Source organism: Burkholderia sp. Ac-20384, assembly GCF_017104605.1.
GTDB lineage: Bacteria > Pseudomonadota > Gammaproteobacteria > Burkholderiales > Burkholderiaceae > Burkholderia > Burkholderia lata.
The window spans coordinates 1-54,814 of record NZ_JAAGPE010000034.1; the positions used below are offsets into that span (position 1 = coordinate 1).

The 54,814-nt window shown below is 64.5% G+C and carries 43 protein-coding genes and 2 pseudogenes; 28 read left to right on the top strand and 17 right to left on the bottom strand.

All coding sequences use genetic code 11. The features are described from left to right. Positions 1-35: 35 nt before the first annotated feature. Positions 36-266 (bottom strand): hypothetical protein, encoded by a 231-nt coding sequence (locus G3O00_RS09255; protein WP_174929358.1) that lies wholly within the window; start codon positions 264-266, stop codon positions 36-38. A gap of 533 nt (positions 267-799) precedes the next feature. Then, positions 800-1,723: a LysR family transcriptional regulator gene (locus G3O00_RS09260; protein ID WP_206142788.1), complete on the bottom strand. Its 924-nt coding sequence runs from the start codon at positions 1,721-1,723 to the stop codon at positions 800-802. 117 nt (positions 1,724-1,840) lie between these two features. Between G3O00_RS09260 and G3O00_RS09265 the strand changes: the two genes are divergently transcribed. The 3 genes from G3O00_RS09265 to G3O00_RS09275 are packed head-to-tail and all read left to right on the top strand — an operon-like array spanning position 1,841 to position 3,921. Then, complete coding sequence (locus tag G3O00_RS09265) at positions 1,841-2,419, top strand: YceI family protein (protein ID WP_206142789.1); 579 nt, start codon at positions 1,841-1,843, stop codon at positions 2,417-2,419. 21 nt (positions 2,420-2,440) lie between these two features. Beyond that, positions 2,441-3,046 carry an FMN-dependent NADH-azoreductase gene (locus tag G3O00_RS09270; RefSeq protein ID WP_206142790.1) on the top strand — a complete coding sequence of 202 codons (606 nt, stop codon included), beginning with the start codon at positions 2,441-2,443 and terminating at the stop codon, positions 3,044-3,046. Positions 3,047-3,081: 35 nt separating this feature from the next. Further along, complete coding sequence (locus tag G3O00_RS09275; protein ID WP_206142791.1) at positions 3,082-3,921, top strand: pirin family protein; 840 nt, start codon at positions 3,082-3,084, stop codon at positions 3,919-3,921. Between the two features lie 48 nt (positions 3,922-3,969). Here the strand turns inward: G3O00_RS09275 and G3O00_RS09280 are convergent, their stop codons facing one another. Together G3O00_RS09280 and G3O00_RS09285 are read right to left on the bottom strand one after the other, a co-directional pair. After that, positions 3,970-6,318, bottom strand: a complete 2,349-nt coding sequence (locus G3O00_RS09280; protein WP_206142792.1) for an ATP-binding protein — start codon at positions 6,316-6,318, stop codon at positions 3,970-3,972. After that, on the bottom strand, positions 6,311-7,147 hold the full coding sequence (locus G3O00_RS09285; RefSeq protein WP_011350064.1) for a response regulator: 837 nt from the start codon (positions 7,145-7,147) through the stop codon (positions 6,311-6,313). The genes G3O00_RS09280 and G3O00_RS09285 overlap by 8 nt, the downstream gene beginning before the upstream one ends. Before the next feature lie 1,441 nt (positions 7,148-8,588). On the opposite strand from G3O00_RS09285, the gene G3O00_RS09290 reads away from it, so the two are divergent. The 9 genes and pseudogenes from G3O00_RS09290 (at position 8,589) to G3O00_RS09325 (ending at position 20,829) form a co-directional block, all read left to right on the top strand. Further along, positions 8,589-13,874, top strand: a complete 5,286-nt coding sequence (locus G3O00_RS09290; protein ID WP_206142793.1) for a YadA-like family protein — start codon at positions 8,589-8,591, stop codon at positions 13,872-13,874. Between the two features lie 125 nt (positions 13,875-13,999). Beyond that, positions 14,000-14,662 carry an OmpA family protein gene (locus G3O00_RS09295; RefSeq protein WP_206142794.1) on the top strand — a complete coding sequence of 221 codons (663 nt, stop codon included), beginning with the start codon at positions 14,000-14,002 and terminating at the stop codon, positions 14,660-14,662. Between the two features lie 256 nt (positions 14,663-14,918). Then, positions 14,919-15,809, top strand: coding sequence for a LysR substrate-binding domain-containing protein (locus tag G3O00_RS09300; RefSeq protein WP_011350059.1), 891 nt, complete (start codon positions 14,919-14,921; stop codon positions 15,807-15,809). A gap of 137 nt (positions 15,810-15,946) precedes the next feature. Further along, positions 15,947-16,618: an epoxyqueuosine reductase QueH gene (locus G3O00_RS09305; RefSeq protein WP_174933364.1), complete on the top strand. Its 672-nt coding sequence runs from the start codon at positions 15,947-15,949 to the stop codon at positions 16,616-16,618. 739 nt (positions 16,619-17,357) lie between these two features. After that, positions 17,358-18,341 (top strand): DUF1852 domain-containing protein, encoded by a 984-nt coding sequence (locus tag G3O00_RS09310; protein WP_206142795.1) that lies wholly within the window; start codon positions 17,358-17,360, stop codon positions 18,339-18,341. 27 nt (positions 18,342-18,368) lie between these two features. Then, the gene (locus G3O00_RS09315) at positions 18,369-19,397 is read left to right on the top strand and encodes a methionine synthase (RefSeq protein WP_174938597.1); all 1,029 of its coding nucleotides are present in this window, start codon (positions 18,369-18,371) and stop codon (positions 19,395-19,397) included. Positions 19,398-19,527: 130 nt separating this feature from the next. Continuing rightward, a pseudogene (locus G3O00_RS44110) lies at positions 19,528-19,641 on the top strand (IS5/IS1182 family transposase); the annotation flags it as partial. Positions 19,642-19,660: 19 nt separating this feature from the next. Then, positions 19,661-20,170: a flavin reductase family protein gene (locus tag G3O00_RS09320; protein WP_206142796.1), complete on the top strand. Its 510-nt coding sequence runs from the start codon at positions 19,661-19,663 to the stop codon at positions 20,168-20,170. A gap of 323 nt (positions 20,171-20,493) precedes the next feature. Next, complete coding sequence (locus G3O00_RS09325; RefSeq protein WP_174929189.1) at positions 20,494-20,829, top strand: hypothetical protein; 336 nt, start codon at positions 20,494-20,496, stop codon at positions 20,827-20,829. 286 nt (positions 20,830-21,115) lie between these two features. Here the strand turns inward: G3O00_RS09325 and G3O00_RS09330 are convergent, their stop codons facing one another. Then, positions 21,116-21,304 (bottom strand): hypothetical protein, encoded by a 189-nt coding sequence (locus G3O00_RS09330; protein ID WP_206142812.1) that lies wholly within the window; start codon positions 21,302-21,304, stop codon positions 21,116-21,118. Positions 21,305-21,613: 309 nt separating this feature from the next. Here G3O00_RS09330 and G3O00_RS09335 point away from each other — a divergent pair, with 309 nt between their 5' ends. From G3O00_RS09335 to G3O00_RS09375, 9 genes are all read left to right on the top strand, one after another. Beyond that, positions 21,614-21,829, top strand: a complete 216-nt coding sequence (locus G3O00_RS09335; RefSeq protein ID WP_011350052.1) for a DUF3820 family protein — start codon at positions 21,614-21,616, stop codon at positions 21,827-21,829. 209 nt (positions 21,830-22,038) lie between these two features. Further along, positions 22,039-22,548, top strand: a complete 510-nt coding sequence (locus tag G3O00_RS09340; RefSeq protein WP_011350051.1) for a hypothetical protein — start codon at positions 22,039-22,041, stop codon at positions 22,546-22,548. A gap of 216 nt (positions 22,549-22,764) precedes the next feature. Beyond that, positions 22,765-23,280, top strand: coding sequence for a hypothetical protein (locus G3O00_RS09345; protein WP_174929190.1), 516 nt, complete (start codon positions 22,765-22,767; stop codon positions 23,278-23,280). A 104-nt stretch (positions 23,281-23,384) separates the two neighbouring features. Beyond that, positions 23,385-24,560, top strand: a complete 1,176-nt coding sequence (locus G3O00_RS09350) for a c-type cytochrome (RefSeq protein ID WP_206142797.1) — start codon at positions 23,385-23,387, stop codon at positions 24,558-24,560. Then, positions 24,557-26,317 (top strand): cytochrome c oxidase subunit I, encoded by a 1,761-nt coding sequence (ctaD, locus tag G3O00_RS09355; RefSeq protein WP_206142798.1) that lies wholly within the window; start codon positions 24,557-24,559, stop codon positions 26,315-26,317. Before G3O00_RS09350 ends, ctaD begins: the two co-directional genes overlap by 4 nt. Next, positions 26,314-26,925 (top strand): cytochrome c oxidase subunit 3, encoded by a 612-nt coding sequence (locus G3O00_RS09360; RefSeq protein ID WP_206142799.1) that lies wholly within the window; start codon positions 26,314-26,316, stop codon positions 26,923-26,925. Before ctaD ends, G3O00_RS09360 begins: the two co-directional genes overlap by 4 nt. Then, positions 26,922-27,641 carry a heme-copper oxidase subunit III family protein gene (locus G3O00_RS09365; protein WP_174929193.1) on the top strand — a complete coding sequence of 240 codons (720 nt, stop codon included), beginning with the start codon at positions 26,922-26,924 and terminating at the stop codon, positions 27,639-27,641. The genes G3O00_RS09360 and G3O00_RS09365 overlap by 4 nt, the downstream gene beginning before the upstream one ends. Positions 27,642-27,649: 8 nt before the next feature. Then, positions 27,650-27,991: a cytochrome C oxidase subunit IV family protein gene (locus G3O00_RS09370; RefSeq protein ID WP_174929194.1), complete on the top strand. Its 342-nt coding sequence runs from the start codon at positions 27,650-27,652 to the stop codon at positions 27,989-27,991. A gap of 169 nt (positions 27,992-28,160) precedes the next feature. Then, a complete protein-coding gene (locus G3O00_RS09375; protein WP_011350044.1) occupies positions 28,161-28,481 on the top strand; it encodes a high-potential iron-sulfur protein in 321 nt (106 codons plus the stop codon). Positions 28,482-28,929: 448 nt separating this feature from the next. Here G3O00_RS09375 and G3O00_RS09380 read toward each other — a convergent pair whose 3' ends face one another. From G3O00_RS09380 to G3O00_RS09410, 7 genes are all read right to left on the bottom strand, one after another. Further along, entirely contained in the window at positions 28,930-29,880 is a 951-nt protein-coding gene (locus G3O00_RS09380; RefSeq protein WP_206142800.1) for a hypothetical protein, read from the bottom strand. Between the two features lie 342 nt (positions 29,881-30,222). Beyond that, positions 30,223-30,552 (bottom strand): H-NS histone family protein, encoded by a 330-nt coding sequence (locus G3O00_RS09385; protein ID WP_174929195.1) that lies wholly within the window; start codon positions 30,550-30,552, stop codon positions 30,223-30,225. Between the two features lie 228 nt (positions 30,553-30,780). Continuing rightward, complete coding sequence (locus G3O00_RS09390; protein WP_174929196.1) at positions 30,781-30,927, bottom strand: hypothetical protein; 147 nt, start codon at positions 30,925-30,927, stop codon at positions 30,781-30,783. Positions 30,928-31,042: 115 nt separating this feature from the next. After that, positions 31,043-32,293, bottom strand: coding sequence for an MFS transporter (locus tag G3O00_RS09395; RefSeq protein WP_206142801.1), 1,251 nt, complete (start codon positions 32,291-32,293; stop codon positions 31,043-31,045). A gap of 22 nt (positions 32,294-32,315) precedes the next feature. Continuing rightward, complete coding sequence (locus G3O00_RS09400) at positions 32,316-33,164, bottom strand: hypothetical protein (protein WP_174929198.1); 849 nt, start codon at positions 33,162-33,164, stop codon at positions 32,316-32,318. 133 nt (positions 33,165-33,297) lie between these two features. After that, complete coding sequence (locus G3O00_RS09405; RefSeq protein ID WP_174929199.1) at positions 33,298-34,113, bottom strand: AraC family transcriptional regulator; 816 nt, start codon at positions 34,111-34,113, stop codon at positions 33,298-33,300. Between the two features lie 349 nt (positions 34,114-34,462). Next, positions 34,463-35,272, bottom strand: coding sequence for an alpha/beta hydrolase (locus tag G3O00_RS09410; RefSeq protein WP_241025056.1), 810 nt, complete (start codon positions 35,270-35,272; stop codon positions 34,463-34,465). Between the two features lie 649 nt (positions 35,273-35,921). Here G3O00_RS09410 and uvrA point away from each other — a divergent pair. Further along, positions 35,922-41,825, top strand: coding sequence for an excinuclease ABC subunit UvrA (uvrA, locus tag G3O00_RS09415; protein WP_206142803.1), 5,904 nt, complete (start codon positions 35,922-35,924; stop codon positions 41,823-41,825). A gap of 229 nt (positions 41,826-42,054) precedes the next feature. On the opposite strand, the gene G3O00_RS09420 is transcribed toward uvrA, so the two are convergent. Beyond that, on the bottom strand, positions 42,055-43,437 hold the full coding sequence (locus G3O00_RS09420; protein WP_241025057.1) for an MFS transporter: 1,383 nt from the start codon (positions 43,435-43,437) through the stop codon (positions 42,055-42,057). A 617-nt stretch (positions 43,438-44,054) separates the two neighbouring features. On the opposite strand from G3O00_RS09420, the gene G3O00_RS09425 reads away from it, so the two are divergent. The 6 genes from G3O00_RS09425 to G3O00_RS09450 all read left to right on the top strand — a co-directional run bounded on the left by G3O00_RS09425 (position 44,055) and on the right by G3O00_RS09450 (position 49,907). After that, positions 44,055-44,279 carry a hypothetical protein gene (locus G3O00_RS09425; protein WP_206142805.1) on the top strand — a complete coding sequence of 75 codons (225 nt, stop codon included), beginning with the start codon at positions 44,055-44,057 and terminating at the stop codon, positions 44,277-44,279. A gap of 132 nt (positions 44,280-44,411) precedes the next feature. Next, a complete protein-coding gene (locus tag G3O00_RS09430) occupies positions 44,412-44,699 on the top strand; it encodes a DUF1330 domain-containing protein (RefSeq protein ID WP_206142806.1) in 288 nt (95 codons plus the stop codon). Between the two features lie 453 nt (positions 44,700-45,152). After that, positions 45,153-45,665 (top strand): heme-binding protein, encoded by a 513-nt coding sequence (locus G3O00_RS09435; protein WP_241025059.1) that lies wholly within the window; start codon positions 45,153-45,155, stop codon positions 45,663-45,665. Between the two features lie 483 nt (positions 45,666-46,148). Continuing rightward, positions 46,149-46,739 carry a sugar dehydrogenase complex small subunit gene (locus tag G3O00_RS09440; RefSeq protein ID WP_206142808.1) on the top strand — a complete coding sequence of 197 codons (591 nt, stop codon included), beginning with the start codon at positions 46,149-46,151 and terminating at the stop codon, positions 46,737-46,739. A 5-nt stretch (positions 46,740-46,744) separates the two neighbouring features. Continuing rightward, on the top strand, positions 46,745-48,397 hold the full coding sequence (locus G3O00_RS09445) for a GMC family oxidoreductase (RefSeq protein ID WP_174929206.1): 1,653 nt from the start codon (positions 46,745-46,747) through the stop codon (positions 48,395-48,397). A 4-nt stretch (positions 48,398-48,401) separates the two neighbouring features. Continuing rightward, positions 48,402-49,907: a cytochrome c gene (locus G3O00_RS09450; protein ID WP_206142809.1), complete on the top strand. Its 1,506-nt coding sequence runs from the start codon at positions 48,402-48,404 to the stop codon at positions 49,905-49,907. 281 nt (positions 49,908-50,188) lie between these two features. On the opposite strand, the gene G3O00_RS09455 is transcribed toward G3O00_RS09450, so the two are convergent. The 4 genes and pseudogenes from G3O00_RS09455 to G3O00_RS09470 form a co-directional block, all read right to left on the bottom strand. Next, positions 50,189-51,829 (bottom strand): GMC family oxidoreductase N-terminal domain-containing protein, encoded by a 1,641-nt coding sequence (locus G3O00_RS09455; RefSeq protein WP_206142810.1) that lies wholly within the window; start codon positions 51,827-51,829, stop codon positions 50,189-50,191. A gap of 3 nt (positions 51,830-51,832) precedes the next feature. Next, positions 51,833-53,329 (bottom strand): aldehyde dehydrogenase family protein, encoded by a 1,497-nt coding sequence (locus G3O00_RS09460; RefSeq protein WP_174929209.1) that lies wholly within the window; start codon positions 53,327-53,329, stop codon positions 51,833-51,835. An 18-nt stretch (positions 53,330-53,347) separates the two neighbouring features. Beyond that, positions 53,348-54,241, bottom strand: a complete 894-nt coding sequence (locus tag G3O00_RS09465; protein WP_206142811.1) for an MBL fold metallo-hydrolase — start codon at positions 54,239-54,241, stop codon at positions 53,348-53,350. Between the two features lie 442 nt (positions 54,242-54,683). Next, positions 54,684-54,814: pseudogene (locus tag G3O00_RS09470) on the bottom strand (Tol-Pal system protein TolB); the annotation flags it as partial.

A 54,814-nucleotide genomic window follows, 5' to 3' on the forward strand; every position in this document is an offset into this window, starting at 1 on the left:
GGCGTCGCCGCCGCGCGGCCGCGTTGCGGGACGGCTTACCAGCGGTGGCGCGCACCCCATTCACGCCGGCCCCACCAGCGGCGGCCGTCCCAGTACCGGTCACCATGCCAGCCGAGTGCGATGCCGACCGTGGGCACCATCACGGGCGCGGCCACGACGGGCGGTGCGTAAACCACCGGGGGCGGCGGCGCGACGTACACGGGCGCCGGCGCGACATAGACAGGCGCGGGCGCTGCTATGCCGAAACCGATCGAAACGCCGGCCATCGCCGGTTGCACGGAAAGGCATGCGACCAGCACGCCCGAGCCGGCCAGGGCCCATTGTTTCGCGTTCATCGTTGCACCTCATTGCAGGGGGAACGCCTTCAATCTAGTGGAAGCCCTGATGAATGGGAATTACAGGGGCGTAACGCTCGATTTCGAAAAATAGCGGGGCCGGGGGCGTGGCGGTCGAAGGCGGTTTTTGCGCTGGCCGCGTGATTGCCGGGCGGCAGTGTCTCCACCGGCGCGATGCGTTCAAACCCTTGATTGAAAAGGATTCCGCGGCCACGCCTGCACGCGCCGCGGAATCGCCCGGCCGATGCCGGGCATGCGCGACATCCGGCTGTCAGCCGACTGTCGGTAATACGCGGAGATCAATTTTCGGTCGAGGCCGTCGTGACCGGCGCAAGGATCGTCACGATCCCTGTATGGGTGCAATCTGCGGCGGCGCTCCGCACCCTTGGATCAGCGGGTCGATACCCGACGCGATACTCCCGGTGATCGAGCGCCGCCGTCACGCTTGCCGCGACAAGGACGCGCTATCGATCGGCAAGCACCTTCGACTGCCCGGGCATCGCTTCGCCCAGCTTTTCCAGCAGGAAATCGGCGAACACCGTGACAGCGGGCGCCAACGGCGGGCGGCTCGTATAGACGAGTTGCAGCCCGAGGTCGCTGCTCGACCGTCGGTAGGAAGGCAGCACGCGCACCAGCTTGCCCTGCTCGATGCCCGGTTCCGCGAGCAACTGCGGCAGCAGCGCAACCCCGAGCCCGGCGATGCAGGCCTGTACCACCACGCGCATGTCGTTGACCGAGAAGCGGCTGTCGATCGAGATTTCCTGGGTGCCGCGCGGCCCTTGCAGGCGCCACATGGCGCGGCCCTGGCGGCCGGACACCGTCAGGCAGTCGTGATCGGCGAGCTCGCGCGGCGTGCGCGGCGCCCCGCGCCGTTCGAGATACGCGGGGCTCGCGGCGAGAATCATCGTGCCCGGTGCGATCCGGCGCACGCGGAAGCTGCCGCCGGTCTCGATCCCCATGCGCAAGGCCAGGTCGATGCGCTCGCCGATCAGGTCGGACGGCGTGTCGTCGAGCAGGAAGTCGATGCTGATCTGTGGGTAGCGCGCATAGAACTCCGCCAGCCATTCCAGCCGGAAAATTTCGAACAGGCCGGCCATGGCCGTCACGCGCACCGTGCCGGACGGCTCCTGCCCGTCCGCATGCAGCCGCCCGATCTCGAAGATCCGGTCGAGCGCCGGCGCATAGCGCTCGAACAGCGCCTGCCCCTCCGTGCTCGGCGCGAGCTTGCGGGTCGAGCGATGCAGCAGGCGCGTGCCGAGTTGCCCCTCGAGCTGGTCGATGCGCCGGCTCAGCGTATTGGCCGGCATGCGCAGGCGGCGTGCGGCCTCCGAGAAGCTGCCGGCACGGACGACCTGGACGAACAGCGCAAGGTCATTCAGATCGAGCATCGGATTCCTCCAAAAATGGATTAATCAAATCCTATTTATCCGTCTAGTGTAAAGCAGCTTCCATCGCCATACTGCTCTCACGCTACAGACGAACCTTTACGTTCCAGGGAGAAAGAGTTGAAGAAACATTGGATGATTGCCGTAGGCGCACTGGCAGCATCGCTGTCGTTCTCGGCGTTTGCGGACAGCGCAACGTACCAGTTCGACCCGAGCCACACGTACCCGAGCTTCGAGGCCGACCATATGGGCGGCCTGTCGGTCTGGCGCGGCAAGTTCGACAAGTCGAGCGGCTCCGTGACGCTCGACCGCGCGGCGAAGACGGGCACCGTCGACGTGACGACCGACATCGCGTCGATCCACACCGGCAGCGCGAAGCTCGACGAGCATCTGCAGACGGCCGAATTCTTCGACGTTGCCAAGTTCCCGCAGGCGAACTACAAGGGCGCGATCAAGTTCGACGGCGACAAGCCGGTGTCGGTGGTCGGCAACCTGACGCTGCATGGCGTCACGAAGCCGGTCACGCTGAAGATCGATTCGTTCAAGTGCATGCCGCACCCGATGCTCAAGCGTGAAGTGTGCGGTGTCGACGCCGTCGGCGAATTCGACCGCAGCGATTTCGGCCTCGACTACGGCAAGCAGTACGGCTTCAAGATGAAGACCAAGCTGCTGATCACGGCCGAAGCGCTCAAACAGTAATCCCGTTCGGAGAACACACGCATGAAACTGCTCCATATCGATTCCAGCATCCTCGGCCAGGGCTCCGTCAGCCGCGAACTGTCGGCGGAAGTCGTCGCGACGTTCCGTGCCCGCGATCCGGGCCTCTCGGTCACGCGCCTCGATCTCGCCGCCACGCCGATCGGCCATCTGACGGCCGACCACCTGGCCGCCGCGCAAGGCGCCCCGATTTCCGACGCGCTGCAGGCGGACGTCGCGATCGGCCAGCGCGCGCTCGACGAGTTTCTCGCGGCGGACATCGTGGTGATCGGCGCGCCGATGTACAACTTCGGCATCGCCTCGCAACTGAAGGCGTGGATCGACCGCATTTCGGTGGCCGGCACGACGTTCCGTTACGGCGAGAACGGGCCGGTCGGGTTGTGCGGCGGCAAGAAGCTGGTCGTCGCATCGTCGCGCGGCGGCGTGTACAGCGAAGGGTCGCCTGCCGCGGCCTTCGATCATCAGGAAACCTATCTGAAAGCGGCGTTCGGCTTCCTGGGCATCACGGACATCACGTTCATCCGTGCGGAAGGCGTGGCGATGGGGCCCGACCTGCGCAGCGGCGCCATCGCGTCGGCGAAGGAAGCGGCGGCCGCGCTTGCGGCCTGATGCCGCGCGACCGAGCTGACCACCGGAGAATCACCATGTCACACGCCACGCAGCCCGCCGACGTCGCCGGCCGTCACGTCATCTTCCGCACGCGCGGCCGCGGACACGGGCCGATCGTGCGGATGGTGAGCCCATCTGACGTCGGCGAGATGATCAAGCCGTTCGTTTTTCTCGATCTGGTCGACACGCAGGCGTCGCTCGGGTCGGGCTTCGGCTGGCATCCGCATTCGGGGATCGCCACGCTCACGCTCGTGATCGACGGCCGGGGCACCTACGCCGAATCCACCGGCCACGAAGGCACGACCGTGGCGGGCGACATCGAATGGATGAGCGCCGGGCGCGGCGTGTGGCATACCGGCACCGTCGTGCCGCCGGTCAAGGTGTTCCAACTGTGGGTCGCGTTGCCGCCGGAGCGCGAGCTGGCGCCGGCCTTCAGCCAGCATCTGTCGATCGCCGACATCCCGTCGGACGGCCCGGCACGCGTGCTGCTCGGCCGCAGCGGCGACGCGGTCAGCCCGATCGATGCGCCGGCGGGCATCCACTACGTCGTCGTGCAGCTCAAGGCCGGCGAGCGCTGGACCTGCCGGCCGCAGCCGGGCTGCAGCGTCGGCTGGACCGCCGTGATGGACGGCAGCCTGCGCGTGCCGGATCCGGTCGGGCAGGGGGAGCTGGTGGTGTTCGACTCGTCCGACGCGGCGATCGAATTCGAGGCGGTGACCGACGCGCGCTTCGTGGTCGGCACGGCCGTCCCGCATCCGCACGACCTGCATCTGGGCAACTACTCGGTGCACACGAGTGCAGCCGCGCTGGTGGAAGGCGAGCGCGAAATCGTGCGCATCGGCCAAGAACTGCGCGCGAAGGGCGCGTTGCGCTGATTCACCCGCGCGGCATCCGGTCCGTATGGAACCGGGCGCCCGACGGATTCAGGCCGGCCCGGCGGTGTCCGCTTCGGCGTCGAACGACGTCGCGGCGCCGCGCGCATGTTTCAGCGAGCCGGCCAGTTTCCCGATCGCGTCCAGGTCGAGTGCATCGAGATGTTCGCGCACGTCCTGCACGAAGGCCGCGTAATCCGGCTCGTCCGCATACTGGCCGAGCCATTCCTCGATATCGGTCAGCTGCCCGTTGTCGGCCAGCAGGATCAGTTGGTCGAGTGCCTCGTCGGGCGGGCACTGCATTGCGGGCGCGGGGCGCTCCGGCTCGACATCGCTGTCCGGTTGAAACCGCCGGACGAGTTCCGACACCGGCACGAGCGCGTGCCCGACGGCCGGCGCGACGATCGCGAACGAGAATGCCGTGCCGACACCCGGCTGGCTGGCCACGGCCAGCTCGCCCCCCATCGCGCCGACGATGCGCTGCGCGATGAACAGGCCGAGCCCGGTACCGCCGTTCACGGCCTGCACCTGCTGGTACGCGCGGAAGATGTCGCGGTTTCCGCTGATGTCGATCCCGATGCCCGTATCGGCCACTTCGAACCGCACGCGCCACGTGTCGCCTTCGCGCGCGGCATGAATCGACAGCGTGACCGTGCCGTCGTGCGTGAACTTCGACGCATTGGACAGCAGGTTGAGCAGCACCTGCTGCAGCCGCATGCCGTCGATCGACACCGTGCGCGGCAGCGGCGTGGCCGGCCGGTACACGAACCGGTTGTCCTGCTGCGCGCACAGCGCGACCGCATAGTGGCCGATGTCGTCGAGCAGGCCGGGCAGGTCGGTGGCATCCGGCGACACGCCGAGCGGCTGCAGTTCGGCCTTCGTGAACGCGAGCAGTTCATCGATCAGCGTGAGCTGGTAGCGGATGCTGCGGTCGATCGACCGGATCAGCCGCGCCTGGCCGTGTGTCGCGCCTTGCAGCAACAGCTTCGCGTAGCCGTTGATCGTGGACAGCGGCGCGCGCAGGTCGTGGCTGACGTAGCCGAGCGTCTCGATCTTCTGCTGCATGTGGGTCGTCACCTGTTGCAGCGCGTCGTTGAGCGCGAGCGTGCGTCGTGCGACTTCGTCGCGCAGGCGATCCTGTTCGGTGAGTTGCCAGTGTTCGAGCCGCTTCCTCGCCTCGGTGCGCTGGCGCCCGACGTGGTGGATCCATGCGGCCAGCACCAGCAGGTGCGTGGCGAGGCCGATGACCGCGATGACGGGGTTCGGGAAGATGTCGGATTTCAGCCAGTTGAGCGCGGGCGGCAGCGTGTTCATGCCGTCGAGCACGCGGATCAGCATGTTGAAGGTGGCGATCGCGATGGCAATCAGCATCACGCGGCCGGTCGGCGTTCGGCGGATCGCGAGCATCAGCGCGAGGCTGATGTTGACGATCCCGACCAGCGCGTTCAGCCGCAGGCAGAACCACGTGAACGTCAGCAAGTCGCCGCACGCGGCGCCGGCCAGGCCGACGGCTTCGAGCGCGAGGAATGCCATGTAGATCGCGCGCATCGGCAGCTTCGTCTGCTCGCGCCGGGCGACCATCAGGATGAACACGATGAAGCTGGAGACCGCCAGGTACGCGAAGATGACTTCGCCGCGCGCCGACCATTCACGTAGCGCAGGCGGCAAGGCCATCGCCAGATAGCCGCGGTAGGCCGCTTCGAACAGCGTCGTGGTCAGCGCCAGCGCGGCCAGCACGTGAAACACGCCGCTGCGCGAAAAGAACCCGATCAGCAGCGCGCACCACATGAGCGCGAGCAGCCCGCCGAAGAAGCCGAAGTCCCACATCGTCGCGCGCCGTTCCAGCGCATCCCACGCCGCATGCGTGAACGCGGCCGGCGCGAGCCGCATTTCCTTGCGCGACGTGACGCGGATCAGCACGGGGAGGCTTTCGCCCGCGCGCAGCGTGACGTCGAGCGCCGGGTAGCGCGACGGCGGCCCGGCGGCATCACCGCCGGCGCCGGTGGCCGGGAAGCGGCTGTCGAGTGTCCACCGGCCGTTCTGGCCGAGATAGAAATCCACCTGGTCGACGCGCGCGTCGCGAATCGCGAGCACCAGCGGGCGCGCGGCGCTGTCGCGGTTGGTCAGCGTGGCGCGAATCCACCACGCCGATCGCGAGAACTCGACGTTGAACGACGACGTGCCGGCCACCGGCGTGCCGTGCACCGGATCGGCGAGCCGTGCGGCGACCTGATCGGCGGACATCGTCGTGCTCGCGTCCTCGAATACCGATACGGCGTCCAGTTGCGCGGGGTTCGGCGCCGACGCGGCGCGCGCCGTCGCGCAGGTGACGGCCATCGCGAGCAGAAGCAGCAGCATCGCGCGACATCCGGCTGCCCATGCCGCGTGGCGCCTACACATCGTGGTGGTGCTCCCCGGGCGTGGCGGGCGGGGCATTGACCGCATGGCGCTGGCGGCGCCAGTCGGACGGCGTGATGCCGAAGCGTTCGCGGAAGGCGGTGGCGAAGTTGCCGGGCGTGGAAAAGCCGATTTCCTCGGCGATGTCGCCGATTCCCATCGACGTCTCTGCGAGGAAGTGCATCGCGGCGCGCAGGCGCGTGTCGCGCAGATATTCGAACACGGTCTGGCCGAGATGGTCGCGGAACACGCGGGACAGGCGCTTTTCGTGCGTGCCGACCTGTCGGGCGAGTTCCTCGAGCGCCGGCGGATGGCGCAGGTCGCGGAGCAGGACTTCGGACGCCGCGCGCACGAGGGCCGCATCGGGGTTGTCGGGCAACTCGGGCAAATGCGCGAACGGCTGGCTGCGCCGTGCCCGTTTCAGGTGATTGCGGATCCGGGCCAGCACTTCGGTCGGCTCGAACGGCTTGATGATGTAGTCGATCGCGCCGGTTTCGAGCCCGGCGATGCGATCCTCGAGATCGCCCGCGGCCGTCAGGATGATGACCGGGATCGATTGCGTCGACGGCGTCGACGCCAGCAGGCGGCACGCGGCGAAGCCGTCCATGCGCGGCATGCGGACATCCATCAGGATCAGGTCGGGCGCGATCGCCTGGGCACGGTGATAGGCCTGCAGCCCGTCGAACGCGACGCTGATCCGGCACCGTGCGGCGCGCAGGATTTCGGTCAGGAGCCGCAAGTCGTTCGGGCGATCGTCGACGACAAGAATATGTGCGTCAGCAAGATCAGGCGTGGGACGAGGCGACGCCGAACTGGACGAGCGGGATGACATGGTGGCGGATGCGGTGGAAGGGTGGCCGGTCAGGATGAGGCATCGCTGTCTGCGCGATTGTTGCGAAAAATTATATGCCGACGACAGCTCATATTGTGAGGATTCCGTGCGTCCCGTGGGGGCTTGTGCGACAAGGCGTTGCGGGTCGGTCGCCACGGCGTTCCGTCAAACGAAACGGAAGCGGAAAAACGTGCCGAATTGATTTTTAATGATCGGTCTTTATTTCCGGGTTAATTTGGAAAAATTAGAATTACAGCAGGTGAAGAATCAATTTGGCGGGCGCCTTCAAGTTGATGTGTTCCATGTAAAGAATATGAATGGGGTGCGGCTTGCCTGATTAATTTTTTTCTAATGTCTGGCTGGAAACGTGATAGCCATCAAATCGCACTTTGCTCTGAAATGTATTAATGTAAATGCCGTCCGCTCCGGAAAAGGATTTTTCCGCTCTGGAAAAGGTTCGTTTCGACGGATGCCCCCACACTAGCCCCGGCGCGGCTGGAATCGGTTCTTTGAAACGGTCGGGATCGCGCGAATCGCATGCCGAGGTTCTATCCCGATGCATCCGATACCAATGAGACATTGATTGATGCGCGATCCCATGATATGGGATCGCGGCGGCCAGCGAATAACGGGCACGAGGGTAATGCAATTTTCATCATTCGCCAAATACGTTGCTATATAAGAGAAGTCGGTGAGTGGTGGAATGCGGTGGGTGTGAGGCGCCGGTCGAGACGAAATCTTCAAGGAAATTCGCTCGATTAATTCGGTGCAGGGGTCGTCCGGCAAGTCGTCGATGCTGTTCCGGGAATCCGGAAAATGCGTTTGAATGCCGGACGGAAAGGGTGAGTGGCTGCGCGTGGGCCGTCCGAGGGTTCGATCCATCGGGGGACGGTCGCGCGCGGCGCGCTTTCGAATCAGGCGGGCACGAAAAAGATGAATACAGCTGGCATGACAGGCCAACGCACCGGTTCGCACGAGCCGGCGGCGCATGCTTCAGTCCCGGGGATCGCATGGCGTCATCCTCCTCCTGAATGAAACAGGGCGGGCCGCCCTCGGGTGCGGGCCGGCATCCGCCTATCCGGCGTCTGAATGACGCTTTCCCATGAGATTCGAGGTCGTCGCGGGTTTGGCGCGATGGCGCACGTGCGTGCGGATGAGCGGCGCGTTGCGCATCGTGCCGCCGGGCTCGCCACGTCGGCTTCCATGATTCGATAACCGGCGATCGTCGCCTTGCATCGTGTCGACGGACACGGGCGGCGTGCGGTCGCGTGATCGCGATGTCCATCGCGCGTGTCGTGCAGCGTTACTCAGTTGTTTAGTTAGTGATCCAAAGTGAATAGCGGGGCATCGCGAGGTGGACGGGAATACGCAGAGCGTGTTCTCGCCGGCCGTCGTGTTTGCCGTTGCGTCATCCAGCACATGAGAACCGAGGGAAGACAAGATGAACAAGTCGTTCAAGTCGATCTGGAACGAAGCATTGGGGGCCTGGGTTGCGGCTTCGGAGCTTGACCGTGCGCGCGGAAAGCGCGTTGCGTCGTCATGTGGCACGCCGGAGCGTGCCCTGGACGGAGGCGCCGCAGCGCGCGCGGGCACGCGTCCGGCGCCGTCGCTCAGGCGGCTCACCGTGCTGATGGCGTCTGCGTATCTCGCGCTGTTCCATGCCGGCGCGCACGCGCAGTACAACCCGGATGGCGGCACGGCCACCGGCGGCATCTCGTCGATCGCGATCGGTGTCGGCTCAAGTGCCGCGCAGACGAATTCCACCGCGTTGGGCAACCTGGCGACTGCGCAGGGCGTGTCGGCCACGGCGCTCGGCCCGGGCGCGCATGCGATGGGTGATGCGTCGACGGCTGTCGGCATCAACGCGCAGGCGACCGGCGTCAACAGCGCGTCGATGGGCGTGCAGGCGATCGGGTCGGGCGATTACTCGGTTGCCATCGGCAACCTCGCCAGTGCGACGCAAAGCGGGGCGACGGCGATGGGCAGCGGCGCGGCGGCGACCGGCGTGTCGGCCATCGGGCTCGGCAACAATGCGCTGGCGTCCGGCCAGTATTCGGCCGCGCTCGGGCTCGGGGCGAGCGCGGTCGGCGCGCAAAGCGTCGCGCTCGGCTATGCGACGCACGCGACCGATACGGGCAACGTCGCGATCGGCAACCAGGCGACGAGTACGGGCGCGTCAGGTGTCGCCGTGGGGAGCGGCACATTGGTGACCGGGAGTTCCAGCATCGCGATGGGGATCAACAGCGGTGCGAAAGGCGTGACGTCGATCGCGATCGGCTGGGGCGGGACGGCGGGCGTGCCGGGGTCGGGCACGCAGTCGCTCGGCACCAGTTCGATCGCGTTGGGCTCCGCCACGACGGCCGGCGCCGATACCGCGATGGCATTCGGCCTGAACGCCAACGCGTCGGGCGTCAGTTCGATCGCGATGGGCGTGCAGTCGAGCGCGACGCAGCAGTTTGCGACCGCGCTCGGTAATCTCGCGCTTGCGAGCGGCGTATCGGCGAGTGCACTGGGGTCGGGCGCGACGGCGTCGGCGACGAACGCGACGGCTGTCGGTATCAACAGCGTGGCGGCGGCGGGGTCGACCGTGGCGATCGGCGACAGCAACTCTGTCGCGGCCGCGGCGGGCGCAGGCTCGATTGCCGGGGGCAACAACTCGAAGGTGCTGGGCGGCCTCGGTGCCGTCGCGCTCGGTCTGGGACAGACGGTCAGCGGCAACGGTGCGGTGGCGATCGGCGATCCGAGCACCGCGATCGGCACCGGCGCGGTCACGGCCGGGTCGAACAACACGGCGAACGGCGACGGCGCGGTCGCCATCGGCAATTCGAACATCGCTCAGGGCACCGGCTCGCTCGCGCTCGGCAACACGTCGACGGCCGCGGCGGCCGGTGCGGTGGCGTTCGGCGCGTCGGCCGTCGCGAACAATGCGGGCGATGTCGCGCTCGGTTCGGGTTCGACGACGGCCGCGCCGAATCCGACCGCAAGCGCGACGATCGGCGGCGTGACGTACACGTTCAAGGGCACGAATCCGACCAGTGTCGTCAGCGTCGGTGCGGCAGGCACCGAGCGTCAGATCACCAATGTCGCGGCCGGGCGCATCAGTTCGGCGAGCACGGATGCGATCAACGGGTCGCAGCTCGATGCGACGAATCAGGCGGTGAATTCGCTGTCGACTTCGACGGCGTCGAGTGTCAGTTCGTTGTCGACGGGGGTGTCGTCGTTGTCGACCGGGTTGTCGTCGGCCAATAGTGCGATCACGTCGCTTTCGACGTCGGCTTCGACGGGGATCAGTTCGCTTTCGACGGGGTTGAGTTCGACCAACAGCGCGGTGACGTCGTTGTCGACTTCGACGTCGACGGGGCTATCGTCGGCCAACAGTGCGATCACGTCGCTTTCGACGTCGGCTTCGACGGGCATCAGCTCGCTGTCGACCGGCCTGAGCTCGACCAATAGCTCGGTGACGTCATTGTCGACGTCCACGTCGACGGGCCTGTCGTCGGCCAATAGCGCGATCACGTCGCTTTCGACATCGGCTTCGACGGGTATCAGCTCGCTGTCGACAGGGTTGAGTTCGACCAACAGCGCAGTGACGTCATTGTCGACGTCCACGTCGACGGGCCTGTCGTCGGCCAATAGCGCGATCACGTCGCTTTCGACATCGGCTTCGACGGGCATCAGCTCGCTGTCGACCGGCCTGAGCTCGACCAATAGCTCGGTGACGTCATTGTCGACGTCTACGTCGACGGGACTGTCGTCGGCCAACAGTGCGATCACGTCGCTTTCGACGTCGGCTTCGACGGGCATTAGCTCACTGTCGACGGGTTTGAGCTCGACCAACAGCTCGGTGACGTCGCTGTCCACGTCGACCTCGACGGGTATCAGCTCGCTGTCAACCGGCCTGAGTTCGACCAACAGCGCAGTGACGTCATTGTCGACGTCCACATCAACCGGCCTGTCGTCGGCCAACAGTTCGATCGCATCGCTGTCCACCTCGACCTCGACGGGCATCACCTCGTTGTCGACGGGGCTGAGTTCGACCAACAGCGCTGTTAACTCATTGTCGACGTCTACGTCGACCGGTCTGTCGTCGACCAATAGCACGATCACGTCACTGTCCACGTCGGCTTCGACCGGCTTGAGTTCGACCAATAGCTCGGTGGCGTCGTTGTCGACTTCGACGTCGACCGGCATCAGTTCGCTGTCCACGGGGCTGAGTTCGACCAACAGCGCGGTCACGTCGCTGTCGACGTCGACCTCGACGGCTGTCGGCTCGTTGTCCACGGGGCTGAGTTCGACCAACAGCGCGGTCACGTCGTTGTCGACGTCGACCTCGACGGCTGTCGGCTCGTTGTCCACGGGGCTGAGTTCGACCAACAGCGCGGTCACGTCGCTGTCGACGTCCACGTCAACGGCCGTCGGCTCGTTGTCCACCGGCCTGAGTTCGACCAACAGCGCAGTTACGTCGCTGTCAACGTCCACGTCGACGGTCGTCGGCTCGTTGTCCACCGGCCTGAGTTCGACCAACAGTTCGGTCACGTCGCTGTCGACGTCGACCTCGACGGCTGTCGGCTCGTTGTCCACCGGCCTGAGTTCGACCAACAGTTCGGTCACGTCGCTGTCGACCTCGACCTCGACGGCTGTCGGCTCGTTGTCCACGGGCCTGAGTTCGATCAACAGCTCGGTCACATCGTTGTCGACGTCGACGTCGACCAGCATCAACTCGCTGTCCACCGGCCTGAGCACGACGAACAGCAACGTCACGTCGCTGTCGACCGCGACGTCGACGAGCATCGGTTCACTGTCGACCGGGCTCAGTTCGACCACAAGCTCGATCGCGTCGCTGTCGACGTCGACCTCGACGACCGTCGGCTCGCTGTCCACCGGCCTGTCGAGCACGAACAGCAACCTGACGTCGCTGTCCACCGCGACGTCGACGGGTATCGGCTCGCTGTCGACCGGCCTCAGCTCGATCGCCAACAACAACACGAACCTCGGCAACAGCACGGCGGGCGCGATCGGTGGCGGGGCCACCTACGATCCGACGACCGGGAAGATTTCCGCGCCGTCGTACGTGACGTACAACAGCGACGGTTCGACGACGATCAACAACAACGTCGGCTCGGCGATCGACAACATCAACGCGCACGGCATCAAGTATTTCCACGCGAACTCGACCGCACCGGACAGCCAGGCGCTCGGCGTCGACAGCGTCGCGATCGGCCCGAATGCGATCTCGAAGGTGGACGGCAGCATCGCGCTCGGTTCGGGTTCGGTATCCGACCGTGCGACGACGCCGGCGTCGGGCATCATCCGCAACGGCACCGCATCGATCCCGTTCAACACGACGGACCAGACGCTGCTCGGCGCGGTGTCGGTCGGCGACGCGACCAGCAAGACGTATCGCCAGATCACCAACGTCGCGGACGGTACCGGCCAGCAGGACGCAGTCACCGTGCGGCAGCTCACGGGCGCGTTGCAGTCGTTCGCGGTCACGGGCCAGAAGTATTTCCACGCGAATTCGACGGCGGCGGACTCGCTCTCCGTCGGCGCGGAATCGGTCGCGGTGGGGCCGACGACCGTCGTCAACGGCGACAACGGCGTGGGCATCGGCAACGGTGCGATCGTCGACCAGACCGCCCCGGGTGGCGTCGCGATCGGGCAGGCGGCGAGTGTCGCGCAGGCCGACGCGATCGCGCTCGGCAGCGGCGCGACGGCGTTGGGCGCGCAGTCGGTTGCACAGGGCGCCAATGCGAAGGCGGTCAGCGTGGGCAGCGTTGCACTGGGTTCCGGCGCGCTCGGCAACGCGACCGATGCGCTCGCGCTCGGCGCCGGTGCGTCCGCGACGTTCGCGAACAGCGTGGCGTTGGGCGCCGGTTCGTTGACGACGGTCGGCGCGCTGACGAACTACGTGGCGTACGGCCTGAGCAGCCCGCAATCGTCGGCCGGCGAAGTGAACATCGGCAACCGGCAGATCACGGGCCTCGCGGCCGGCAAGAACGGCACGGACGCGGTGAACGTATCGCAGCTCGATTCGGTCGCGAACCAGCTGACGACGCTGATCGACCAGCGCACGACCAACCTCGGCGGGCAGTACACGACGAACCCGAACGGCACGAACGTGCCGCCGGGGTCGACCGGCCCGAATTCGTCGGCGGGTGGGTCGGGCGCGGTGGCATCGGGCTCGAACAGCACGGCGGTCGGCAACAATTCGCTCGCATCGGGCAACGGCTCTACCGCCATCGGCGTGGGCTCGACGGCGTCGGGCAACAATTCGGCCGCGATCGGCACGGGCAGCAACGACGGCGGGCGGTCGAACGTCGTCGCGGTCGGCTCGACGGAGTCGGCGCGCCAGGTCGTCAACGTCGCGGCCGGCACGCAGGGCACGGATGCGGTGAACGTGAACCAGCTGAATGCCGTGTCGAACCAGTTCACGCAGTCGCTGAACACGGTCAACAACCAGCTCACGCAGATGCAGCAGCAGATCCAGCAGACCGATTCGATGGCGCGTGAGGGGATTGCGGCAACCGCCGCGATGGCGTCGATCCCGCACATGGACCGCGACTCGAACTTTGCGATGGGGGTCGGCACGGCGACGTTCCAGGGGCAGAAGGCCATGGCGGTCGGCGTGCAGGCGCGCGTCACGGAGAACCTGAAGGCGACGCTGAACGGCGGCTTTGCCGGCAGCCAGCGCGTCGTCGGCGCGGGCATGTTGTATCAGTGGAAGTGATCGTGCGCCGCGGTTCGTTCCGGCATGCACTGCCGGGGCGGACCGCGCCGAACGCAAACGCACGCGGACGCGGCTGCACCATTGCGCCGCACGTGCTGTGCCCAACGCATTTTCGGAGTAATCAAGTGAAAAACATCCATCTTGCCCTGCTGGCGTCGGTTGTTTCCCTCGCGGCCTGTTCGAGCGCATCGGGACCGACGTACAACGCATACGAGCTTCAGCCGCGCGACGGCATCCGGACCTTCCGCGTCGACTGCCACGGCATCCTGTCGAGCGCCAATACCTGCATGAAGGTCGCGACGCGCATGTGCGGCAATGAGGCCGTGCGTACGGTCGATTCCACGACGCCCTACCGCGACGGCGCCGATCCGCACTCGATCGTGTTTCAGTGCGGTGCGGCGCCCGCGCCGGTCGCCGCGGCGGCTGCGCCTGCGCCCGCCGCGGTCGAGAAAGTGAGCCTGACCGGCGATGCGTACTTCGCGACCGACTCCGCCGTGCTGACGTCCGCCGCCACCGCCGCGCTCGACACGCTGCTGAACCAGCAAGGCGACAAGCATTTCTCGCGCGTGGAAGTGGACGGTTATACCGACGCGACCGGCTCGGACGCGCACAACCAGGTGCTGTCGAAGCGCCGCGCCGATGCAGTCGCGGGGTATCTGCGCGAACACGGGCTGAAGGCGGAATCCTTCGCGGCGACGGGGCATGGAGAAACCAATCCGGCCGCATCGAACGAGACTGCCGAAGGGCGGGCGCGCAATCGCCGGGTGGAGATCTCGCTGCAGAAGTAAGACGTCGCCACCGGGTTGCCGCAGGCGCGGCCGTCGCAACCGGACGGCTCGCTTGCGGCCGCGGCGTTTCGCCCGCCCCGTACGACTCCGGTGCAAATTTCAGTTCACGTTTCGCGCGCGATGCGCGGAAGCCCGAAGGTGTGAATGGTGGCCGTGGGCTGCTCCCCAAACATCCTTGCACCGGCGGATCGCAACGGTACAAACGATGAAGTAAAATTGTTCTATCTCAATAAAATATGAATTTTACTCATCCATCATGCTTGATCGTATTCATTTGTCCATCGTGCAAGAGGTGGAAAAGCAAGGTTCGCTGACCGCAGCCGCGGGTGTCCTGCACGTGACGCAGTCGGCGTTGAGTCACAGCATGAAGAAGCTGGAACAGCAGCTCGGCACCGACATCTGGCTGCGCGAAGGCCGCAGCCTGCGCCTGACGCAGGCCGGCCAATACTTGCTGGCGGTGGCCAACCGGGTGCTGCCACAGCTGAATCTGGCCGAAGAACGCTTGCAGCAGTTCGCCCAGGGTGAGCGAGGCACCCTGCGCATCGGCATGGAATGTCACCCGTGTTACCAGTGGCTGTTGAAAGTCGTGTCGCCTTACCTGGCCGCGTGGCCGGATGTGGACGTAGACGTCAAACAGAAATTCCAGTTTGGCGGCATCGGCGCGCTGTTCGGTTACGAGATCGACCTGCTGGTCACCCCCGATCCGCTGGACAAGCCGGGCCTCGTATTCGAACCGGTGTTCGACTACGAGCAAGTCCTGGTCGTTGCCGGCAATCACAAGCTGGCCAAGGAGGAATACGTCCAGCCCAAGCAGTTGAGCAACGAGGTGCTGGTGACCTACCCGGTGCCGGTCGACCGTCTGGATATCTACAGCATGTTCCTCACGCCAGCCGGAATCGCACCCAAACGGCATAAGGCCATCGAGACCACCGACATCATGCTGCAGATGGTCGCCAGCGGTCGCGGCGTGGCTGCGCTGCCACGCTGGCTGGTGCTGGAGTACGCGGACAAGATGGATGTGGTGCCAGTACGGCTGGGTGAGAACGGCATTGCGAAACACATCTATCTGGGTGCTCGCGAGGCGGACGTGGGGACTGATTACCTGCGTGCATTCATCGAGCAAGCGAAGGGGCGTGGCGCGGCTTGATTCGTCCTGGCAACGCGATCCATGAGTGCTGCTCATGGGAACATGAAAATATATCCATTTTCATTTGTCGCGGTCGGAGGCCACAATTCGCGGCTGCCCAGTTCGACGGACGCGGGTGTTATTTCAAGGGTTCTCTCATGGCATCCACGATCGAACGCAAGCCGTTGGCGTTACCCGGCGGGCACAAGAAAGTGCTGCTGCATTCCTGCTGCGCGCCTTGCTCGGGCGAAGTGATGGAAGCCATGCAGGCGTCCGGCATCGACTTCACGATCTTCTTCTACAACCCGAATATCCATCCGCTGAAGGAATACGAGCTGCGCAAGCAGGAAAACATCCGGTTTGCAGAGCAATTCGGTATTCCATTCATCGATGCCGACTACGACCGCGACAACTGGTTCGAGCGTGCCAAGGGCATGGAAAACGAACCGGAGCGCGGCATTCGCTGCACCATGTGCTTCGACATGCGTTTCGAACGCACGGCGTTGTATGCGCATGAACACGGTTTTCCTGTGATCACCAGTTCACTGGGCATCTCGCGGTGGAAGAACATGCAGCAGATCAACGATTGCGGTGTGCGCGCGGCGTCGCATTATCCCGACATGCTGTATTGGGAATACAACTGGCGCAAAGGCGGCGGCTCGGCGCGCATGATCGAGATCAGCAAGCGAGAGAACTTCTACCAGCAGGAATATTGCGGCTGCGTCTATTCGCTGCGCGACACCAATCGGCATCGCGTTGAAAGCGGCAGGGAACGCATTCAGCTGGGCGTGAAATTCTACGGCGACGACGACTCCGCAATCGAATCCTGAGCGCGTCGTCCGTACCCGGACGAGTGAGCAGGGCGGTTTGAAAGCGTCGTCCCTTGGCAAGCCCCTGGTCGTGCCGCGTACCGTGTACCGTCCGACGCCTGTCACGGAGCGCCGTGGCGCAGGCCTCGATGCTCCGCTGGAGCATCCGAAGCGACGCGAAACTGACCTGCGCCACTTATCTGCGGCGATTCAGCACGGGATCGAACCGGCTTTCGGCCATTCCATTCGCCGTTCCTGGTCCACGCCGTGAGGGGCGTCTCTTCCACGCGCGCCTCATTTCATGGTTCGCCGTCAGATTCAATCCGAAGCAAACGAACCCTCCTGTCGCGCAGGCATTCGCCAGGCACGCTCCATGACTTCGCCATCAGGCTTTCTGCCTGGCTGATCGCCGGAGCGGTCAAACCCTGCAAGCCAGGCCTCTGAGGCGGATGCGCCTGGACTCGAGCGCGTTGAGGCATGAAGGGACGTATGACCGCGCAGCTGCCTTGGGCAGGCCATGAAGCGGTGAATCGAGGGGCTGGCCTGCGGGCAAGCCAGCCGGCACGCTACATCATGAACGTGGCTAATGGGTCGATGAGATTAATTCACTTTTTTTCATCGATGGCTCCGCATAGAATTTGTCTTCAATGCCGATATCGCAAAGATTTCTGAGCAAAGATCAGAAAATAAAATCGGAAAGCATCGAATAACCAAGGGATGAATCCAGTCTTCATCTCGGAAATCAGGGCGTCAGATCAAAATGAGTAAAGATTTTACTTTTGCCATCAAGCGCATTTGCTTCGATGAAGACTATCGTCCGTCAGACAGTACGCGTATCACGACCAACTTTGCCAACCTGGCCAGAGGGACGAGTCGTCAAGAGAACTTGCGCAACACATTCAGGATGATCGACAACCGTTTCAATGCCCTGGCGCATTGGGACAACCCTGAAGGTAATCGTTATGCCGTCAAGCTTGAAATCATTTCCGTTGAAATGAGCATTGATGGCGAAAGCGGCGATAACCCCCTCCCTTTGATCGAAATATTGAAAACGAATATTGTCGATCAAAAAACCGGTGAGCACATCGAGGGCATTGCGGGGAATAATTTTTCCTCCTATGTACGGGACTATGATTTTAGCGTTCTGCTGCTGGAGCACAACAAGAACCAGTCCGAATTCAGCAAGCCGGATAATTTTGGGGATCTGCACGGGAAGCTGTTCAAGTGCTTCGTGAATTCAAGCGCCTACAAGGCCAATTTCAACAAGCAACCCGTTATCTGCCTGAGCGTCTCCAGCAGCAAGACCTATCACCGGACCGCAAATCAGCACCCGGTATTGGGCATCGAATACCAGCAGGACGAATACTCGCTGACTGACGAGTACTTCCAGAAGATGGGGTTGAAGGTACGCTACTTCATGCCGCCGAACAGTGTTGCGCCTTTGGCTTTTTATTTTTCGGGCGATTTGCTTGGCGATTACAGCGATCTCGAGCTGATCGGCACCATCAGCACGATGGATACGTTCCAGAAGATTTACCGGCCAGAAATTTACAACGCGAATTCCGCAGCAGGGAAGTCCTATCAGCCAAGCTTGAAGCACCAGGATTTTTCGCTTACTCGGATTGTTTACGATCGGGAAGAACGCAGCCGGCTGGCAATCGAGCAGGGAAAGTTTGTCGAAGAGCACTTCATCAAACCGTACCACGCTGTTCTTGAGCAGTGGTCCGCTAACTACGCTCTTTGATTCATCAAAAACACAAGGTCATCTATTGTGAAGAAATTGCTACCGACTTCTACTGCTGGCAGCTTGCCCAAACCCTCCTGGCTCGCACAGCCCGAGACACTGTGGTCACCCTGGAAATTGCAGGATGAGGGGTTGGTCGAGGGCAAGCAGGATGCGTTGCGTTTGTCATTGCAAGAGCAACAACATGCAGGCATCGACATCGTCAGCGACGGTGAGCAAACGCGCCAGCATTTTGTGACGACGTTTATCGAGCATCTCGACGGCGTCGATTTTGCGAACCGCAAGACCGTTCGAATCCGTGATCGCTATGATGCAAGCGTGCCGACGGTCGTTGGTGACGTTGCCCGACAAAAGCCGGTGTTTGTTGAAGATGCCAAATTCTTGCGCCAGCAAACCAAGCAACCCATCAAATGGGCGCTGCCTGGCCCGATGACGATGATCGATACGCTTTATGACGATCATTACAAGAGTCGCGAAAAGCTGGCTTGGGAGTTCGCCAAGATCCTGAACCAGGAAGCCAAGGAACTGGAGGCCGCCGGCGTCGATATCATTCAGTTTGACGAGCCCGCCTTCAACGTCTTCTTTGACGAAGTGAATGAATGGGGCGTTGCGACCCTGGAGCGGGCCATTGAAGGTCTCAAGTGTGAGACCGCCGTGCATATTTGCTATGGCTACGGCATCAAGGCCAATACGGATTGGAAAAAGACGCTGGGGTCGGAGTGGCGGCAGTACGAAGAAGCCTTCCCCAAGCTGCAAAAATCCAGTATTGGGATGGTTTCGCTGGAATGCCACAACTCGCATGTTCCAATGGAACTGATCGAGCTCATTCGAGGCAAGAAGGTGATGGTCGGGGCCATCGATGTCGCAACCGATACCGTTGAAACGCCCGAGGAAGTCGCCAACACGTTGCGAAAAGCCCTTCAGTTTGTCGATGCCGACAAGCTTTATCCTTGCACCAACTGCGGCATGGCCCCGTTGTCCCGTGCAATCGCACGAGGCAAGCTCGAAGCTTTGAGTGCAGGCGCAGAAATCGTCCGGCAAGAACTCTCGAGCTGATTCCGAGCTAACGCGGGAAGTGATGCTCGGGAGGATTGAGGGCGGTGCAGGTTTCAGGGAGTGTCTCGCGGAGGCGCCCTGAATCTCTTCGAATACGCCTCGGTTGCCCGAGTATCCAGTTGAAGCAAGGATCCTTGCCGACTTCGATTGATCCGATAAGCGCAGGCAGGCCCGTACGTTGTTTCTGATCGAAACGGATCGGGCGGCGACGTGGACGGGTTTGCTTGCGCTGATCGAGCCGCACCCAGCATTCAGTATCTACCATGTCACTTTCCAGCACGGCCATCGAGCCATTGAGCTTTCGCGAAGCGCTCGGGCACTATGCATCCGGTATCACGGTGATTACATCGCACACGGATGGCGAGCCGATTGGCTTCACTTGCCAGTCGTTCTACAGCGTGTCGATGAGCCCGCCGCTGGTGTCATTCAGCGTCATGTCCAGTTCGGGCAGCTATCCAGGAATCCGTCAGGCAGGTCGGTTCGCAGTCAATATCCTGTCGGATGAGCAAGTCGCGATTTCCAACCAATTCGCGCGACGAGGCACGGACAAGTGGCACGGAGTCGAATGGCGCGAATCGCCACTGGGTAATCCGATCATCGCCGGCAGCCTTCACTGGGTCGATTGCGAAATTTACGCAGAACACGCCGCAGGTGATCACCTGATCGTGATTGGTGAAGTGAAGGCGTTGAACTTGCAAGAAGCGGCTGCTACGCAGCCATTGCTGTATTTCAAAGGACAGTATCGCAACATCGCCGAGCATGGCACGGTTTGAGCGTTGACTTCCATCGGGCTCTTTGACGCGTCAATCGACGGAGCGCGTGATTCTCTCCGTGCGTTCGTCTGGCGCCGGATCAAGCGCGGTACTGAATACCCCCGTCAAATGGTGAGCCTGGTGGCGATCACGCCTGGTATTCCGTCGATCTCGAGCAGAGCCACCCTTGCCAGACATTCGAAGGAATCCGGAGGACGTCGGTGGCTGGCCGCTGCTTGCCTGTCGAGCGCGCACATTTGATTCGACGCAAGCGCGCGGTAATTGCGCCTCCCGGGTTCGCAATGGCGAGTACACTGAAAATGCCCTAGAAACAGGAGAATGCGATGATCGACGCTGGCCCCCAAAGCACCTTCCGAGGGCTGCCGCTGACCGTGGAGCAGGACGCGGAAGTGAGGCACTACATCAAGGATCGGACTCGGCGTGGGTTGCCATGGGACACGTCGGAGTTGAGTGCGATGCTCAAGGACATGCTGCAACCCCCGGGCGACGGCGACGATGATGGCGATGGTGACGGCGATGCTACCACCGCGCCAGACGAAACCAGAGCGGCTGCCGAGCGCGCGACGGCTTCGATTGACGAAGCGATGGACCCGATCGAGGCGAATGAGGAGTGGAATGCGGCCATGGAGTCGGAGGGCATGAAAGGGCCCAGACGATAACAGCGGCGCAGCGACACCCCGGTTTCCGGTAGCGCCGCATACGATGCGTGCGCGCCGGATGCCAAGCGTTTCAGGAACGGCACGTTCCGCGTTGCGCATGCGCTGAGTCGTACTGGACACGGCACGACTGCCGACGCACACGGCGACCCCCTCGCGTGCATCCCAGCACGCAATCCGTCCGTTCGCAGGTTATTTCGGACGCAGCCAACCGTGGCCCCATGTTGCATGGCGCCAGCGGAACTGTGAGCCACATCTCCTCGCCAAGCGCCCGGCAGCGGGCGCCATGTCAGTGTTTGAGCATGCAGACGGCCACGATTTCGTATCCGGGGTCGGCATGCACGTGCGCCGTCTTTTCCGCTTCCTCATACGAATGAAACGACGTGGCATCTTCAACCGCCGGTGCCATGCCGATATCGCCATCCTCGGCGGTGCAAAGGAACTGCTCGCCGGTCTTCACGACGTAGACGGACAACATGATTCCCTCCATCGTTTGCAGGGGGGAATTCCAGTCTAGCAGGCCAGAAAAGGGGCGCAGGCGGTTTGCAGCGCCTTTACGTGCGGTCTTCGCGAGAGGCATCCCTGCCTCGATGTCCGTGCGTCCTGCCGGTCCACTGATCCGTCTTCGCGGGGGCTCGATCCGACGGGTAATCGGCTAGCACTTGCCGGACGCGAGCGATGGCCGTCAACCCGATTCGGCCGCCCGTGAAAGACCGGATTCACGACCTTCAGCCGGCCGGAATGGCTCGGCACGCGACAGGACCGAAAAGCCGTGCACAATACCCGCATGCAAAATCCAGACCTCGAACACCTCGTCACCGTCACCATGCCCTTTGGAAAGTACAAGGGCCGGCTCATTGCCGACCTGCCGGGGCCTTACCTCAATTGGCTGGCGCGCGAAGGGTTCCCGCGCGGCGAAATCGGCCGGCAGCTTGCGCTGATGCACGAGATCGATCACAACGGCCTGCGGGACTTGCTGGCGCCGTTGCGCAAACGCGGATAACGTCAATCGGGGGCGAATGCCACGGGCTCCCGCATCGACCGACCGTGATCGACGATCCCCCCTCTCTCCAGCCACACCTGCGAAGCGTGCTGAATACACGCATGCGAGCCCAGCGCTGGCCCGCGCGCACCTAGCGTGTCGCCGTTGCTGACCTAGAATATAAAACAGTCCCTTGAGGACGAGTTGATGGCAAGAAAAGGGGTGCCATTATGAGACGCCTTTATTTCCTCGTACCCGATACGCAGATGGCGAAGGCCATCGTCGACGATCTATTGCGCGCACGCATCATCTGGCGCCATATCCACGTTCTCGCCGACCACAGCGTCACACTCGATCAGTTGCCCGAAGCATCGTTGCTGCAAAGCAGCGATGTCGTGCATGCGCTCGAGCGCGGCGTCGCGCTCGGCGGCGCGGCCGGTGCGCTGATCGGCCTCGTCGCGCTGGTATTTCCGCCGGCGGAGCTCGTGATCGCGGGCGGCGCCGTCGTCGGGTTGACGTTGGCCGGAGCGGGTTTCGGGGCGTGGACCGCCGCGATGATCGGCATCGCGGAGCCGAACGCGCGACTCCAGCGATTTCGCGAGGCCATCCAGGAAGGCCAGATCCTGATCATGGCCGACGTGCCGGCATTGCGAGAGCAGGAAATCGAAGAGATGGTCGCCCAGCATTTTCCGAAAGCGGACCTGGAAGGCGCCGAACCTACGTCACCGATCTTCCCCTGACGCGCGACAGCAAGCCGGCCTGCCCGATCCCTGCGTTCATCGACGCGTGTCGTCGAGCGCTCGGCCGCGACCGCGAGCCGCGCGCGGAGCGGGTCGTTCGCACGTTGCACAGGCAACCCTGCTCGCCATTCCGAATCGCGCAAGAGACGCAGGCCCGACCCGCGTGACGCCTTCGGAACCGAAGCGCCGACATCGAACCGTCGGCAAGGAGGTCGTATGGAACTGCACATTCAATCTCACCATTGGGAGCGTCGTACGCCCGACTGGGTCGCCGCTGCCGTGGCCGGTCTCGCGGGCGGTGCGCTGGTGATCGCGCTGGAATTCGTCTGGTCGACCCTCGTGCTCGGCTCGAGCCCGTGGCAACCGACCCACAAGATCGCGGCGATGGTGATGGGCCGCAGCGCGCTCGGCCAGATGACGCAATTCAACCTCGAGATCGTGGCGATGGCGCTGCTGCTGCACTACGTGCTCGGCGCGATCATGGGGATGATGCTCGCCGCGATCATGGCGCCTTTCCGCCTCGATTCGAGCCTGGGCATGGAAGCCGCCATCGGGCTGGCGTTCGGGATCGTCGCGTATGGATGGAACTTCTACGTGATGACGGCCGTGTTCCCGTGGTTCGTCTCCGAGCGGGGTTCCGGGCCTTTGCTCGCCAACCTGTTGTTCGGCGTGGTGGCGGCCATCACCTACGGCAGGCTGGAGCGATTGCGCAAGCAGAACGCGGACGACTGACACATCGCGTTTCCCGCCGCGCGGAGCCTGACCACGCGGCGCCCGCGGGAGACACGGAACCTGGTGTCGGCGGCTCCGGTGAGTGACATGCAGCGAGGCGGCCTATGGCCCTTGCGATTGCCCTGGTCCTGATCATCGTGTTGGCGGTGGGGTTTCACTTTGCCAGTCCGTGGTGGATCACGCCGATCGCGTCGAACTGGGTGCGCATGGACGACATGCTGACGATCACGCTCGTCATCACCGGCGCATTCTTCATCGCCATCAACCTGTTCATCGTGGTCGCACTGGTGCGCTATCGCCACCGCAGCGGGCATCGTGCGGCCTACGAGCCGCACAACCGCAAACTGGAATGGTGGCTGATCGGCCTGACCGTCGTCGGCGTGGCAGCATTGCTGGCGCCGGGCCTGTTCGTCTACGCGGACTACATCCGGCCGCCGCGCAACGTGCTGCAGATGGAAGTGCTCGGCCAGCAATGGCAATGGCGCTTCCGCTTCGCCGGCCCCGGCGGCAAGCTGGGCACGACCGACGTGCGCTACATCAGCAACGACAACCCGTTCGGCCTGAATCCCGCCGACCCCAACGGCCGTGACAACTACCTGATCGAAAGCCCCGAGGTACACCTGCCGCTCAACCGGCCGATCCAGGTCCTGACACGGTCGCGCGACGTGCTGCACGACTTCTACGTGCCGCCGTTCCGCGCGCGGATGAACATGGTGCCCGGCATGGTGACTACCTTCTGGTTCACGCCGACCAAGGCAGGGCGCTACGACATCCTGTGCGCGCAGCTCTGCGGGATCGGGCACTCCGGGATGCGCGGCGTGGTGGTGGTGGAAGACGAAGCCGCGTTCTCGCGCTGGCTGGCGCAGCAGACCACGTTCGCGCAGCAGCAGATGGCCCACGTGCAGGCCGCACCGGCCGCTGCCGGCGGCAGCGCGCAGGCGCTGGCCAACCTGGGCAAGACGCTCGCGGCGGCCAAGGGCTGCGTCGCCTGTCATACCGTGGACGGCAGCCCGCTCGTGGGCCCGACCTGGAAGGGCTTGTACGGCAAGACCGAAACGATGGCCGACGGCAGCACCGCAAAGGTAGACGAAGCCTATCTGCGCGCGTTCATCCGCAATCCGACGGCGCGCGTCGTGAAGGGCTTCTCGCCGATCATGCCGCACTTCGACCTGAGCGAGCAGGAACTGACCGCGCTGGTGGCGTATATCAAGGCGCAAGGCGCGCCGCCCGCCAGCACCGCGGCCCAGCCCGTAGCGGGGCAGACGAAGCAGACGCCATGACCTACGCGCACACCGACCACGTCCCGCACAGCTTCTGGACCCGCTATGTGTGGAGCCAGGACCACAAGGTCATCGCCGTGCAGTACGCGCTGACGGCCATTGCGATCGGCCTGGTCGGCCTCGTCTTGTCGGACCTGATGCGGCTGCAGCTCGGCTTTCCGGGCAAGTTCGCTTTCATCGACGCGAACCACTACTACCAGTTCGTCACCATGCACGGAATGATCATGGTGATCTACCTGCTGACGGCGCTGTTCCTGGGCGGCTTCGGCAACTACCTGATCCCGCTGATGCTCGGCGCGCGCGACATGGTGTTCCCGTTTCTCAACATGCTGAGCTACTGGGTCTACCTGCTGGCCGTGCTGGTGCTGGTGTCGAGCTTCTTCGTGCCGGGCGGACCGACCGGCGCGGGCTGGACGCTGTATCCGCCGCAGGCGATCCTGCCGGGCACGCCAGGCGTGGAATGGGGCATCGTGCTGATGCTCGTGTCGCTGGCGATCTTCATCGTCGCGGCCACGATGGGCGGACTGAACTACGTGACCACCACGCTGCAGGCACGCACGCGCGGCATGACGCTGATGCGCATGCCGCTTACGGTGTGGGGCATCTTCATCGCGACCATCATGGCGCTGCTGGCGTTTCCGGCGCTGTTCGTGTCGGCGGTGATGATGCTGTTCGACCGGACGCTCGGCACCAGCTTCTTCATTCCGGCCGTGGTGTCGATGGGGCAGACGCTCAAGCATGCCGGCGGCAGCCCGCTGCTGTTCCAGCACCTGTTCTGGTTCTTCGGGCATCCGGAGGTCTATATCGTCGCGCTGCCGGCCTTCGGTATCGCGTCGGATCTCATCAGCACGCACGCGCGCAAGAGCATCTTCGGCTACCGGATGATGGTGTGGGCGATCGTCATCATCGGCGCGCTGAGCTTCGTGGTCTGGGCGCACCACATGTTCATCGCCGGCATGAATCCGTACTTCGGCTTCTTCTTCGCCACCACGACGCTCATCATCGCCGTCCCGACCGCCCTCAAGGTCTACAACTGGGTGCTGACGCTGTGGCGCGGCGATATCCACCTGACCGTGCCGATGCTGTTCGCCATCGGCTTCATCAGCACCTTCGTGCTGGGCGGGCTGACCGGGCTCTACCTCGGCAACGTGAGCGTGGACATTCCGCTGTCGAATACGTATTTCGTGGTCGCGCACTTCCATATGGTGATGGCCGTGTCGCCGATCCTCGTGGTGTTCGGCGGCCTCTATCACTGGTACCCGAAGGTGACGGGCCGCATGCTCGACGACACGCTCGGGCGCGCGCACTTCTGGATCACGTTCGTCGGTACCTATGCGATCTACTTCCCGATGCACTATCTCGGCATCCTCGGCATGCCGCGGCGGTATTACGCGTATCAGGGCTACAGCTTCATTCCGCATTCGGCGCAGACGCTCAACACGTTCATCACGATCATCGCGCTGATCGTCGCGGCGGCGCAGTTGCTGTTCCTGTTCAACCTCGCATGGAGCCTCAGGCACGGCAGGCGTGCGGACGGCAACCCGTGGCGGGCCACTACGCTCGAATGGCAGACGCCGCAAACGCCGCCCGTGCACGGCAACTGGGGGCCGACGCTCCCCGTCGTCTATCGCTGGGCGTACGAATACAGTCCGCCGGGGCAGGAGGAAGACTTCGTGCCGCAGAACCAGCCGCCCGCGACGACGCCCGAACCTGAAGCGCCCCATCCGACGCTGCACCCCGGCGAGGCACACAAATGACCACGCTGCCGCGCCCCTTCGTTCCCGACGCACCATCCGGCTTGTCGAATGCGGGCCGCACCGGCCTGGTCGTTTTCATGGCGGTTGCCACGATGCTGTTTTCGCTGCTGCTGCTCGCCTATGCGATGCGCATGCGCGAATCCGACTGGCAGCCGATCCCGCATCCGGCGCTGCTGTGGTGGAACACCGGCGCGCTGGCGCTGGCCAGCCTCGCGATGCAGCGTGCCCGGCAACTCACCATGCATCGCACGGCATGGCTGGTGAGCGGCGGCGTGCTGGCGGCCGTGTTCGTGATCGGGCAACTGACTGCGTGGCACATGCTGTCGGCGGCCGGGGAGACCGTCACCGTCAATCCGTCCAACAGCTTCCTCTACCTGCTCACCGGTCTGCACGGAGTGCATGTGCTCGGCGGGCTGGTGGCGTGGGCCGTGACGATCGCGCAGCTCCGGCGCGCGAACCCGTTCCGGGCCCGTCACGCCATCACGCTGTGCGCGCTCTACTGGCATTTCCTGCTCGCGGTCTGGCTCGTGCTGCTGGCGGCGATGTGGTGGCTGACCCCTGGGATCGTCGCGGCCCTCTGCGGGCCGCTATATGGAGCCGCGCCATGACCGCGCCCACGGCCCGCACCGAATCCGCTGCCGAATCGCCCGCGGCTTTGACCGCCGACGCGCGCCCCGATGGGTGGCGCGGCATCGTCACGGACTGGTCGTCCGACCGCGAAGCCTTCAGGGTGCCGTGGGGCAAGGCGATGATGTGGATCTTCCTGCTGTCGGACACCTTCGTCTTCAGCAGCTTCCTGATCGGCTACATGACGGTGCGCATGTCGACCACGGCGCCGTGGCCCGATACCGCGAAGGTGTTCGGGCTCAGCGTGGGCGGCGTGGAAGTGCCGTTGCTGCTGATTGCGATCATGACGTTCACGCTGATCAGCAGCAGCGGCACGATGGCGATGGCCGTCAACTTCGGCTACCGGCGCAACGCACGGCCCGCCGCCGCGCTGTTGCTGGCGACCGCACTGCTGGGCGCGACTTTCCTGTCGCTGCAGGCGTTCGAATGGAGCAACCTGATCTTCCGAGAAGGAATTCGCCCGTGGGGCAACCCGCTGGGCGCGGCGCAGTTCGGCGCGTGCTTTTTCACGATCACCGGGTTCCACGGCTTTCACGTGACCTGCGGCGTGATCTACCTGTTGCTGATCGCGCGCAAGATCCTGCAGCCGGGGTTCACCGAACACGGCAACTTCCAGATCGTCGAGATTGCCGGCCTGTACTGGCACTTCGTCGACCTGGTGTGGGTGTTCATCTTCGCGCTGTTCTATTTGTGGTGAGGCTGGCCATGGAACACACCGATCCCGCCGATCGACCCGACGCCGCGCACGGCCAACAGCATCCGATCGGCCTCTACCTGAAGATCTGGGGCCTGCTGTTCGTGCTGAGCACGTTCTCGTATCTGGTCGACTACTTCAACGTGCAGGGCGTGATGCGCTGGGTGCTGATCGTCGTGCTGATGATCGCGAAGGCCGGGCTGATCGTGTCGATCTTCATGCACATGATGTGGGAGCGGCTGGCGCTGGTGTACGCGATCCTGATACCGCCGCTGACCCTGCTCGTGCTCATGGTGTTGATGGCGGCGGAAGCGCATCACACGTTCGGGATGCGGGAGCTGTTCTTTCGCTGATGCGTTTGCCGGTTGTGTGTTGGTGCGATGGGGGCTGCACATCGCGATAGGCGCGATGCGTGCGATACGTGCGCCATCGACGGACGCTGTGTTGGAGCGGTCGGCGCCACGTCGTCGGGGAACGACGCGTCGCGGACATCCGTTCACGCAAACCTGAAGGGAGGACCCTATGAAATTTTCACGTCGACGTTTTATTGCCGTCACCACCGTTCTCGCCTCTGCGCTCGCCGTTGGCCGCCGCGCGGCGGCAGCAGATGCCGGTGCCGGTGTCGTGCAGGAAACCGATGCAAACGCGCAGGCGCTCGGCTACAAGACGGACGCCAGCCGGGTCGACCATGCGAAGTACCCGAAATTCCAGGCGGGCGAGGCCTGTGCAAATTGCCAGTTCTTCCAGGGCAAGGCCGGCGCGACGACGGGGCCGTGCGCGATTTTCGGCGGCAAGCAGGTCAATGCGAAAGGCTGGTGCAACACTTATACGAAAAAGGCGTAGCGAGGGAGGAATGGCCTGGCGAGCCACGGTCTTGCTCATTCAGCGCCGCGCCGGTGCCGGGTTCACTCAACGTCGAACCATGAGGTTTGGCAGTGCGGGGCTTTGCGGCTCCACGGCTCATTCAGGTGTGAACCTGCGGTTCGCGCAAGTTGAAACGACTCGTGGTCCGGCTCACGTTACGTGGAACTATCTCCAGCACCAAGAGCGGGGACGCTGGATCGCAACAAAGGTCGCTGATCGCTCCCTCTCGGCCCGTCGCGTTGAGGCGAGACAGCCATTCAACGTCGGTACGAATTCGTCTCATTTCCCATGTGCAGCACCGCTCAGAAGATCGGCAATGGCGGTGACGCTCTTCTGCATGCGGTTTGCGTATTTTTCCGTGCTTTGCCGACGCAGCACTCACCCAATCCAGCCCGGGTTTAGCGGGACGCGTACGCTCGCGTGCTCGTCAATTCGCGAGAAGTTCCACCATGGCGGGCGTCGTCAACTCGGCGCTGCTACCCCTAAACCAAACGAGGAATGATGAAATCGTCGAATCAAGGCTGAGTATCGCGACTTTCTGCCGTTCGGAGAATGGATTCTTGCCGAACCAGCTGTAGATCTTCTGCTTGAGAAGACTGAGCAGGCCCCAGGGACGAATGATCTTGCGCAGTCGTGCAGTCTCCTTTGCAAATGCCTCGCATGTTTCATCGGCATCACGCCTTTTCGACTGAACCAGCGGCAGCACTTCCGCCATCGCATCGATTTGATCTCGTAGCGTTACCTTGGCTTCCTCGACCTTGACTGTTTCGTCCTCGACTTCTTTGGCCTTCCGGTGCGTGCCCTTGGCGGCAACGAATACAAGCGGAAGAGCAACGAGGCCGCCCAAAACGAACGCCCCTCCGGACATACCGGCGCCACCCGCGGCCAGGGAACCACCACCGAACCACGCTAGCGTGGCATTCGTCGCAGCAACGCCTGACAATTCAGCGATGGCGGCCCCCGTCGAAGCCGCGCCGAACGTAGAAACGAGTGCCCAGGAGCCGATCGCCATCGTACTGCCAGTCACCACGCCCGCGCCAATAGACGAGACAGAACCGTACTCTTTCTGAAATTTGGCGATCTGCGACAACGTAGACGTAGTGGCCTCGATATTGCCAATCCATTCCGTCTTGGCTCGCAGACTTCCGTTCAGAACGGCTTCACCCTTGTCCAATGACTTTTTGGCCTTTTCGAGCGCCATGCCGATGGCATTCACATTGGCGTGAATCTCGGATTCCGCCGACTTGGCCTCTTTGTATGCATTCTGGTACGCGTTGAAGCTTTCCTGGTAAGCCTTCTGTGCATCTTCCAGGCGCGACACGCCGCCCAGAGTCACCACATTGCCTACCAACTTGAGCGAGCCTTTGATGATCCCCATGCTTCCACCTTGATTATTTTTTGACTATTCGGATTTCGTTCGAATAGGGCCGAGACCGGATTGCCACCCTTTGCCCGGTATACGACGATCTCGGGCAAACCTTTAGCCGGCCAGGCGCGAAGCGTTGCGAGGTGAACTACCGATTCGACGTCGACGAGAACAGTCTGTCCGGCGACCAAGCGAAGCTGCTGAAGAGGCTAACGCATGATGGATACGACCGCGTTGGAGGATCATCCGTGAAGGCGGCCACGATGGTGGAATGCGATGTTCGGCAGGGCGGTAGTCGGGATGGAGATCCGCGAAACATTCAGTCCTCGTTCCCACCAGGCGCAAGCCCCTCCTTCACGAATCATCGCCAGGCCACAACGGCAGTGGCGTGCTATCGATCGCGTAGTCGGCGAGAGCCTTGCCGTCCAGCCATTTCGGCCGCGGGCCGAGGCCTGACCAACTGCGACCCGACGACGGATCGTAGTACTTCGCCGCTGCTCGCTTCGGCTTCGTCGGCACGTAGCCCAGCGCCGACAAGACTTCCTGCTGGGTGATTCCGTACAGCGCGACCTGCTCCTTGAAGGCTGCCAGAGCCGCTTTCTTTTCCGTCACCTTCGCCTGAGTCAACAGAAGATCGATCTCTCCCAGTTCGCGTTGCAGTGCCTGAAGGGTCAAGGTTTCCATTTGTCTGTTCCGCGCCTTGTCTCAAGGTAGTGTCGTGCGTTCATTCCGTATGTCTCGCACGTCGAACGCCGGATCGAACAGCCGTGCCGGCTTGTTATTGTCACCACGCAGACAGGCCATGATCGGCTCGATGTGCGAGGCGCGCGCGCTCCGCATCCGGTCGCGCGTTCGCGCGACGCAGTGCTTCCGCCGTTACCGGTCGCTCGTCCTGAAATCGCGAGACGCGCCTTAACCGAAAGGCGTCACCGACTGGATCGCGAGCCTGAGCGTGAAAATAACGCCCGCTGTCGCCAACAACGCCAGCAGGCCACCGAGACATTGATAGGCGATCGGGTACCAATGGTCCTTGAACGTCTCGATCTTCGTCCCTTTCATTCTCTGTCTCCTGAGATCGCTTTCAAACAGGAACACAAGCACTCGGCAACATCGATCGTCAGCCATCCGCATGCGCGAGCGACCTACGTTCGCGTGTCGCTCCATCCGGGCCGCGTCACCGCAAAGGCTGGTACTTCCTCGCATCCCGGCGATCAGTGCCGCCGCCGGCAGGCGATGCGCCGCGCTCCTTCGACGAAGCCCGAAGCGTCCATGCGAAAGCGAGGCCGAGCAGACCGGAGATGCAGTACCAGGGCAGTGCAGGGGCGGACACGATGTCGGAGACGAAACCGAAAATCGCGGGAACGGATGCAATCGCGATCTGGTTGATGGCCATCGCAGCACCGAGCACTTCACCGACCTGCCCGTCCTCCGCGCTGTCCGACAGCCAGACCACCCACGGGCCGTACCAGCCGAAACAGCACACGCCGACCAGCGCGGAGAACGTGACGACGACCCACGTCGCCGAATGCGCGGGCAGCGATGCCGCGGCGACCAGCGCAACGGGCGTGATGCCGAGGCACAGCGTGACGAACCGGCGCTTGCCGTCGGCGATGCGGTCGCTGATCGCCGACAACACGATCCGGCCTGCCGAGCCGCTCAACTGGACGATGAACAACACCCACGCGGCATCGGTCGGTGAATAGCCGAAACGACGCTGCGCGAAGATCGCCCAGAAGATCGAGATCGCGGTCTGCGCGCCGACGAGCACGGCACCGACCACGGAGATGCGCCGGAATCCGGCGTCGCGGAGATGGTGCTTCAGGCCATCCAGCGCGGACGCGGACGCACGCTGCGCGTGCCGCGGTGAATTCCGGAAAACGGCGCCGTACACGATGGCGGATGCCGCGAGCACGATGCTCGCGCCGAGCATCGCGCGCGTCCAGTCCGTGTGGATGAGCAGGGCGGGAAAGAACACCGCCGCCAGTGCGCCGCCAAGCGGTAGCGCAGCCTGCCTGACGCCCATCGCGAGGCCGCGCTCGCCGGGCGGAAACCAGTGATAGATCGCCCGGCTGCCGCCTGGCTGAACCGGGCTGTAGCCGACGCCGATCATCAGCATGCCGGCAACGAGCCCCGCGTAGCCGGAGGACAGCGCCACGAGCGTCATCGCGACGCTCAATATCGCCAGGCCGAGGACGACGGGCCAGCGCTCGCCGTATTGATCCAGCACGCGCCCGACGAGCGCGAGCCCGAGAATGGGGACGACGTTCGAGAACGTCGCGAGGCCACCGATCTGGCCGAGCGAAAGTCCGAACGTCTTCTGCGCGAACGTGCCCCACACACCGATTCCCTGACTCACGAGCGCCGCGGTCAGTTGCGTCAGTGTCGATACGCCGAGCACGTACCACCGATAGTCTGCTGACTTCAACCGGACAACTCCGTTGCAAGGCTCATGCGAATTCAGGTTGACGCGGGCTCGCGAGGCGGCCGGCCTCGGCATCGTGCAGATGGTTCGACAATTTGCGGTAGTAGCGGGCCATGTCGTTCAGCAGGTCGATGCTCGATTGCCGCAGGAGCGACCAGTCCGGCACGAATTCGGTCGCCGAGCAGAAGTCGTCGAATCCCTGGACGAGCGATGCGAAATGCCCGCGCTCCGTTTCGCCGAGATGATCGTGGATGAAGGCGAGATCCTGCTTCCACGTGTCGTCCGGACGCTTCAGCACATCGCGGTGCCAGCGGGAAAAGCGTGACGCGGCAAACGTGAATTCCGCGTGGTTGTACAGCTCCTCCGGCAGCGAGATCAGCATGGCCCTGCCGAGATCTTCACCGTTCTGGCGATAGCGCCGCGATGCCGGGATGACTTCCTTGAGTCCATGGATCGCGTAGCGGTCGAGTTTCCACGCGTCCGTACCCGCGAGACGGTTGGCGAAGTCGTCGTAGAGTTGCTGATGGTCGACGCCGCCGATACCGACATCTTCGTGCGACACCTCCGACAGGCGCGTCGCGCAACGATAGAGCACGTCACGATGCGTCGCCGATTCCGTCTGCTCCGCGGTGCCTAGCAGCCGGAACGTCAGCGCGCAGAAGCTTGCCGCGCCCGTCCCGGGGCTGCGCCAGTTCTTGAAGAAGATGCAGCGTGCGGTTTCGTTCCACGCGCGCGCCGTGAATTCATCGAAGAACGATTCGATGACCGCCGTCGCGTCGGATGCCTGCTCGTACGCTTCGTATAGCGCGTTTCGTACTTCGGGATTGGTCACCAGCGCGATCTCGACGCCGGCGATCTTGCTCATGTTGCTCATTCGCTAAGCCTCCTAACACTCGCTATCAGTGGGCGACGGAGCGCGGATGGACGCGTGCGGCTCCGCTTGTGCGACGCGCGGCGGTCGAGCCGCGCGCGTCAGCCTGATGAGCGTAAGGGGGCGTGTCGATGCGTTATGTCGATGGCAGGTCAGGACTGTCGATTTCCTGCCGCTCGGCCGCGCCCCGGCGCCGGAGATGTCGCGGCGAGAGGCCGAATGCCTTGCGCATCGAATAGGCGAAATGAGGGGCCGACGCGAAGCCCACGGTGTTCTGGATGTCGACCACCGGCAACGTGGTCGAGAAGAGTAGCCGTTTCGCTTCTGCGAGGCGGGTATCGAGTACGTACTGGCCGATCGACTGACCCTGTTCGGCATGGAACCATCTCGACAGCGTGCGTTCGGATGTGCCGAACTGACGCGCGAGCGTCGCGCAGGACAGGTCGCCGTCGAGGTGCTCGCCGATATGAATCCTGACCTCGCGCACGATGTCCGCCGGCTCGCGCGAGCGCGACGGCAGGACGGAGGTCATGATGCGACCGGCTTCCTGCAGGATGAGCAGGTCGAGTTCGTACGGGCCGAGAAGCGGGCCGGATTTTCGGGCGAGATGCGCACGCACGCGCAGCAGATCGGCGAGGAGCAGCGACGTTCCCCATTTCTCCGACTGTTGTCTGGGCGAGCGCAGATCTGCGTTGACCTGCGGCATCAGGTTGTCGATATTCAGGTAGTAGCAGAGATGGCGCTGTCCGGGTGTCGCGGATACGTGATGGATGTGCCGCTCGGGAACGAACCAGAGGCTTCCGCTCGCCAGGACATCGCCGCGCGCCTGGCGCGGCGACGACACCGAAAAGATGCCGTCGAGCGGTACGAACAGCATGTCGTACGAGTGGGCATGCGGGCCATTGGAATAATGGCCTTGATTGTCGCAGACGACGTCGAAATCGATGTTCATTGCAACGCTGCGGTTAAAAGGAACAGGTGAAGTGTAGGACGAAAGCGGGAAAGGGAGCTGCAGGTGGATCTAGAAGACTTCGGATACGGGGGCGTAACGGGAAATCCGAAGGATGGAAATAGGAAGCCAGGTACGGGGACAACCGGGAAACGGTATCGGATGCGGTCGGGAGCAGCGAAGCACGGCATTCCGACTGGGTCGAGCGACTGTACAAAGCGAGTGTCGCGAAGGCGATACAACGTCGCATGGTTGAAGCATGCGCACCTTCACATCCACGACCAGGGGGACAGGGCCTTTCCGCACAGGGGAATCTTCGTCAGCGTTCCGCTACCACCGCCATTGACGAACATTACAGTGATCCGATGAATTCCACGATCCTGCCCGTGACCTCCTGAGGCCGCTCGAGGCTCGGCAAATGGGCGGTACCGGATATCGGGTGGAAGATACCGCCAGGTACGGTATTCGCGACGTAACGGCTACGTTCCTGAATGCCGGGAAGGTCAAGCTCCCCGCACATCACCAATGTCGGAACCGAAATTTCTTCCAGTCGCCCATATGCAATCGGCGCATCGGTGTTCATGCCTGCCGGGGGCAAAGCGAGAGCGACAGCGTTCATCTCGTCGAACAGCTTGCGGGCCTCGCCGTTCACGCGCCCTTCGTGCTGAAGCGGGCCGTCAAGCCAGAGACGCGTGCGTATCGCAATGGCTTCTTCAAAATGGCTGCTGGCCTCAGCATCTGCTAAACGGGCAATCAAATCGTCAACCTGCGGCGCATGGATCATTTTCGGCGCGCCGGTCACATTCGGCGCAACTAGAACAAGCGCGCGAACATGTGACGGATATCGAAGCGCTGCGTCGAGTGCAATGCCCCCGCCTTGAGAGCAGGCAACCAGTATTGGAGGAGCGCCGTTTGACACCGACTTGATAACGGCGATCAAATCCTCAACGGAAGAATGGCTCTCTGCTTCAGCAGTAGTTTCTCCAAAGCCTCGTCGATCATAGGCAATGGCTTGGAGACTCGCGCCTGTTTCACGCATCTGGTGGCCCCACATCCGGCGGTCCGCGACGCGTGCGTGCAAAAACACGATCGGGTCTCCACTGCCGACGACTTCGGTCGCCAGCGCGGCGCGACCGGACGTGACCAGAATGCTGTTCTTCATGAGCTGTCCGATATCTGAGAATGGGCTGAACACCCGATGTGCGGGGCGTTTCGTTTCCGGCGTCAAACGGGCCGGGCTCGGGTGAAGCTAGCCCTATCCGACTGACGGCCATGCAAAAGTTGCAGGTTTCCCACCAGGCGTGCCGATTGAACTACGCGTGTGCCGTGTTCGCGGATCAAGGTAGCATCAAAGACTCTCGCGCGCAGTCGGCCGAGGTCGCGGCGACGGCATGGGCCACAAGCAACCTGCAGCAGCAGGGAAACCATCAGACGTCGAACGTTCCGAAACAACTGGATTTTGCCGTCCGGCCTTTCCCGATCCTCCCCATCTCACCTGCCACCTTGAATCGGGTCTCAATCGCCGTGGCCAGGAATGACGGACCGCGAGCGCATCGGGGCATGCGCCATGTCCAAACCGGGCTCCAGCTTGAGCGAACAGCGTTCCGGGGAAAGGGAATCCCGGCCGCCAGCCGCCTGCCCATGACGCCCCCAGGGTCGTCATGGAAAACTGTATGAATATACAGTATAGTGTCCGTCGAAATCGAGTCGCACGGGCACGACCTTGCGGCCCGCGCGCCGCGCCTGCGGGCATCCGCCGCAGCGTCCCGGCACCGTGAACTCTGGCTAACTCATTCAGACGGGCAGGCAAATTGTCATCCAGCAATCTGATCCGCATTCGCGGAGCACGTCAGCACAACCTCAAGAATCTCGATCTCGACCTGCGCACCGGCGAGATGACGGTCGTCACCGGCCCGTCGGGCTCCGGCAAGTCGAGTCTCGTGTTCGACACGCTGTACGCGGAAGGCCAACGGCGCTACGTCGAAACGTTCAGCGCGTACGCACGGCAATTCCTCGACCGGATGGATCGCCCGCAGGTCGAGCGCGTCGACGGCGTGCCGCCCGCGATCGCGATCGACCAGACCAACCCGGTCCGCAGCTCGCGCTCCACGGTCGGCACGATGACCGAGCTGAACGATCACCTGAAGCTGCTGTACGCGCGCGCGGCCGAGCTGTTCGACCGCAAGACTGCGCGTCAGGTGCGGCACGACACGCCGGAGACGATCTACGCGGATCTGGTCGCGCGCACGCAGGCGGACGATCCGCGCGTCGTCGTCACGTTCCCGGTCGAACTGCCGGAAACGGTGTCCGACGAAGAAATCGCGCAGTGGCTGTCCGCGAGCGGCTATACGCGCGTGCAGGCGCAGCGTGAGGTCGCGTCGGCCACCGGGCCGCGCAAGGTGCTCGACGTGGTGGCCGACCGCTTCCGTGTGCAGAACACCGACAAGGTGCGTGTCGTCGAGGCGATCGAGGCGTCGCTGAAGCGCGGCGGCGGGCGCGTGAACGTGTACGTGCTCGCGGCGGAGCCGGAAAGCCCGGATGGCGCGGCCGCCGAGCCGCAGGTGTGGCGTTTCTCCACCGGGCTCCACGATCCCGACAGCGACCTGCGCTATGCGGAGCCGCAGGCGGCGCTGTTCTCGTTCAATTCGGCGTACGGCGCGTGCGAAACGTGCCGCGGCTTCGGCCGCGTGATCGGCGTCGATCTCGGCCTCGTGATCCCCGACGCGCGCAAGACGCTGCGCGGCGGCGCGATCAAGCCGATGCAGACCCCCGCCTGGAAGGAGTGCCAGGACGACCTGATGCGCTACGCGGCGAAAGCCGGCATCCCGCGCGACACGCCGTGGGCCGAGCTGTCGGATGCCGAGCGCGACTGGGTCGTCAACGGCTCGCCGGACTGGAACGGCAAGTGGCAGAGCCAGTGGTACGGTGTGAAGCGCTTCTTCGGCTATCTCGAGTCGAAAGCGTACAAGATGCATATCCGCGTGCTGCTGTCGAAATACCGCAGCTACACGCCGTGCGACGTGTGCGGCGGTGCGCGCCTGAAGACGGAATCGCTGCAATGGCGGCTCGGCTCGAAGGACAACGCCGACGGCGTGCTCGCGCCGGCCGGCCGTTTCCTGCCGCGTGGCGTCGACTGGAGCCGCGCGCAGCTCGAAGCGCTGCCGGGCCTGACCGTGCACGACCTGATGCTGTTGCCGATCGAGCGCATTCGTCGCTTCTTCGACGGCATCAGCCTGCCGAGCGCGCTGCTCGACGATGCGCTGAAGCTGCTGCTTGCCGAGGTGCGCACGCGCCTGAAGTACCTGTGCGACGTGGGGCTCGGCTACCTGACGCTCGACCGGCAGAGCCGCACGCTGTCGGGCGGCGAGGTGCAGCGGATCAACCTGACGACGGCGCTCGGCACGTCGCTCACGAAAACCCTGTTCGTGCTCGACGAACCGAGCATCGGGCTGCATCCGCGCGATCTCACGCGGATCGTCGAGGCGATGCAGCGGCTGCGCGACGCGGGCAATACGCTGGTCGTGGTTGAACACGATCCGTCGGTGATGCTCGCGGCCGACCGGCTGATCGACATGGGGCCCGGCCCGGGCGAGCGCGGCGGCACGATCGTCTACGACGGCACGCCGGGCGACATCCGTTCGGCGCATACGCTCACGGGCGAGTACCTCGGCGGCCGCAAGCATGTCGCGCACGCGTCGAACTGGGCGCGTCGGGTGGTCGACGCGAACACGCCGCGCATCGTGCTCGAAGGCGCGAGCGAGCACAACTTGCGCGACGTGACGGTCGAGATTCCGCTGCAGCGGCTCGTCTGCGTGACGGGGGTGTCAGGGTCCGGCAAGTCCACGCTGCTGCAGGACGTGCTTTATCCGGCGATGGCGCGGCACCACGGCAAGGCGACCGAGTCGCCGGGTGCGTACCGCGGCCTGACGGGCGCCGACCAGGTAGGCGACGTCGTGTTCGTCGACCAGTCGCCGATCGGCAAGACCACGCGGTCGAACCCGGCGAGCTACGTCGGTGCGTTCGATGAAATCCGCAAGCTGTTCGCGAAGGCGCCGCTCGCGCTGCAACGCGGCTATGGCGCGGGCACGTTCAGCTTCAACTCGGGCGACGGCCGTTGCCCTACCTGCGGCGGCTCGGGCTTCGAGCACATCGAGATGCAGTTCCTGAGCGACGTCTACCTGCGCTGCCCGGATTGCGACGGCAGCCGCTACCGCGCCGAGATTCTCGAAGTGCGGATCGAGCGCAATGGCCGCGCGCTGAGCATTGCCGACGTGCTCGACCTCACGGTCAGCGAAGCGGCCGCGTTTTTCGCGACCGACGCCGAGGTGCTGCGCGTGCTGCAGCCGATCGTCGACGTCGGCCTCGAATATGTGAAGCTCGGCCAGCCGGTGCCGACGCTGTCGGGCGGCGAAGCGCAGCGGCTGAAGCTGGCCGGCTTCCTCGCCGAATCGGCCGCAGCGGTCAACGGGCGCCGGGTCGTCACGGAAGAAGCGCGCATCGCGCGGGCAAAGCTGTTCATGTTCGACGAGCCGACCACCGGGCTGCACTTCGACGACATCGCGAAGCTGATGCAGGCGTTCGGCAAGCTGCTCGCAGCTGGCCATTCGTTGATCGTGATCGAGCACAACCTCGACGTGATCCGCGCGGCCGACTGGCTGATCGATCTCGGCCCGGAAGGCGGCGACGGCGGCGGGCTCGTGCTGTGCGCGGGCACGCCCGACGACGTGAAGGCCTGCGCCGAATCGCATACCGGCGTCGCGCTGCTGCAATACGACCGCGCAATGGATGCCGAGCTGGCGCTCGCCGACGAAGGCAAGCCGTTGCAGGCCGTGCTGAATGCGGCGCGCGAGCGGCGTGCGATCGAAGGCGAGGACGTCGTGCGGATCGTCAACGCGCGCGAGCACAACCTGAAGGCGCTCGACGTCGACATCCCGCACGGCAAGTTCAACGTGATCACCGGCGTGTCGGGTTCCGGCAAGTCGACGCTCGCATTCGACATCCTGTTCCACGAAGGCCAGCGTCGCTACCTCGAATCGCTGAACGCGTATGCGCGCTCGATCGTGCAGCCGGCCGGCCGCCCCGAAGTCGATGCGGTGTACGGCATTCCGCCGACCGTCGCGATCGAGCAGCGGCTGTCGCGCGGCGGGCGCAAGAGCACGGTCGCGACCACGTCCGAGGTCTGGCACTTCCTGCGGCTGCTGTACGTGAAGCTCGGCCTGCAGCATTGCATCCATGACGGCACGCCCGTCACGTCGCAGTCCGTCGAATCGATCGCCGCGCAGTTGCTGCGCGATCATCGCGGCGAGCACGTCGGGCTGCTCGCGCCGCTCGTCGTCAACCGCAAGGGCGTCTATACGGATCTCGCGAAGTGGGCGAAGGCGCGCGGCAGCACGCATCTGCGGGTCGACGGCGAATTCGTGCCGGTCGATCCGTGGCCGAAGCTCGACCGCTTCCGCGAGCACACGATCGAGCTGCCGGTGGCCGATATCGTCGTGTCGCCGGACAACGAGGCCGAACTGCGGCGCGTGCTCGACGAGACGCTCGAGCTCGGCAAGGGCGTGATGCATCTGCTCGCGCCGCTCGACGGGCTGCACCATGCGATGCAGAACGATCATTCGACCGCGCGTGTCGGCACGGTCAAGGTGCTGTCGGTCAAGCGCGCGTGCCCGGTGTGCGGCACGAGCTACCCGGAGCTCGACCCGCGGATGTTCTCGTACAACAGCAAGCATGGCTGGTGCACGACCTGCGTCGGCACCGGCGTCACGCTCACGCGCGAACAGCGTGCCGCGTACGACGACACGGTGCTCGCCGGCGATGATCGTGGCCGTGAGCAGACACTGCCGTCCGACGAGCAGGAACCGGAAGGCGTGGGCAACGAGCCGTGCCCGGATTGCCACGGCACGCGGCTGAACCCGTCCGCACGGGCTGTCACGTTCGACGCGCATCCGATCGTCGAGGTCGCGCAATGGACGGTGTCCGACACGCGCCGCTGGATCGACGGGCTGGAACTGACGGGCCGCGACGCGCAGATCGCACGCGACATCGTCAGCGAGATCGGCAGCCGCCTCGCGTTTCTGGAGGAAGTCGGGCTCGGCTACCTGAGCCTCGATCGCGCGGCGCCGAGCCTGTCGGGCGGCGAAGCGCAGCGCATCCGGCTCGCCGCGCAGCTCGGCAGCAACCTGCAGGGTGTCTGTTACGTGCTCGACGAACCGACGATCGGCCTGCATCCGCGCGACAACCAGATCCTGCTGGACGCGCTGCGCAAGCTCGGCGACAAGGGCAATACGCTCGTCGTCGTCGAGCATGACGAGGACACGATCCGCCGCGCCGATCACATCATCGACGTTGGCCCGGGCGCGGGCAAGCGCGGCGGCACGCTGGTCGCGCAGGGCGCGGTCGCGGATCTCGCCGCGCAGGCCGATTCGGTGACGGGGCGCCTGCTCGCGCAGCCGATGACGCACCCGCTGCAGCCGCGTCGCAGTGTGAGCCTGCCGGGCAAGAAGGGTGGCGATGCGGTGCCGGAAGCCTGGCTGACCGTGCATGGCGCGCGGCTGCACAACCTGCGTGACGTCACGGTCGGCATTCCGCTCGCTCGGCTCGTCGCGGTGACGGGCGTGAGCGGCTCGGGCAAGTCGACGCTCGCGCGCGACGTGCTGATGACGAACCTGCTCGACGCGGTCGGCCGCTCGGTGCTGTCGTCGCCGGCCACGCGCCGCGCACGCAAGGCCGCGCAGCAGGACGCGCCGGCCACCAACCGCCGTTCGAGCGTGCTCGCGCGCAGCGCTCCGCGGCCGTCGCTGAGCGTCACGCATGCGTGGCAGGGCTGCGAGTCGCTGAGCGGCTGGGAGCAGATCGATCGCGTGCTGGAAGTCGACCAGACGCCGATCGGCAAGACGCCGCGCTCGTGTCCGGCCACCTATATCGGCGTGTGGGACACGATCCGCAAGCTGTTCGCCGATACGCTGGAATCCCGTGCGCGCGGCTACACGGCGTCGCGTTTCTCGTTCAATACCGGCGACGGGCGCTGCCCCGCATGCGAGGGGCAAGGCGTGCGCACGATCGGGATGAGCTTCCTGCCCGACGTGAAGGTGCCGTGCGACGTGTGTCACGGGCAGCGCTTCAACCCGGAGACGCTCGCCGTTACGTGGCGCGGCCGGAACATCGGCGACGTGCTGACGATGGAGATCGACGAGGCGGTGGAGTTTTTTGCGCCGATCTCGAACATCGCGCATCCGCTGCAGCTGATGAAGGATGTCGGCCTTGGCTACCTGACGCTCGGCCAGCCGTCGCCGACGCTGTCGGGCGGCGAGGCGCAGCGCATCAAGCTCGTCACCGAGCTGACGAAAGTGCGCGACGACATCACGCGGCGCGGCCAGAAGGCGCCGCACACGCTGTACGTGCTCGACGAACCGACGGTCGGCCTGCACATGGCGGATGTCGCGAAACTGATCCGCGTGCTGCACCGGCTCGTCGATGCGGGGCACAGCGTCGTCGTGATCGAGCATGACCTCGACGTGATCGCGGAAGCCGACTGGATCATCGATCTCGGGCCGGAAGGCGGCGTGGGGGGCGGCACGATCGTCGCGGCGGCGCCGCCGGAAGCGCTCGTGCAGGTGAGCGCAAGCCACACCGGGCAGGCGCTCAAGCCGGTGCTGGCACGAATCGGTACGGACGAAGGGGAAGCCGAGCGCGAGGGTGAAGCGCGGGTAGGGTAAGCGTGACGCTTCGACTCGACGGCCCCGGTGCCGCGCGATGATTTCCCCCAGCTGACTGGCAAGTGGCTGGGGGCCGCACCGCGATCCGGCCCATGCACCCCTCGTCGAGGGGTGTTTTCTTTTGGGGCGGCGGTCGACGCCATAGATCGCCGCCGTGATCTCGAGGCGCGCAAAGCGCCCCTGTCCGTCAGGTCGACGCAACGATCGACCTGACCGGCATCCCACATCATCAGCCAGCGTTCGCGCCACGCTCCTCCGCCAGCAACCGGCGATAGTGCGGCAGCGACGTGAACAGCAGCCACGCGGCCAGCGCCGCGGCAATCGTGCAGACGATGCCGATCGACTGGCCGACCATCTTCGGGTTGCCGAACACGCGATCGGTGACGAGCGCAATCAACGTCGGGCCGAGCCCGAAGCCGATCAACTGCGCGAAGAACGAGTAGAGCGCGCCGACCAGGCCGCGCATGCGGCTGGGTGCGACGAGCTGCAGCGACGCGGCCATGCATGCGGTCGGCAGTGTGAAGAAAAAGACGGTGACGGCGGCCGCGACCAGCGTGCCGATCGCGCCCGGCGCAAACGGAATGCTCGCGCAGCTGAGCAGCATCGGGATCATCGCGAACGCGGCGGTGCGCAGCGACGCATCTTCGTAGCCGCGCCGCTCGAACCAGCGCACGACCCACGGCCCGGCCAGCGCGCCGGCGGTGCCGCAGCAGACTACCAGCGCGCCGAAGCGGAAGCCGACCAGCGCCGCCGGCATCCCCTGCGCACGGATCAGATAGGTCGGCAGCCACGCCGGCATGCCGAGCACGACGATCGCGAGCGTGCCGACGCCGAACAGGATCCGCGCGTAGAACCCGCGCCGCGCCCACAGAAACGCGACCGAATCGCGGGTCGAATACTGCCGTTCGTCGGTGCTGCCGCTGATGACCTTGCTGCGTACCGGCTCGCGCACCGTCAGCCACACCAGCAACGCGAACAGGATGCCCGGCAACCCGATCAGCACGAACGCGAGCTGCCAGGTTTCGAACCCGGCGAGCATCGGGAATTGCTGATGGACGTCACGCGCGAACGAGATGACGAGGCCGCCGGCGACGAGCGAGAGGCCGCCGCCGAGCATCGGACCGAGGATGAAGACGCTCATCGCGCGCGGCATCTGTTTCGCGGAAAAGCAGTCGGCGATCATCGACAGCGCAATCGGAAACACGCACGCTTCGCTGGCACCGACGCCAAAGCGCGCGAGGAACAATCCCTGGAACGTCGTGGCCTTGCCGCACAGGGCGGTGAAGATGCACCACAGGCAGATGCCGACCAGCAGGATGTTGCGCCGGTTGGTCACGTCGACGAGCCGGCCGAACAGCGGCGATGCGATCAGGTACGCGGAAATGAACGCGACGCCCTGGACGAGGCTGAGCTGGGTGTCGGAGATGGCGAGCGAATGCCGGATCGGGTCGACGAGCAGGTTGAGCAACTGGCGATCGATATAGGCGAGCGAATACGCGAACGTGAGAATGACCAGGATGTACCACGACCGGACGCTGTCCTGCCCGGTCTGGACGGAGGTGCGTCCCGCTAGCGCTTCGCTCAGGCCGCCGACGGGCGGGGTTTCATTCATGGCATTCCTCATCATTTCTCCAATACGGTCGTTCGGTTGCTGTGGAAATCGTTCGACGAAACCGTCGCCGCGCACGACGCGTGCGGCGCTGAGTCGTGTCGATCAGGCGCCTGCACGGTTGCACGGTGCGTCGCCGCCCGATCGGGGCGGCCGGCCGGGGCAGGCGTCAGCGCTCTTTTATCAAACTATCGTTAGGTAGTTTGGCGGGATCGATAGTGAAGTGCCATGAGTGTTATCCATTAAGCGCGGCTGGCAGGGCCGGGGGCGCGTGGCAACGGGTCTTGTCCCGTAAATGTGGTGTGGCGGGAAACCCGGCCGGTGGTGATCGGTATCGGGACGCGAACGGTCGGGCCACGCCGAGTCAAACGGCAAGCCGCCGCCCGGGTTTGATCGAAGGGAGAGGGCGGTCTTTATTTGCCAATCACACCATTTTTGAGGTAGACGGTTCGCCCGGGATCGCGAACAAATCGGTGGCGATCGCGTTGCGCCGGCCTGACCATCGGGGAAATGTTTCGAAGTACGGAATGTTTGGGAATGGAGCGCACGCTGAACAAGGACGAGGCGAACTGTCGCCAGGCCCCGTCCGCAGCTTCCCGATCCAGAACTGGATGAGCACGATGACCGACGAGGTAAAGCACGATTCGAGCTGTCCGCCGCAAGGTTTCGAGGAACTCGAATCGTTTCTCGATCGCTGGAATGCGACGACGCCGCACGAGCGATGCATCAACCGTGCGGCCATGCCACATGCGGAGATCGTGACGTTCCACGACGCGATGTCCGCGCGTGCGAAGGAAGCGGCCGTCCAGATTGAGCGGTGTCCGCCCGACGACATCCATTGTTAATCCGGCTCGAAAACACAGTTGGAATCGCGGGGGATACGAGAACGCGCGCCCGATGGTTACGATGAATGCCGTTGTCCGACGGGCGATCTCCGGATCGTCCCATCATTCTCGAACCGCAACAGGAGTGCAATCTTGGCGACCTATATCGTTTTCACGCGTGAAAGCACGCACGATCAGCATGAACTCGACCGCTATCAGGACCAGGTCGGCGCGACGCTCGCCGGCCACTCGTTGAAGGTGCTGGCCGCGTATGGCCCGCAGGAAACGCTCGAAGGCGACGGCCCGGAAGGTGTGGTGATCGTCGAGTTTCCGTCCCGGGACGCCGCGCACGCGTGGTATGACAGCCCGGCATACCAGGCCGTCGTTCAGCATCGATTCAAGGGCGCGCGCTATCGCGCCGTGCTGGTCGAAGGCGTCTGACCGGGCCGGTGGGGCGGCTCAACGACCGCCGTTACGGCCACGCCATCGACGGGACCGTGCCCGTGCATTCGATTTCCTCATAGTCGTCGTCGATGAAATTCCATGCATCGGAACAGGACGTCGAAAGCCGGGCTGACGATGGATCGCGCCCGTGGTCTCCGGCGCACCGCTGCTCGCGGTCGGATAGTATCCGGGACTGTCGCAATCAAAACACGTCGTTGTACACGTTCCTGCCGTTTCTCGGGATCACCGCCACCGCGGCCGTCTTGCGCGGCTGGCGTCATATTCCAATCTCCGTCACGAGCCTGCGTCATGACCTGATCGCTCAACCGTCATTTCCAATGGAGGAGCGTGCAGTGGCCGTACTGACGACGCGTCAAGTTTGTGTCACCCGCAAGATCAACCGTTCGCCGGGCAAATCAGCCTCGTCGAGCCTTTATGGAACCGCCTCTCATGTTTTCGAAGCCATCCCGACTCTTCATCGTGGCAGCCGCATTTTTCACCGGCCATGCGGCAGCACAATCTCCGGCACCCGCACCGATTCCCGAACAACTCCCGTATGACATCCCGTACGGTGCGCCCATTACGTTGGCCCAGGCGCGCACGGCCATTACGGCAGCCGAAGCAGAAGCGCGACGCCGAAACTGGAAATACGCGATCGTCGTCGTCGACAGCGGCGGGAATCTGGTCTCGTGCGACAAGATGGACGGAACGCAACTCGCCTCCACCGAAATTGCGGAAGCCAAGGCGCGGGCGTCGGTTCGCTTCCGCCGACAGACCAAGGATATGCAGAACGCGATCAACAACGGGGCGACCGGCAACCTCAGTATCCCGGGCATTCTCGCCGGAGAAGGCGGCATCCCGATCGTGGTGGGCGGGCAACTGATCGGCGCGATCGGGACCAGTGGCGGCGCGGGGGTGCAGGATAGCGTGATCGCGGCCGCGGGCGCGGCGGCCATCCGGTAAAACGCTGCGCAACAGGCAAGCTCACCGTGGGGCGATTATTCTTTCAAATAAATAATATAAGCATTACGTTTTAGTTTCATCGAGTTTTGCGCGTATCCGAAACCGATCAGGGTCCGGCGGATGCGTCCCGTTTCCCGACGGGATTGGGGACTCGACACGGTCGCGAAAATACGCGATTCGATCGATATCGTTACACTCCCCCCTGCGATGACAATTTGAACCGGTTACTACGTTCAAAAATGGAACCGGTTCCATAATCCTGTCCCGGATTATGTGCAGTTTGAGCAGTTAAAAATTTGCGTCGCATGACGTGTGCAATACTTTGTTCGGCCGGTCATGGTCGTTTGCCGGTGCTTTCGGACGGGTTGTGCACAAGTCGTGGGGGAGGCATTCCGTGGTTTCGGCGCGGAGCGACTCCCGTCGCGGAATATTTGAATGCAAGAAAGCCTGCGAGCAACCGCTCGCCAAGAAGACGAAAACGACATGTCCCCTTACGATCATGAAACGCGCGTCGTTGCGCGCGCCGGCATTACGCGGAGAGCGGCCCTGAAAGTGATGGCGGCAGCCCTGACGCAGGTCGGGCTGTTCACTGTCGCGCCCGGCCATGCATTCGCGCAGCAGCCGTCGCTCGACGCCAAGACCTTTCTCGCGCTGTCGAGCGCCCTGACAGGCCACGCGAATCTCGACCCGATGACGGCCAGGCGGCTCGTCGACGCGTTCCATCGCACCGACGCCGGTTTTGCCGCGCGTGCGGCCGCGCTGGCGCAACGCGTTCGCGCCGGGCAGACCCCCGCACAATTGCTGGCCGATGCCGACAGCGCCGGCCTTCACGACACCGCGCTCGCGATCGTCGCCGCGTGGTACACGGGCACCGTCGGTCATGGCCAGAAGGCCGTGATGGTGACCTACGCCGATGCGCTGATGTACGACACCGTCCAGGACGGGATGAGCGCGCCGACCTATTGCTCGAACGGCCCGCTGTGGTGGACCGCCGAACCGCCGCCGGCCGATGTCGCGCCGCCGCGCAAGATGGTGGCGCCAGCCACTTCACAGCACCCGCAAAAGCACGCCTGAATCTCATGAAAACTCCTGTATTTGAATCGAACGGCGACGTGTCGGCCGACGTCGTGATCGTGGGATCCGGCGTGGTGGGCGGCTTGATCGCGGACCAGCTGGTCAGCCAGGGCCATTCGGTGCTGATCCTCGAATCGGGCCTGCGCATCGAGCGCGGGCAGGCGGTCGAGAACTGGCGCAACATGCCTTTCGACAATCGCGTCGGGTCCGACTTCCAGGGGCTCTACCCGCAGGCGCCGAATGCGCCGGCCCCGCTGTATTTCCCGAAGAACAACTACGTCGGCCTGAGCGGTCCGGACGGCCAGAGTTTCCAGCAGGGCTACCTGCGCACGGTCGGCGGCACGACCTGGCACTGGGCCGCGTCGAGCTGGCGGCATCTGCCGGTCGATTTCCGGATGCAGTCGACGTATGGCGTCGGCCGCGACTGGCCGATCTCCTATGACGATCTCGAGCCGTACTACTGCCGCGCGGAAGAGGAGATGGGCGTGGCCGGACCGAGCGACCCGGCGATGCAGTCGCCGTCGCAACGCAGCCGCCCGTATCCGATGGACATGGTGCCGTGGGGCCATGGCGACCGGCGCTTCGCCGAAATCGTCAACGCGCACGGCTACCGCTCGATCCCGATTCCGCAGGCGCGCAGCACGCGGCCGTGGCATGGCCGCCCGACTTGCTGCGGCAACAACAACTGCCAGCCGATCTGCCCGATCGGCGCCATGTACAACGGCATCCATCACATCGAGCGCGCGGAGCGCAAGGGCGCGAAGGTGCTCGCCGAATCGGTCGTCTACAAGATCGACACCGACGCGAACAATCGCGTGACGGCCGTGCACTGGTACGACGCGTCGCACAAGTCGCACAAGGCGAGCGGCAAGCGGTTCGTGCTCGCCTGCAACGGCATCGAGACCCCGCGCCTGCTGCTGCTCGCCGCGAATGAGCGCAATCCGCACGGCATCGCGAACGGCTCGGACCAGGTCGGCCGCAACATGATGGATCACTCGGGCTTCCACTGCACGTTCCTCGCGAACGAGCCGATGTGGCTCGGCCGCGGCCCTGCGCAGAGCAGCTGTATCGTCGGTCCGCGCGACGGCGATTTCCGCGGACAGTATTCGGCGAACAAGATGATCCTGAACAACATCTCGCGCGTCGGGCCGGCGACGCAACAGGCGCTGAAGCTCGGCCTGGTCGGCAAGGCACTCGACGAGGAAATCCGGCGGCGCGCGATCTACGGCGTGGACCTGTCGATCAGCCTCGAACCGCTGCCGGACCCGAACAACCGCCTGACGCTCAGCAAGACGCGCGTCGATCCGCTCGGCCTCGCCTGCCCGGACATCCACTACGACGTCGGCGACTACGTGCGGCACGGCTACGACGCGGCATGCAAGCAGCTGTCGCACATCGGCACCCTGTTCGACGCGGTCGAATTCAACATCACGAAGACGCTGAACGCGAACAATCACATCATGGGCGGCACCATCATGGGCGCGGATCCGAAGAACTCGGTCGTCGACGGCGACTGCCGCGCGCACGACCATGCGAACCTGTGGCTGCCGGGCGGTGGCGCGATGCCGTCGGCGTCCGTCGTCAACACGACGCTGTCGATGGCGGCCCTTGGCCTGAAGGCCGCGGATTCGATTTCCGCGAGCCTCGCGAAGGGTTGATGCGATGACACACACGATTCAACGACACCGTCGCGCGCGGCGCGGCACCGCGTATCGCGTGGCCATCGCGGCCGGCCTGTTCGCACTCGTCGGCAGCGCATCCGCGTTCGCGCAGGATGCGCCGGCCGGCACGGCTTCGACGTCGGCCGACGCCGCGCTGGTCGAAAAGGGGCATCAGCTCGCGGTCGCGGCGGACTGCATGGCCTGCCACACGGCGCTCGATGGCGGCAAGCCGTTCGCGGGCGGGTACGGCATCGCGTCGCCGATGGGGCAGATCTATTCGAGCAACATCACGCCGTCGAAAACGGCCGGCATCGGCAACTACACCGAAGCGCAGTTCGCCCGAGCGCTGCGCGAAGGCGTGCGCGCGGATGGCGCGTACCTGTATCCGGCGATGCCCTATACGTCGTACAGCGGCCTCAGCGACGCCGACGTGCATGCGCTTTACAGCTACTTCATGCAGGCGGTGAAGCCGGTCGACGAAGCCGCGCCCGCCACGAACCTGCCGTTCCCGTTCGGCATGCGCATGGCGATGGCCGGATGGAACATGCTGTTCCTGTCGAACAAGCGTTTCGAAGCGGATCCGGCCCACGATGCGCAGTGGAATCGCGGTGCGTACCTGACCAACGTGCTGGCGCACTGCAGCGCGTGCCACACACCGCGCAACGCACTGATGGCCGAAGACTTCGGCCGTAATCTCGGCGGCGCGCAGCTCGGTGCGTGGTACGCGCCGAACATCACGTCGGATCCGGTGAGCGGCATCGGCGCGTGGACCGACGACGAGCTGGTGTCGTACCTGAAGACCGGCCGCGCAGCCGGCAAGAACCAGGCGGCCGGCCCGATGGCGGAGGCCGTGCAGAACAGCCTGCAGTATCTGTCGGACGCGGACCTGAAATCGATCGTCTCGTATCTGCGCAGCACGAAGCCGATCCGCGACGAAGGCGAATCGGTGCCGGCATTCTCGTACGGGCGAGCGATCAGCAGCGAAGCGACGTTGCGCGGCGCGTCCGCCTTGAACGCGAACGGCACGCTGACGACGGGCGCGGCGTTGTTCAGCGGCTACTGCGCGAGTTGTCACCAGACGAATGGCAAGGGCAGCCCGAGCCAGGCGTATCCGTCGCTGTCGAACAATACCGCCACGGGCTCGCGCAATCCGTCGAACCTGATTGCGGCGATCCTGTACGGTGTCGATCGCGAGGTGGGCGGCGAGCATGTGCTGATGCCGTCGTTTGGCGAGGAGTCCTATGTCCAGCCGCTCAAGGACGACCAGGTTGCTGCCATCGCGAACTACGTGCTTGAGCAGTACGGCAATCCGGACGTGACCGTCACCGCGGACGACGTTGCCGTCGCGCGCAGCGGCGGCCCCGTTCCGCTGCTCGTGCGGGTCCGGCCGCTGATGCTGCCGGGCGCGGCGCTGGTCGTGCTGATCGCGATCTTGGGCGTCGCGTTCTGGTGGCGTCGCCGCCAACGCGTTCCGCTTGCCGATCCGCCGCGCGGCAAGGTCGGCTGATTCAGCGGACCGCCGCCCAGGTGCGGCGCGGAAGCCGGCATCGACCCGTCAGCGCAAGCCGACGCGTGTCGAGCCGGCTTCCGCATTTCAGGTCAAACCGGCTCGACGTCCTGGAAAGGGCCTGCGCATGACGATTTCGCGTCCCGTGGGCGCGCTCATTCAAGCGTGGACATGCGGCGTGCGACCCTGCCGGCAGGGAACCGGCACCGCATGCACCACCGCATCGCCCGCCCATCTCACGTATTGCCGATCCGGGCGCCACGCGTCCATCGGTTGACGCTTCACCCCGCGGGCGCCGCTTTCGCGTCCTGTACCAGCATGTCGGCGGCTTTCTCGCCGATCATGATCGTGGCCGCGTTGGTCGCGCCCGAGATCGGCGACGGCATGACCGACGCATCGGCCACCCGCAGGCCCTGCACGCCGCGCACGCGCAGCCGCGCATCGACCACGGCCATCGGGTCGCCGTCGGGCCCCATGCGCGCGGTGCCGTTGTGGTGATAGACGGTGCCGCCGCGCTGGCGCGCGAACGCGAGAATCTCGTCGTCGGTGCGCACGTCGTTGCCGGGGAACATTTCGTCGACGTAGTACGGGGCGAACGGCCGGGCCTGCAAGACGGCGCGCGCCATCTTCACCACGGCCACCATCGCGCGCTGGTCCGATTCGTCGGTCAGGTAGTTGGGCTGCACCTCGGGCAGTTCGTCGATGCTGGCCGATCGCGCCTTGACCCAGCCGCGACTGTCGGGGCGCTGCTTGTGACCGCCGAGCGTCATGCCCGGATAGTGATCGAGCAGGCCGGGCAGCCCTTCCTGATAGCTCCCGGGCGTGAACGACACCTGCAGGTCGGGCCGCGACAACGCGGGGTCGGAGCGAAAGAAGAAGCGCATCGGTACCGGGCCCATGCTCAGGATGCTGGGCCGGCCGAGGAAGTACTTCGCGATCTCGCCGGCCAGCGGCAGGCCGCGCCCGCGCTCGTTGAGGGTGGCGACGTCCTTGACCCGGACGGCCACGCGCAGGTTGAAGTGATCGACGAGATTGGCGCCGACGCCGGGCAGGTCGACGCGTGTCTGCACGCCGATCGCGCGCAGATGCGCGCTGTCGCCGATGCCGGAGATCTGCAGCAGGCGGGGCGTGTTCAGCGCGCCGGCGGCGACGATGACTTCGCGGTTGGCGCGCACTTCGCGCTCGGGAGCGCCGGTGCCGCCCGCGCGGTAACGCACGCCGGTGGCGCGACGGCCGTCGAGCAGCACGCGCGTGGCGGGGCTGCCGGTGCGCAGCGTCACGCGGCCGCTCTTGATGGCCGGATGCAGGTAAGCGCGGGCGGCGCTCCTGCGTCGCGGCGTATGGCCGCGCGTGTCGATCATGAAATGCCACGGGCCGACGCCGTCCTGCGCCTGAGCATTGGAATCGGCGACGTACGGGTAGCCGAGGCTCTTGACGGCCTCGACGAACAGGTCGCACAACGGGGCGGGCAGGATCGGGTCGGTCACGATCAGCGGCCCGTTGCGGCCGCGATAGCGGTCGTCGCCGGGCCCGATCCGCGTTTCCGCCTTTTTGAAGAACGGCAGCACGTCGTCGTAACCCCAGCCCGGATTGCCCCGCGCGGCCCAGTCGTCGAAATCGCCGTGCTGGCCGCGGTTGTAGACCATCCCGTTGATCGAACCCGACCCGCCCACGACCTTGCCCTGCGTCAGCTCGATCGTGCGGCCGTCAGTGCCCGCGATCGGGCCGCTGCGAAAGCGCCACACGAGCTTGTCGTTGAACAGGTTCTTGATGTAGCCGGCCGGGATGTGGATGAACGGGTTGGTATCGGGCGGGCCGGCTTCGAGCACGCACACCGTATGGCCCGCTTCGGCCAGGCGCGCGGCCACCACGCTGCCGCCGCTGCCTGCACCGACCACAACATAGTCGAAGGTTTCCGTCATCGATCAGGCATCCAGATTGAAATTGACGGTTTTCAGTTCGGTAAACGCTTCGATCGTCGACCAGCCGCCTTCGCGTCCCGTGCCCGAGCGCTTGATGCCGCCGAACGGTGCGTTCGGAATGCTGGCAAAGCCGTTGACGCCGATCGCGCCGCTCTTGACCGCACGCGCGACGCGGAACGCGCGGCTCACGTCCGTGGTGTACACGCAGCCGGCCAGCCCGTACGCGCTGTCGTTGGCGATGCGGATCGCTTCCTCCTCGGTGTCGAACGGAATCACCGACAGCACGGGGCCGAAGATTTCCTCCTGCGCGATCGTCATGTCGTTGCTCACGTTCGCGAAGAGGGCCGGCTCGACCCAGTTGCCGTTGCGGAATTCGCCACCCGGCGCGCGGCCGCCCGCCAGCAGCGTCGCGCCTTGCTGGCGGCCGCTTTCGACGTAGTCGAGCACGCGCGCCTGGTGGCGCCGGGAAATCATCGGCGCCGACGTGGTGGCCGCGTCGAACGGATCGCCGAACTGCACCTTCTGCAGCTGTTCCTGCGCGTGGTGCAGGAACTCGTCCATGATCGAGCGATGCACGACCGCGCGCGACGGCGTGGAGCAGATCTGGCCCGACAGGAACGTGGAGCACAGCCCCATCAGCGCGTGCGCGGTGGTCTGCACGCTGCGCGTGTCGGGAAAGACGAGCGCCGCGCTCTTGCCGCCCAGTTCCAGTGACAGGCGTTTCATCGTCGGCGCACTTGCGATCATGATTTTTTCACCGACGGCCGGGCTGCCGGTGAAGGTCACCTTGTCGACGCCGGCGTGCGAGGTGAGGGCGCTACCCGTTTCGACGCCGCCGGTCACGAAGTTGAACACGCCGGGTGGCAAGTCGCTGTCGGCGATGATCTGCGCGAGCCGGGCCACGGCGAGGTTGGTGAGCTCCGACGACTTGACGATCACGGTGCAGCCGCAGGCCAGCGCCGGCGCCACCTTCATCGCGAATGTCAGCACGGGGCCGTTGTACGGCAGCACGGCCGCGACCACGCCGACCGGGTCGCGAAAGGTCATGTACTGCATGTTCGACGCATCGGAGAAGATCGGCAGCGTGTCGCCGTTGATTTTGTCGATCCAGCCGAGGAAGTGATCGAAGACGTCGGCGGCCGACTTGGCGGAGACGCGCGAATTTCGGCTGAATGCGTACGGAATGCCGTTGTCGAGCGTTTGCAGGCGCGCGATTTCTTCCTCGGCCGCATACAGGCGCTCGACGATCGGCTGCAGCAGGCGCTTGCGGTCCTGCGCGCGCATGCGCGGCCACGGACCTTCGTCGAATGCCTTGCGCGCTGCGGCCACGGCCAGCTCCACGCCTTGCGCGCCGGCGTCGGCGAAGCTGGTCATGACTTCGTTCGTGCAGGGGTTGAGCTGGTCGAAACGCGCGTCGGGCCAGTCCAGCCATTGGCCATCGATGAAAAGGCGTCCGGGGCGGACGTTCAAGCGGTCGAGATGGGAAACGAGACTGAGCATGGAATCGGAACCTGAGCGTTATTGGGGCACGCCGGTGAACACGTAGTCGCCTTCCGGATCGCGGGTAATCCGCCCGAACGACGGTGAACAGAAATGCGTGCAGGTGAACAGCGTCTTGCTGCCGTCGAGGCGCGACAGCAACGCGTGCCGCGTGGCCGACGATTGCGCGTGGTCGTAGTCGAGGATCTGCGCCATGTCCGGCCTGGCAACCTGCACCGGGTGATGCATGGCGTCGCCGGCGATGATGAAGGTCTCGGTGCCGGCGTCGATCTCGATCGCGATGTGGCCGATGGTGTGTCCCGGCGCGGAGAACACCGAGATCCCGTCGCCGAGGTCAGTGTCGCGATCGATGAAGTGCGCGAGGCCGGCATCGACGACGGGCTGGATGGATTCGTGGAACGACAGGTCCTGCGCGCGGTACATCGCGTCGTCCGGGTTGCCCTGTTGCGCGGCGTCGAACTCCTGCTTGCCGAAGTGGTACTTCGCATGGGGGAAGGTGGGCAGCCACCGGCCATCCTGCTTGTAGGTGTTCCAGCCGACGTGATCGAAATGCAGGTGCGTGCACAGCACGTCGGTGACCGCATGACGGTCGATGCCCGCTTCCTCGAGCGTCGCCAGGAATTCGAACTGCAGACCGGAGAACGCATCGAAGCCGGCGGTGTCCTTGTCGTTCCCGACGCAGGTGTCCACCACCAGCATGCGCGTGCCGGTCTTGACGATGAAGCACTGGCTGACGGCGCGCATGCCGTGGTCGTCGCCCACGTAGGGCGGCTTCATCCACGGAATGGTTTTCATCAGGTCGGGCGTGGCGTCGGGCAGCAAGGTTTCCAGAATCCGGCTGATATCCATTTCGACGATCTGCACGACTTCCGCATGGCCGATCCGCGAGCGAATGGTATGCAGCAACGGCATGGCGTGTCTCCTCGGTGATTGTTCGACGGACGCCCCCGGCTGAAGGACGCCCTGGAGGATCGGGACCCGGTGCGCGCGTGAAGGGGCCGTCCGTCCATGGGTTGTCGATTGCATCACATGGCATGCGGTTGTCGAGTCGTTTTACCCGTGCTGTTTCGTACTTCGGAATAAGGCGCCCGGCAGGCGGTTCCGGTGCGCGGTGTGATCGCGAGCGGAAGTGCGTTCAATTCCGGCAGGCGGAACAACGCGCACGTCGCATGGCGAAGGTCGGCGGCACGCGCCTTTGATGCGGGTAGGGGCAGAGGCAGGGGCAGGGGCAGGGGCAGGGGCAGGGGCAGGGGCAGGGGCAGGGGCAGAGGCAGAGGCAGAGGCAGAGGCAGAGGCAGAGGCAGAGGCAGAGGCAGAGGCAGAGGCAGAGGCAGAGGCAGGCGCGGGCGTAGGCCGGTGACCACGCCGGTGCGCTGTTGTTGCCCTTCTGGTCGGAGACGATGTAGCGACGGCCGGTCGGCAGGTCGTGGATGTAGACGATCGGCTTCTTGCGCTCGAACGACACGTACGCGACCTTCGTGCCGC

What these genes read in the sequence shown, in the direction of transcription:
- G3O00_RS09335 (WP_011350052.1), top strand. Translation starts at nt 21,614, where the DNA reads ATGCAAAATCCAGACCTCGAACACCTCGTCACCGTCACCATGCCCTTT.
- G3O00_RS09350 (WP_206142797.1), top strand. Translation starts at nt 23,385, where the DNA reads ATGGCCCTTGCGATTGCCCTGGTCCTGATCATCGTGTTGGCGGTGGGG.
- G3O00_RS09375 (WP_011350044.1), top strand. Translation starts at nt 28,161, where the DNA reads ATGAAATTTTCACGTCGACGTTTTATTGCCGTCACCACCGTTCTCGCC.
- G3O00_RS09260 (WP_206142788.1), bottom strand. Translation starts at nt 1,723, where the DNA reads ATGCTCGATCTGAATGACCTTGCGCTGTTCGTCCAGGTCGTCCGTGCC.
- G3O00_RS09410 (WP_241025056.1), bottom strand. Translation starts at nt 35,272, where the DNA reads ATGAAGAACAGCATTCTGGTCACGTCCGGTCGCGCCGCGCTGGCGACC.
- G3O00_RS09380 (WP_206142800.1), bottom strand. Translation starts at nt 29,880, where the DNA reads ATGGGGATCATCAAAGGCTCGCTCAAGTTGGTAGGCAATGTGGTGACT.
- G3O00_RS09460 (WP_174929209.1), bottom strand. Translation starts at nt 53,329, where the DNA reads ATGCTCAGTCTCGTTTCCCATCTCGACCGCTTGAACGTCCGCCCCGGA.
- G3O00_RS09360 (WP_206142799.1), top strand. Translation starts at nt 26,314, where the DNA reads ATGACCACGCTGCCGCGCCCCTTCGTTCCCGACGCACCATCCGGCTTG.
- G3O00_RS09425 (WP_206142805.1), top strand. Translation starts at nt 44,055, where the DNA reads ATGACCGACGAGGTAAAGCACGATTCGAGCTGTCCGCCGCAAGGTTTC.
- G3O00_RS09275 (WP_206142791.1), top strand. Translation starts at nt 3,082, where the DNA reads ATGTCACACGCCACGCAGCCCGCCGACGTCGCCGGCCGTCACGTCATC.
- G3O00_RS09455 (WP_206142810.1), bottom strand. Translation starts at nt 51,829, where the DNA reads ATGACGGAAACCTTCGACTATGTTGTGGTCGGTGCAGGCAGCGGCGGC.
- G3O00_RS09370 (WP_174929194.1), top strand. Translation starts at nt 27,650, where the DNA reads ATGGAACACACCGATCCCGCCGATCGACCCGACGCCGCGCACGGCCAA.
- G3O00_RS09450 (WP_206142809.1), top strand. Translation starts at nt 48,402, where the DNA reads ATGACACACACGATTCAACGACACCGTCGCGCGCGGCGCGGCACCGCG.
- G3O00_RS09270 (WP_206142790.1), top strand. Translation starts at nt 2,441, where the DNA reads ATGAAACTGCTCCATATCGATTCCAGCATCCTCGGCCAGGGCTCCGTC.
- G3O00_RS09280 (WP_206142792.1), bottom strand. Translation starts at nt 6,318, where the DNA reads ATGTGTAGGCGCCACGCGGCATGGGCAGCCGGATGTCGCGCGATGCTG.
- ctaD (WP_206142798.1), top strand. Translation starts at nt 24,557, where the DNA reads ATGACCTACGCGCACACCGACCACGTCCCGCACAGCTTCTGGACCCGC.
- G3O00_RS09440 (WP_206142808.1), top strand. Translation starts at nt 46,149, where the DNA reads ATGTCCCCTTACGATCATGAAACGCGCGTCGTTGCGCGCGCCGGCATT.
- G3O00_RS09400 (WP_174929198.1), bottom strand. Translation starts at nt 33,164, where the DNA reads ATGAGCAACATGAGCAAGATCGCCGGCGTCGAGATCGCGCTGGTGACC.
- G3O00_RS09255 (WP_174929358.1), bottom strand. Translation starts at nt 266, where the DNA reads ATGGCCGGCGTTTCGATCGGTTTCGGCATAGCAGCGCCCGCGCCTGTC.
- G3O00_RS09330 (WP_206142812.1), bottom strand. Translation starts at nt 21,304, where the DNA reads ATGTTGTCCGTCTACGTCGTGAAGACCGGCGAGCAGTTCCTTTGCACC.
- G3O00_RS09445 (WP_174929206.1), top strand. Translation starts at nt 46,745, where the DNA reads ATGAAAACTCCTGTATTTGAATCGAACGGCGACGTGTCGGCCGACGTC.
- G3O00_RS09290 (WP_206142793.1), top strand. Translation starts at nt 8,589, where the DNA reads ATGAACAAGTCGTTCAAGTCGATCTGGAACGAAGCATTGGGGGCCTGG.
- G3O00_RS09320 (WP_206142796.1), top strand. Translation starts at nt 19,661, where the DNA reads ATGTCACTTTCCAGCACGGCCATCGAGCCATTGAGCTTTCGCGAAGCG.
- G3O00_RS09420 (WP_241025057.1), bottom strand. Translation starts at nt 43,437, where the DNA reads ATGAATGAAACCCCGCCCGTCGGCGGCCTGAGCGAAGCGCTAGCGGGA.
- G3O00_RS09310 (WP_206142795.1), top strand. Translation starts at nt 17,358, where the DNA reads ATGAGTAAAGATTTTACTTTTGCCATCAAGCGCATTTGCTTCGATGAA.
- G3O00_RS09390 (WP_174929196.1), bottom strand. Translation starts at nt 30,927, where the DNA reads ATGAAAGGGACGAAGATCGAGACGTTCAAGGACCATTGGTACCCGATC.
- G3O00_RS09340 (WP_011350051.1), top strand. Translation starts at nt 22,039, where the DNA reads ATGAGACGCCTTTATTTCCTCGTACCCGATACGCAGATGGCGAAGGCC.
- G3O00_RS09305 (WP_174933364.1), top strand. Translation starts at nt 15,947, where the DNA reads ATGGCATCCACGATCGAACGCAAGCCGTTGGCGTTACCCGGCGGGCAC.
- G3O00_RS09465 (WP_206142811.1), bottom strand. Translation starts at nt 54,241, where the DNA reads ATGCCGTTGCTGCATACCATTCGCTCGCGGATCGGCCATGCGGAAGTC.
- G3O00_RS09385 (WP_174929195.1), bottom strand. Translation starts at nt 30,552, where the DNA reads ATGGAAACCTTGACCCTTCAGGCACTGCAACGCGAACTGGGAGAGATC.
- G3O00_RS09345 (WP_174929190.1), top strand. Translation starts at nt 22,765, where the DNA reads ATGGAACTGCACATTCAATCTCACCATTGGGAGCGTCGTACGCCCGAC.
- G3O00_RS09325 (WP_174929189.1), top strand. Translation starts at nt 20,494, where the DNA reads ATGATCGACGCTGGCCCCCAAAGCACCTTCCGAGGGCTGCCGCTGACC.
- G3O00_RS09435 (WP_241025059.1), top strand. Translation starts at nt 45,153, where the DNA reads ATGTTTTCGAAGCCATCCCGACTCTTCATCGTGGCAGCCGCATTTTTC.
- G3O00_RS09405 (WP_174929199.1), bottom strand. Translation starts at nt 34,113, where the DNA reads ATGAACATCGATTTCGACGTCGTCTGCGACAATCAAGGCCATTATTCC.
- G3O00_RS09285 (WP_011350064.1), bottom strand. Translation starts at nt 7,147, where the DNA reads ATGTCATCCCGCTCGTCCAGTTCGGCGTCGCCTCGTCCCACGCCTGAT.
- G3O00_RS09365 (WP_174929193.1), top strand. Translation starts at nt 26,922, where the DNA reads ATGACCGCGCCCACGGCCCGCACCGAATCCGCTGCCGAATCGCCCGCG.
- G3O00_RS09300 (WP_011350059.1), top strand. Translation starts at nt 14,919, where the DNA reads ATGCTTGATCGTATTCATTTGTCCATCGTGCAAGAGGTGGAAAAGCAA.